This window comes from Vogesella alkaliphila (assembly GCF_014652475.1).
Taxonomy (GTDB): Bacteria; Pseudomonadota; Gammaproteobacteria; order Burkholderiales; family Chromobacteriaceae; genus Vogesella; species Vogesella alkaliphila.
The window spans coordinates 163,161-220,831 of record NZ_BMYW01000004.1; the positions used below are offsets into that span (position 1 = coordinate 163,161).

Here is a 57,671-nt window from a genome sequence, read left to right on the forward strand (position 1 = left end):
GTGACATCGACCAGCATGCACTGCCCGGTACGGCTCAGCAGGATGATATTGGTCGAGCCGACACTCTTGCCCAGTAGGTAGATTTCGCTCGGACTCAGCAAGATCACATCCAGCCCGGCCACCCCCGCGTTGGCCTTGCCTTCCGGAGCCTTCTTGTCGTCGCCATCCGCACCTTCCTTGGGCTGTGCCGCTTGTGTGCCCGCCGGGTTACCCAGCAGGATGCGACTAACCGGTGAGGTCGTCTTCAGGCGGAAGGACTTGCCGACGGTGACGTTGACCATCGGTGCCGACTCGATGGTATTGCACGGTGTCGTGGCCGCCGGTTTCGGTGTAATGGTTGCCGCTTTCGGCGAAACCGTGGCTGCCTGGGCCTGTGCGGCCCACATCATCATGCAGCAGGTGGCGATTGCCATCGCACCAAGATTCAGGCGGGGCAAGCGTGCTTCGACAGGTTTCTTTTTCATTATGACTTTACTCCCTAACGAATTGGGCTGGATGTCTGACAGTTAGAAACACTCGGTATGTCGAGACGTGCCGCTGACGATTTCTACACAGTTCGGGGTTGCTGCAGCCGAGGTTGACTTGGCTGGTGCAGGCCGTTTCACGGCAACCTTTTTCACCACCCGCTTGGCCACCGGTTTGCTGGCCACCACCGGCTTGGCGACCGGAGCCGGTTCTTCCTCGCCTCGCAGGAGAATCTGCTTGGTAATGCCAGAGGTTTCTACCGGTTTGGGGTCAACCTGATTGCGCAATACTAGGGACAAGGTGCCGACACTGCGCGCCAGATCCAGCTTCTCTGCCTGTTCCGGGGTGACTTCCAGTGTCACGGCATTGACCACCTTGGGTTTGGTATCGTCACGGCTGGCTTCCTGCGCCACCGCCAGCACCAGGATGTGCTCCAGCACGATCTTGGAAATACTCAGATCGACCTTTTCCTTGGTATTGGCTTTGGCATCATCTGTGGTATTGACGAGGATATCGACATAGTTGCCAGGCAAGGCAAAGCCCGCTACGCCGATCACGTCGTTAACCCGCACCGTCATCGCACGCTTGCCTTCCATCACCACTGCAGACAGACCGCCCTTGGTGCCTACCGGTGCCAGTTTCGATTCCAGAATGGCCTCGCCGCGTAGCACGCTGGTTTTCAGCACCCGGCCGTCCAGCGCCTGCGGATCGACAATCGCGCCATCGGGAATGCTGCCGCTTGGCCAGTCAACCAGCCGCAACATCTCCGGCGTCAGCTTGGAGCCAAGATCGACATCCACCGCCGCGATGACCACTTTCTGGGCGGAAACACTGGTCTGCTTGTTGATCCATTGCGATGCCATCACCACGGCCACCAGGCCGACGATGATGGACACCACGATCATTGCTATCGCTCTTGGGTTTTTCACTGCCTTCTCCCCACACTTGATTAACAGCTCAAGCCAGGTCGCAACCGCAACCTATCCCTTGGTGTAGTAGTTTTCCCATGCCCACGTCAGCAACTCCTCGCTCAGCTCCGGCTTGATACCCTGGTAAAAGGTGAAGTCGCGGATCTGTTCCAGCAAATCGCGTGGAATACAGGCGAGGAGGGGTTTGTCGTGCTTGCCGTGCAATTCATCAATCACAAACCGCAACCCCTGTTCGGTAAAAGGAATGCCCAAACGGGTGCAGTTCTGTTCGAAAATCGCGCGGTAGTCCTCTTCCTCAAGCTTGCCGATGTAAATCTTGTAACCAAGCCGGCGCAGGAATGCCTCGTCGGCCAGTGTGCTTGGTGGAATGTTGCTGGAGAAAATCACGATCACGTCGAATGGCACCATGAACTTGGTACCGGTGTGCAGCGCCAGATAGTCCACCCGACGATCCAGCGGCACAATCCAGCGATTCATCAGCATTTGCGGCGAAACCAGCTGCCGCCCCAGGTCATCGATGATCAGCAAGCCATTGTTGGCCTTGACCTGTGGTGGTGCCTGGTAAAAGCGGGTGCTCTCGTCAAAGTCCAGATCCAGCATCGACAGTGTCAATTCGCCCCCGGTGATCACCACCGGGCGCTTGCACTCCACCCAGCGCGCATCATGCAGCGGCCCTTTGTCCAGCGAACTGCCACTGTGACTGCTGACTACTGGCTGGTGTACCAGCGGATCGAACAGCTGGATCACTTCGCTATCCACCAGTACGGCATAAGGAATGGTGCAGTTGCCGGTCAGCAGGGTGGCCAGGTGCTCGGAAACATAGGTCTTACCGCTGCCGGGAGGTCCGTATACCAGGATTGCCCGGCCGGAGTTCATCGCGGCGCCAAGCTGATTCATGGTGCTCTGGCGCAGGACGAACCCTTTGAAGCCTTCGGCCACCAGCTCTTTGGTGACCTTCATGTTCGCCACCGACTGGCGATGCACTGCGTCGTTATAGGCCTGCAGCGTTACCGGAACAGGGCCGGCGTAATGGCTTTTTTGCAGGAAGGTCTGGGTACGGTTGCGGCCAACGTCGGTCAGCGTGTAGGCGATGGTGGCTTCTGTCTCGTTACGGCCGGACACCTCACACAGCTGTTCGCTGCGCATGAAGGCCAACAACGGCTCCAGCACGCCGATGGGGAGCTTGGTGTGGTTGACCAGATCAACCAACCGGGTCTGGCCGTGAAAGAAGAGGGTCTTGCAGAGCAGCTCCACCAGAAACAGGAAATCCAGCCCGGTTTCTTTTACAGTCTGCGGAGCACGGGGCAAAAGGTCGCGAGGAGGAGTGCCGCCCTGTAATTCCAAGCCATCGGGATTGAACATTTCCATCCTCCTCTCCAACATAAAAACCGAACCGGGTATTTATGCAATGAGATATAGCTCAGCAGAAACCATTAACCAAGAATAATTTTTTGACCACCAATTAACAAAAAATGCACACAATAAAACTGCGCAAGTGTTAACTGGCGCATTGAGTTTTTAATGAAAATGCCTCTCAAGAATCACAAACCACCAAAATCAGATCCCTTGCCAAACAAGATAGCCCGCCGTGCCAATGGCAATCGCCATGGCATAAGGCAGGGTTCCCACCGAATTCACCATCACAGAATCAGCCGGCAGTTTGTCACTGGTTAGCCTGATAGCGCCTGGCATCAGCATGAAGATGCTGTTTCTCAGCATTTGGCGGACAGCCTTCATTTTCAACGAGAAAGCCAAGGACAACACGCCGCCAGCCAACAATGTACACAGCACCACACCAAAGATAGCTGGCGAGCCGGTAAAACATCCGACCATGGCCATCAATTTGACATCCCCCGCTCCCATGACGCGTAATAGATAAAGCGGCAGGAATAAACCGAACCCGAACAACAAACCCTTGAGCGCAGACAAAAACCCGTCACCACCCGGCAAGAAGGCCTGTACCAGCAGCCCGACAACCATGCCGGCAAGGACCAGTTTATTTGGAATTTTTCTGCTCGCCATATCGGTAAAAACGGCAGCGAGGAGGAATCCAGCAAGCAGACCCAACCTCGCCCCGAATAGCAGACTGATTCCAATGGCAGCTAGCCAGGTGAAAATCGTTGTCAATTACTTCCCCTTGAAACGAACAACAACGTCAGGCCAAGGCTGCCGCCAGTTCTGCTGCAATATTATTGAATACCAGCTCCAGGTTATCACCCACAGCGCCAACCGAAGCAATGATCACGACGGCAATCAGCGCAGCAATCAGGCCATATTCAATGGCTGTCACACCATCTTCGTCCTGGATAAAACGTTTGAATGTCAATGCGAGCTTATCCATTTCCAAAACCTCCATGGAAATTGAACCTAATGGCAGCAACCGCTGCCGTCCGTTTTGCGCCGTCGAGACCCGACGCATGTTTTGTTCAAGCATCCAAACAAACCAGGCTTGACTGGCCTGCTGCCAGAACACTCAAAACAAATACTGGGCTGCACCTTAAATCACAATCACTGACAGCTTAAACATTATGCTAGTACACCATAGGCAGTGAGCAAGTTAAGTTTTCAACTTTCCTGCACAGCATCAATTCACAATGACCATCAATTAATTGCAAAATGCATTTTTTAATAAAAAATAGAATGTCAGGCGGATAATACTGGTTTGGTTTTCACTTCACATGACGTCAGCAACCACTGCTTCAACCTGGTCGGCCACGTTCAGGAACAATGCTTGGACATTTAATCCGACTCCAGTAACAGCACCTACAATGACAATAGCGATAAGTGCCCCCAGCAGGGCATATTCCATGGCGGTCACGCCATCCTCATCAAGCAAAAACTGGATCAAGTGACAACGATACTTGTTCATGATCAGCTCCTGGCTGAACAGCGGTTACAGGAATTCATTCGATAAGCAAGGCCATACACACGGTCTTAGATCACCCGCAACATGAAGTCAAACAATTGCAAATTGTATGGCATCACCTATAGTGCATTCCGGGGTAGAGAAAAATCATTTGTTAGCCTTTGCGTAAAGCCACTAGGGGGAATTTAAATCATGGCCTACACAAGAATGGGACTAACGCCTTCTACTGCCATTTTCATTATTGTGTTTACAATAATGCTGCTATTCCCCAAGTTTGAAGACCCCGATTTTTACTGGCACCTAAAGACTGGCGAGCTGATTGTCACCACCGGGCAGCTGCCATGGCATGACGTTTTCACCTATACCAACTCCGGCAACCCTTGGGTGCTTTCAGAATGGCTGAGCCAGGCCATCTTCTATTTGCTGTATCAGCAGGCTGGGCTGACTGGTGTTGCTGCCATTACCGCGCTGGTTTATGTCTTGTGCTGGTTTATTACCTACAAAACCTGCCAAGCACTACTTCAAGATGAAGGTAAGGCCATAATTGTGGTGATGGTGTTTTGCGCCACGATGGGGGCCATCGCACCACGGCCACACATTTTCACCTTCCTGTTCTTCTCGATACTGCTGCACCAACTTTTCATGTTCAAATACAGATCAGTGGATCGTGGTTTGATTTTCATTCCGCTGATAATGGCAATCTGGGCCAATGCGCATGGCGGTTTTTTTATCGGCCTGGTCTTGCTTGCAGTTTTCCTTATCGCGGAGTGGAGCCATCATTTATTGGTAGACAACGTTGGCCGCATTGAAACCAAGCGCTTAAAGAGATTAAGTCTTATTGCCATCGCAGGTTTTCTGGCCACCGCCATCAACCCGCATGGTTGGGAGTACTGGCTTTACCCCTATCAGGCCATCGTCTCTTCGGGCGACACGCAGTTCATCAGCGAGTGGCAGTCGCCCAACTTTCACAAGTTGTTCTTTCAGTATTTCTTGGTGGTCATATTCTTGTTCTTTATGAACATGATTTACGCCAAAAGAAAACCGGATGTCACCGAGCTTGGTGTTTCTCTGGTCTTTATCGGCGGGGCATTCTTTTCTGTTCGTAATATTCCGCTGGCCGCGCTGGTTTTGGCGCCGTTTTTCTCCGTCTTCTGCCAGGAGCTGTCACTCGCCAGGATATTTAAGAGACCGGATTACAAGCCCAAATCCGGCCTCTCGGCCATTGCCCACCATCTTATGGCCGCCGGCAACCGGCAGGTAGGCGGTAGTGCACCGCTGGCAAACTGGCTACTGCTGATTGCTTCACTGTTTTCGATTCTGCTGCTTTACCCAAGCAGAAAAGAGCACAACAGCATGGCGGTGTCGCGCACCCTGCCCGTTGCCGCAACTGACTTTGTCATCAAGCACAACATCAGCGGCAACATGTTCAACACCTATCATTACGGTGGCTACCTGATCTACCGGCTCTATCCCCGCCAGCGGGTTTTCATCTACGGCAGAACGGATATCTACCCGAAGCCGTTCATCACCGAATACCGGGAGATGTACCGTGGCGGCGGTAACTGGAAGCAGTATTTCTACAAGCACAATATCGATTACGTGCTGTGTGAAAACCTGTCGCCGCTGCGGCAGCTGTTGCTGAACAACGGTGATTTCAAACTGGTTTTTGATGATGGCAAGCACTCGGTACTGCTGAAAGACACCGCCAAGTATCAGTCATTGATCAAACAGTACGCTCCAAAGTTGCAACAGCAGCACACATGACATGGGAAGCATTGCACTTTCATAGCTCAATGAAAGCGAGGGGTGATTCATGTTGACCGATCAGAGAACCGCCGATGCCTTTGCCAACTCCTGGAACAACCTGCCAGCCGGCTCCGTTTACACCCGCGACCAGTTTACTGACTGGATGAGCCCGCTCACCGCCGCCGATGTCGCCGGGCGCCAGGTGCTGGAGCTGGGATGCGGCAACGGTAGCCAGATGCTGCATCTGCTGGACTGGAAACCGGCTTTTGTCGAGGGGGTGGATCTGGGCGATGCCATTCTTTCCGCCTGCAAGAATCTGGCGGGCAGGGCGGATGAGAACTGGAAAATCACGAAGAGTGACATGACCACCTTTTGCGGACCGGGTCATGACCTGGTCTACTCCATCGGGGTGTTGCATCACCTGGACTGCCCCAAGGATGGCTTCGATGCGGTGATCCGCAATGTAAAGCCCGGTGGTCGCTTTCATTGCTGGGTCTACGCGGAGGAAGGCAACGGCGTGATCATCAAACTGGTCGATCCGCTACGCAAGATCACCTCACACCTGCCGTGGTGGCTGACCAAGTACGGCGTGGCGACCCCGCTGGCGGTGCCTTTTTTCCTCTATGCCAAAACCGTCGCCGCCTTGGCGGGCATCAGCGGGGTGGAGAAGCTGCCGCTGTACCAGTACTGCTGCTGGATCAGCAATCGAGACTTCCGCTTTTTCAGGCATGTCGCCTTTGACCAGCTGGTCACCCCACAAACGGTCTATATCAATAAGGCGACGATCGAGTCCTGGCTGGCGGGCCATGCCGACATCGACCAGCACAGCACCTACATCATCATGAGGAATGGCAACTCCTGGAAGTTTGGCGGCAAGCGCAAGGAGGCATAGCGATGCAGATCGCCGAAAAGTTCATGAGCATGCTGCGTTGCCCGCTTTCGGGGGAGCCATTACAGCCGTGCGACCACGGGCTGGCCAGCCGCGACGGCAGCCTGCAGTACCGGATCAGCCCGTCCGGCGTGCCGCTGTTTGCGGAACACTTCTGCACGGACGACGCCAAACGCCAGCAGGCCCATTTCGAAAAAATTGCCGGTATCTACATCGACAATCTTGCCTACCCGCATACGCAGGAGTACGCGGCCTACCTCGACCGTGCCTTTCTCGACATTGCCGCCGACGCAAAGCTGGGCAGTACCGCCGAGATCTGTTGCGGCAGTGGCGAGGCGTTCCGACTGTTGGGCAACAAGGTTGTCACCGGGCTGGGCATCGACATCTCGCTGTCGATGCTGGAGGCGGCCAAGACCAGTCTGCGAGATGCCGATCAGTATTGCTTTGTACAAGGCGACGCCACTGGTCTGCCGCTGGCTGACAGCCTGTTTGACAGTGTTTTCATTATCGGCGGCATTCACCACGTCAACGACCGGCAGCGGCTGTTTCAAGAGGTATTCCGGATACTGAAGCCGGGCGGGCGTTTTTACTGGCGCGAGCCGGTCAGTGATTTTTTCCTCTGGCGCTGGCTGCGCGCGCTGATTTACCGGCTGTCGCCATCGCTGGACGATAAAACCGAGCGGCCGCTGCTGTACCGGGAAACGGTGCCACCGCTTGAAAACGCCGGCTTTGTACTCAGGACCTGGCAAACCTACGGCTTTTTCGGCTATTGCCTGCTGATGAATAGTGATGTGCTGGTTTTCAATAGGGCATTCCGCCACATTCCCGGCATACGTCTGGTCACAAGGTTGGCCGCAAGGCTGGATCACACCATCACCAGCCTGAAGCCGTTCCGGCGCTACGGCCTGATCGTTATCGGCATGGCTGAGAAACCAGGATGAGCACGGCAAAAATGCGGCTATTCGTTTATTACATAATCATGGTTGGCATGACGGTTGCGGCCAACCTTTTGCTCAAGTCCGGGGCCGAAAAATCCGGCAACAGCCTGATCGAACTATTCAATATCAGGATACTGTTCGGCTTTATCTTTTTCGGACTGGCCGCGTGCTTTTATATTCTGGTGTTGACCAGACTGCCGCTGAATGTCGCGCAATCTTTTGCCGCCATCCAGTTTGTTGCCGTAATCATGGCGGCGCACTTTTTCTTGGGCGAGCCAATTGATGCCACCAGGGCATTGGGCATTTTTCTGATTTTCTGCGGAATATTGCTGGTCGGAAAATCCAGTTTCTGAGCGGCCATTCTGTGCTTGATTGCTTGTGCCATCCTGAAACGAGGAGGTGCTCATGATTTCCGTTATCGTGCCGGTGTATAACGAGGCCGACAATCTGGTCGCGCTGTACGAGCAGGCGGTGGTGGTACTGCAAAAGCTGGAGCAACCGTGGGAGCTGATCTTCATCAATGATGGCAGCACGGACGGCAGCCAGGAGCGGCTGGAAGAGCTGGCCGAAAGAGACCAGTGTGTGAAGGTCATCAAGTTCTGCCGTAATTTTGGCCAGACCGCGGCGATGATGGCGGGGGTCGATTACGCGGAAGGGCACATCATCATCCCGATGGATGGCGACATGCAGAACGACCCGGAGGACATCCCTCGGCTGCTTGCCAAGCTGGAGCAGGGGTTTGACGTGGTGTCCGGCTGGCGGCAAGACCGCAAGGACAGCCCGATCAAGCGCAACTTTGTCAGCCGCGTCGCCAACCGCATGATTTCGTCGATTTCGGGCGTGCACCTTCATGACTATGGCTGCTCTCTGAAGGCGTACCGCAAAGACGTGATCAAGGGCGTGCGCCTGTACGGCGAGATGCACCGCTTTATTCCGATCTACGCCAGCTGGTTTGGCGCCCGCATCGCAGAGATCCCGGTGCTGCACCACCCCAGGCAGAACGGCGTTTCAAAATACGGGCTGGGCCGCATCGTCAAGGTCATCCTCGACCTGATGGTGGTGAACTTCCTGTCCAAATACGCCGGCAAACCGATGTATCTTTTCGGTGCCGCCGGCCTGTTCATTCTGCTGATCAGCGTGCTCACCGGCGGCTGGGCGGTGTACCTGAAATTGGTGGAAGGGGTGTCCTTCATCTCGACCCCGCTGCCGCTGCTGGTGGTGATGACCGGGGTAACCGGCTTCATGTGCATCCTGATGGGGCTGCTGGCGGAATTGCTGATCCGCACCTATTACGAGGCGCAGGGCAAGAGCGTGTATCTGGTTGGCAAGACGCTCAATATCAAGACGCGATGCGCAACGAGGGCGGCCAGATGTGTGGAATCGTCGGATTTGTAGGCGCCGGTACGCGACAAGACCTGGAGCGGATGAGCAACGAAATCATCCACCGCGGGCCGGACGGTGTCGGCTATTGGACCGAGCCGGAGAAGGGGGTCTATCTGGGGCACCGCCGGCTGGCGATTCTCGATCTGGCCGGTGGCCAGCAGCCGATGTGGACCGCCGATGGCGCACTGGGCGTGGTGTTCAACGGCGAAATCTACAACTACCGCGAGCTGCGCACCGAGCTGGAGCAGGCTGGCCATGTATTCGTGAGCGACCACTCGGACACGGAAGTACTGTTGCACGGCTACCGCGAGTGGGGCGAGGCGCTGACCGGGCGGCTGAACGGCATGTGGGCGTTCGCGCTGTATGACCGCCGCCGGGCGCGGCTATTCTGCAGCCGTGACCGCTTCGGCAAAAAACCGTTCTACTACACGCTGCAGCAGGGCAGCTTCGTCTTTGCCTCCGAACTGACTGCCTTGCTGCGCCACCCGTCGGTGACGGCCACCGTTTCCCGCCCGGCGATTCGCAAATACATTGCCTACGGCTACCTGCCGGCCCCCAATACGCCATACCACGCCATCCACAAGCTGCCGGCCGGCTGCTCGCTGGTCTTTGCCCTCGATAGCGGCAGCTTGCACCTGTCCCGTTACTGGTCTTTCGTGCTGGAGCCGGTGGACTCACGCCCGGCCGGCATTGAAAAGCAATGGCAAGAGGAGCTATTAGAAAAACTTGATAAAGCCGTAGCCTGCAGACTGGTCGCCGACGTCCCGATCGGCGTGTTTCTCAGTGGCGGTATCGATTCTTCCGCCGTCGCCGCGCTGGCGGCGCGGCAATGCGGGGCAGGGCAACTGCAAACCTTCAATATCGGCTTTGACGTCGCCGGCTTTGACGAGTCCGCGCACGCGCGGCGCGTCGCCGCCTTGCTGGACACCCGCCATCACGAGGCCATGCTGTCGCTGGACGTCGCGCGCAGCCTGTTACCCGCCATCACCGGCAAGCTGGACGAGCCGATGGCGGACAGCTCGCTGCTGCCCACCAGCCTGCTGTGCCAGCACGCGCGGCGCTATGTCACGGTTGCCTTGGGCGGTGACGGCGCCGACGAGCTGTTTGCCGGTTACGCACCGTTCCGGGCGCTGCGCTGGGCCAGTTATTACCAGAAACTGGTACCCGGCCCGCTGCACACGGCTATCCGCCTGCTGGCCAATCGCCTGCCGGTCGGCGATGGCTACATGAGCCTGGACTTCAAGCTCAAGCGGATACTGCAGGGCCTTAGCCATCCGCCACGGCTGTGGCACCCGAGCTGGATGTGCCCGCTGGACGATGCCGCGCTCGCCGAGTGCTTCATGGAACCGGTCGATCCGGAAGAGCTGTTCTCGGAGGCCATCGCGGCGTGGGAGCGCTGCAGCCAACCCGATCTGGTCGATCGCAGCCTGCAGTTCTTCACCGACATCTACCTGCAGGACGACATTCTCGCCAAGGTCGATCGCGCCAGCATGATGCACTCGCTGGAAGTGCGCTCCCCCTTCCTGGACATCAATGTCGTTGATTTGGCAAGAAAAATACCTTCGGAATACAAGCTGCGCCGTGGCGAAACGAAGTACATCCTGAAACAGGCGCTGGCACAGGTCCTGCCGCGGGACATCCTGCACCGGCCGAAGCAGGGCTTTGCGGTGCCGATTGCCAGGTGGCTGCGCGACGATACGCTACAGCTGGGCGACTCCGGCGCCGCCACCGGACTGAATGGCGCGTTCATTGCGAAAACTGTTGCCGACTACCGGCAGCACAACAGCAACCGGCACCACTTCCTGTGGGGGCAATGGACACTGGCGCAGGTGATGCAACGCCATGCCGCACTGGCCAGTGCGCCCGGCACAGTCGAGGCCATGCCTGTGCTTTAGAACCACTAACAAAACCCCTGATCCTGCGTTGCGCCTCCTTGCCGGACGACTGGTACTGTCTGCGTCGGCGCGCCTTGGCTCAGGTGCGCTGCGAGGTTTTGTTCGCGGCTCTTAGGCTACAGGCACGACAACAAGCGCTTCAACAAAAAAGCCCTGATCGAATCGATCAGGGCTTTGTCTTGCGGCCAACCTTATTCCGCGTTCGCCAGCAACATCTCGCTGGCGTGCTGCCGCGTGGTGCTGGTGATATCCTCGCCGCCCAGCATCCGTGCCAGTTCGTCGATGCGCTGCACCTGGTCCAGCGGCTGGATACGGCTGACAGTGCGACCGTCGACGCCGGACTTGCTGACCTGCCAGTGCTGGCTGGCGCAGGAAGCCACCTGCGGCAGGTGCGTGACGCACAGCACCTGGTAGCGTTCGCCCAGTTGCCGCAACAGCTTGCCGACCACCTCGGCGACGCGGCCGCCGATGCCGACGTCCACTTCGTCGAAAATCAGCGTCGGCACGCTGGCGACCTGGCTGATCACCACCTGCATCGCCAGGCTGATGCGCGACAGCTCGCCACCGGATGCCACCTTGGCCAGCGGCCGCAGGGTGCTGCCCTGGTTGGCCGCAACCAGATACTCGACGGCCTCCAGCCCGTTGGCGGTCGGCTCCGCCGCGGCGGACAGCTCGATGGCAAAGCGCGCGCCCTCCATCGCCAGCCGCTGCATCTCGGTGCTGATGCGGGACGACAGCTCGTTGGCGGCCTGGCGGCGCTTGCCGGACAGCGCCTCGGCGTGGGCACGGTAGCGTGCCAGCGCCGCCGATTCGGCGACGGCCAGCGCCTCCTGGTCGGTCGACGCCTCCAGTGCGGCCAACTGTTGCTGCCAGTCGGCCAGTTTTTTCGGCAGTTCTTCCGGCGTGCAGCGGTACTTGCGGGCGATGCGCATCAACACGTCGAGGCGTGCCTCGACATCCAGCAGCTGCTTGGGGTCGTCGTCGAAATCGCTGCCGTAGCTGCGCAGGCTGTACACCACCTCGCGCAATTCGGCATCGACCGAATCCAGCAGCGCCAGCGACTCCGCCAGCCGCGTATCCAGCCCCGACAGCCGCCCGAGGCGGCTCTGTACCTGCGACAGCAGCGACAGGCAGTTGCCGTCCATGTCGGACAGCACGTCCACCGCCAGCTGCGCGGTTTGCGCCAGTTCGGCGGCATTGGCCAGTCGCGAATGCTGCTGGTTGAGCTGCGGCCACTCGTCGGCCTGCAGGTTCAGCTCGCCCAGTTCGTTGATCTGCCAGGTCAGGCGCTCGCGCTCGACTTCCGATTCGCGCGACAGCCGTTCGGCGTCCTCGCGCTGGCGTCGCGCCTGCTGCCAGTCCTGCCACGCCTCGCGCACGTCGCGCGCCAGCTGCGTGCTGCCGGCGTAGGCATCGAGCAGCGCACGCTGGGTGTCGGCGCGCATCAGCGACTGGTGTGCGTGCTGTCCGTGGATGTCGACCAGGTACTCGCCGATGGCCTTGAGCTGGCTTTGGGTTGCCTGCTGGCCGTTGATGAAGCTGCGCGAGCGGCCGTTGCGGTCCACCAGGCGGCGGATCAGCAGGTCGTCCTCGTCGCCGCTCAGCTCGTTGTCCTGCAGCCAGGCGCGCAGGTCCGGGCTGTTGTGGATGGAGAACTGCGCAGAGATCTCGGCGCGCTCAGCACCGTCGCGGATCTGCCCAGCATCGGCGCGGTCACCCAGCAGCAGGCCCAGCGCATCGAGGATGATGGATTTACCGGCGCCGGTTTCACCGGTGAGCACGGTAAAGCCGGCGTGAAAGTCGAGATCGAGCTGATCGACGATGACAAAGTCGCGAACGTTCAGTGACAGCAGCATGGTCTTGTGATTTCTCAGAGCAGGCGCTCGCCCCAGTGAAGCTTGTGGCGCAGCATGTCGTAGTAGTTGTAGCCAATCGGGTGCAGGATTTTCAGCGTGTTGCGGTAGCTGCGCACGATGACCCGGTCCATTTCCATCAGGTCGCAGTGCGACTGGCCGTCGAAGTGCACGCGCGTGTCCAGCCCGCGCGTGAGCATGAAGGCCACCTCGCAGTTGTCGCTGACCGCAATCGGCCGGTTGCTGAGCGACTGCGGGCAGATCGGCACCAGCGCCATCGCGCGCAGGGTCGGGTGCAGGATCGGCCCGCCGGAGGCCAGCGAGTAGGCGGTGGAGCCGGTCGGGGTGCTGATGATCAGGCCGTCGGAGCGCTGGCTGTAGACAAACTGGTTGTCGACGAACACTTCAAACTCGATCATCGAGCCGAGTGCGCCACGGCTGATCACCACGTCGTTGAGCGCCAGCGCGCTGGTGATCTCCGCTTCTTCACGGATCACCGACGCCTGCAGCAGGATGCGTTCTTCCGGTACGAACTGGCCTTCCAGGATCTGGTCGATGGCGCCCAGCATTTCGTGCAGCGGAATGTCGGTCATGAAGCCGAGCCGGCCCTGGTTGATGCCGACCAGCGGCACGCGGTAGGCGGCCAGCACGCGGGCGATCGACAGCATGGTGCCGTCACCGCCGAGCACGATCACCAGATCGGCGAGCTTGCCCAGATCGTCGCGCTCGACGGCGGGGTAGGACGGCGCGTCGCCGTTTGCCGGCGGCATGCTTTCCGCGTCGATCAGCACGCGCACGCCGCGCTGGGTCAGGTGTGCGGCCAAGGTCAGCAGCGATTCGATAATGTGCGGTTTGCTGTGTCGGGCAACCAGGCCGATCACACTGAACAGGTTCTTGGTCATGATGAGTGCGTGATGCTTTCGTTGCCGGTAATCGGCAAGGCTTTCAGGTAGAAGCGGATCAATTCCGCCAGCGAATTGACGCCCAGCTTGTTGAACAGGTTGGCGCGGTGCGCCTCGATGGTGCGCGGCGACACGTCCAGCTCCCTGGCAATCTCCTTGCTGGACAGGCCGTCGGCCACCAGCCGCAGGATCACCATCTCGCGCTCGGTGACCTTTTCCAGCTGCTGCTTGACCTCGGCGGTCTCCGCCTCGTGCTGCTGCAGCTGGATGCTGTTGCGGATCGCCTTGCGCAGGCTTTCCAGCAGCCGGTTGCGGTCGATCGGCTTGGTGATGAAGTCGACGGCACCACCGCGGAAGGCGCGGGTGCATTGTTCCAGGTCGCCGTGGCCGGTAATGAAGATGATCGGCAGCTTGTTTTCCTTGATGCTGAGGATGTCCTGCAGCGCCAGGCCGTTGATGTCCGGCATGCGGATATCCAGCACCAGGCAGCCGATGTCGCCCGGTGCGTAGGCCTGCAGGAAGGAAGTGGCACTGTCGAAGGTCAGTACATGCAGGCCCTGGGTGCCGATGAGGATGGCGAGCGCGTCGCGCACCCCCGGGTCGTCGTCCACCACATACACGGACGGTGTCATCGATGCCATTATTGCTGCTCCTCTTTTTTGTCGGGATGGCTGTTTTTGATTACCGGCACGGTCAGCGAAAACTCCGCGCCACCGGTCTCCAGGTTGCGGGCGGCAAGGCGGCCACCGATGCTTTCGATGATGGTCTGGCTGATGGTCAGCCCCAGGCCCATGCCCTCGCTCTTTGAACTGTAAAACGGGTCAAACACGTGCGGCAGGATATTTTCCGGTATGCCGGTGCCGTTGTCACGGATTCCCAGCCGGATGTGGCGGCCGCGGCGCTCGCTGTAGGCGAAGATCCGCATCGGTTCGTCGCTGCGGTTTTTCTCGGCCATGGCATCCACGGCGTTCTTGATCAGGTTGATGATCACCTGTTCCAGCTGGATGCTGTCCGCCATCACCTGTGGCAAGTCTTCGGCCAGATCGGTGGTGACGATCACCTCGCGCGCCGCCAGTTCGTTCTTGGTCAGGTCCAGCGCGCTGCGTAGCGCGTCGTTGATGTTCAGCGGCGCCACTTCCGGCTGCTTTCGGCTGGCCAGCTCGCGCAGGCGGCGGATGATCTGGCCGGCACGATTGGCCTGCCGCACCGAGGAAACCAGCGAAATGCGCAGCAGTACCGGGTCCGGGTTGGCGTCGTCCATCATCGCGAGACAGGCTTCGTTGTAACTCATGATTGCCGACAGCGGCTGGTTGATTTCGTGCGCCACACCGGACGACATTTCGCCCAGCGTATTGATGCGGGCGACGCGCGCCAGTTCGTCCTGATGCTTTTTCAGCTGCATTTCGCTGGCCTTCAGCGCGGCGACCATGTCCTGGCGCAGCTTGCCGACATGGCGGAAACAGAGCAGGTAGCGCACCGCAACGTTGGCCGCATCGTTCAGCGGGATGAACTCGCCCTCGATCTCGCACTCCTGGCCGTGAGCGTCGATCAGGATGCTGCCCGGCGGCAGCATCGCCCGCACTTTTTTCTCGATCAGGCGCGGCAGCACGTGGACACGGCGCTGGTTGCGCGGGTAGCAGATGCCGAAATCGGCGCTGTCCAGCAGCTTGCCCTGCAAACCGCTGTCGCCGGTCAGCACCATGGCGCGGGCATTGGCGTACAGCACCTGGTTGCGCACCGACAGCAGCAGCACGGCCTCGTCCATCGTCTGCAGCGCGACATGCTCCAGCGCGGCCAGCGGCGGCGGGGCGACAACCGGCGGCAGGGCGGGTTCAGGCATCGGGGGGGCAGGGCGGAACAGCCGGCGGGACAGCATGCCGGCCCCCAGCAGGGCGCCGGCAAACAGCAGCCATGGTAGCCAGCCCGCAGCCGGCAGGCTCAGCTGCAACGCGTAGGGCAGCATCGTATCCGGCATGATCAGTGTTTGCCGCAGCGTTTGCAGTGCCGAGAACGGCACTGCCGCCGCCGGGACACTGGCCGGTTGCGTCGTTCCCGGCGCGGAGCTGATCGACAGCTGCAGCGGACTGTTGCCCGGCAGCGGCGGCAGCAACTGGCTGATGTCGACAAAAGCCACCGCCACGCCGCTCACCTGACTCAGCCGCTCCGCCGTGGCGCCAGGCAGCACACCGCCAGCGTAGGCGGCCCGGACGAAGGCGAGTCCCGGTGTGCCGTCGCGATAGGTAAACGGCTTGCTGGCCTGCATTTCGCCGCTGCTGATGGCGGTCTTGATCGCACTTGCGAAAAAGCGGTCGGCGGCCAGATCCAGCCCCAGCAGGTGTCCAAGGCGACCACCGGGGCGGTCTGGAGAGAGACTGGCCAGCGGGAGGTAGTGGCTGCGCGCCGGGGCAGGGAACCAGGCACTGCTTTCCATCCAGGTGGCACTGGCCGGGTCGCGATACTCGCGAATCAGGAACAGGGCACGACGACGATGGCTCTGCTGTACCTCGAAAGCGTCGCGATTGCCGATGTCGACCTTGTGCTGGAAGCCGGCGGCCACCACAAAGGCAGGCCAGTCCGTATTGATGCTCTGGGGGGCGGCGGTGTTCGCCAGCGTCAGCTGCTGCAGCAACAGGGTGGTGTAATCCAGCTGCCGGCCCAGCAGTGTCTGGTTCAGTTGCACGGCTTGATCGAATGTTTGCTGGCGATCACGGGCCAGCTGCGTCGCCAGTGCGTAGCCCAGCAGCAGGCAAAGCGCCCAGAACAGCCACTTCGCCCCCCCGTGTTGTCGTACCGCCTGCAAAACCTTTTTTGTTGTGATCAAGTCCGGACTTTCAATGGCTAATCGGCCAGACCGCGCTGTTGTAGCATGGCCAGCACCTGTTCGCCTTTCATGACCTTGCCTGCGATGACCGCTCGGCAATAGGGCGCATAAGGGTTCAGCTCATAATAACGTTGATGTTCGGTTTCGGCAGGGTAAAAGGTACCGGCCGGCTGCGACTGCGTCACGATTTGCGCACCTGGCGGCAAGGTTGGCCGCAACTCGTCCATGACGCGCGCCAGCACGGCTTCCTGCTCCGGGAAGTGCCAGAACACCGCCGAGCGGTATTGCGTGCCGACATCGTGACCTTGCCGGTTAGGCGTGGTCGGGTCGTGGGTGGCGAAAAAAAGCCGCAGCAGGTTTTCGTAGCTGACGACCTCGTCGTCAAACTCGATCTCGACCGCCTCGGCATGGCCGGTGCGACCGCTGCACACCTGCTCGTAGCCCGGATTGGCGACCACGCCGCCGGTATAGCCGGGCGTCACCGACTTGACGCCCGGCACCTGGCGGAAAACCGCCTCGGTACACCAGAAGCAGCCGCCGGCGAATGTTGCCTTGTTCAACATGATATAGCCCTCGTTCCGGCATGACCCGTGTTGTCGTTTCAGGGAAGTGTAGATAAATTATCTGCCAGCAAGCGGAAAAAGCCATCACTATCAACAGTTGTAAGATAGTTCACATTTGCGGGTTTCCCGGTAACGCCCCACCAGTCCACCGGCGTCGCACCCAACGTCAGCTCGCTGTTTTGCTCCACCGCCACGTGCACCTTGCGCCCGGAAAACAGCCCCGGCTGCAGCACGTAGGCGATCACGGTCGGATCGTGCAGCGGCGCGCCATCGACACCATAACGCTGCACGTCGAAACGCTCGAGTGTGGTCATGATGTCGGCCGCCAGATTGCCGGCGCGGTTGGGCAGGGCGCGCAGCAGCCCGATGCGCGCTGGCGACGCGGTCGCCTTGTGGGTAACATCCAGCGGCAGCATGGTGATGGCGGCACCGCAAGCCAGTACCGTGGCCGCCGCGTCCGGATCGACATAGATGTTGAACTCCGCCGACGGCGTGATGTTGCCACCTTCAAAGTAGGCGCCGCCCATCAGCACGATTTCGCGGATGCGGCCAACGATGTCCGGCGCACGCACGATCGCCATCGCCAGGTTGGTCAAGGGCCCCAGCATGCACAGCGTGACCGTGCCGGCCTCGCGCTCGCGCAGGGTACGGATGATGAAATCGACGGCGTGCTCCGGCTGCAGCGGCATGGCCGGCTCATGCAGCGGCACGCCGTCCAGCCCGGTCCTGCCGTGCACGTGTTCGGCGGTGACCAGCGTGCGCAGAAGAGGGCGCTCACAGCCGGCATGGACCGGCACCTCCGGTCGCCCCGCCCATTCGCAGATGATACGGGCATTTTTTGCCGTCAATTCCAGTGGCACATTGCCCGCCACCACCGAAATTCCGACAACTTCGAGCTGGGCCGAGCCTAAAGCTGTCAAAATAGCGACCGCATCATCCTGGCCAGGATCGGTATCAATAATTATCGCGGTCTTGCTCATGATGAATGGCTTGCCTTTGATGCAAAGGCGCCAAGGTTTACCACGCCCCGTTTAAAAGTCAATAGTTGGCCGCAAGGCGGGGCCTTCTCAGTTTTGGTGAAATAGCATGAAAATCGTATTGGCCCCGATGGAAGGGCTTGTAGATGACGTGATGCGGGATGTGCTGACCGAGATTGGCGGCATCGACTGGTGTGTTACCGAGTTCATTCGCGTCACCAACTCCTTGCTGCCGGTAAAGACATTCCACCGTCTGGCCCCTGAGCTGCTGCAACAGTCAAAGACCCGCGCCGGCACACCCGTACGCCTGCAATTGCTAGGCTCCGACCCGGCCTGCCTGGCCGACAACGCGGCCAGGGCGGCAGAACTGGGCGCCCCGGTCATCGACCTGAATTTTGGCTGCCCGGCACCGACCGTCAACCGTCATCGCGGCGGTGCGGTGTTGCTGAAAGAACCGCAAACCCTCTACGAGATCATCACCACGGTCCGCGCGGCGGTACCCGCCGACATCCCGGTCACCGCCAAGATGCGGCTGGGCTATGAGGATACCAGCCTGACGCTGGACTGCGCCCGCGCCATCAACGCCGCCGGCGCGGCGGAACTGACCGTCCATGCTCGCACAAAGGTAGAAGGCTACAAACCGCCGGCACACTGGGAATGGTTTGCCAGGATCAAGGAAGTGATCGACATTCCGCTGATTGCCAATGGCGAAGTCTGGACCCTGGAAGACTACTGCAATATCCGCGAAACCAGCCAGTGCGAAACCATCATGATCGGCCGCGGCCTGATTGCCGCTCCCGATTTTGCCAAACGCATCAAGCACCTGCAGCAAACGGGCAGCCAGCTGCCGCCAGAGCCATGGGCAGATGTTCTGGCACATGTCGACAACCTGTTCATGCAATGTCAGCTGCGTGCCGGCGACAGCAGCTACGCGGTCAGCAGGGTCAAGCAATGGCTCAACCAGCTGAAACGAACCTATATCGAAGCCGGCGATTTCTTCAATGAAATCAGGTCAATACGCGAGCCAGAACAGCTAAGAACCAGGCTCAACGCCGCCCGTTGAACACTAGGTATTTTTACGAATAGCCATTACACCGATGGTAGCCTTATCATTAATCATGCTTTCTGATATGGAATGGCGTTCCTCATCTGAAGCGTAACGGAGAGCAAATCCGTGCTTCCAAAACCTCCTGCCATCGGTGACTGATGCTGGAGGTTCTTTTTTTGTCTGGCGTTTGGGTATCCTGGCTCGTGATTGCAAACCGGAGTGATGAACCACAGCCAGATAACTCTAGTACCAGATCCAGATGTAGTACGGGACTCAAATTGACGGTTTTTTGATCTTGGCAAGCAACTGCACTGGCAAATCCAACTCAACTGCTTGCTGCGGCGAACATGGAGCGCGAGAAAACCCAAGCCAGACGGGACTTTTGGGCGGATTTTCGCAAAAAGATCGGCCAATTGGCCGTGGCCGGTCTTGTGATTCTGACGACGCTGGCGAGCCCAGTTAATGGTGGAAAAGCCCCCCAAGGGGTTTAGCCGTTCGTGTCGCATAATGTTTATTATGTCAAATAATGCACGGAAATTTGACAATCCAAACCCCTCTTTCGCGTTCAACCAAGACCATCCAACGTCACATCACACTGGATCCCCTGGTCGGGCTTTTTCATTTCGGGTTACCCGAGCCCGAGAACGTGCTGGCGAAAGAACTTGATCATGTCGGCTAGATACGAAGTCCGTATCAAGTACGCAGAAACCCAACGACCAGCCGGCTATCGTCATCTGCCCCACCTTCGCGCCATACAAACCAATCTGGTAGAGCGCCGGATAATCAAGCGCGACGTCTACCGCGACAACGGCCACCAACAAACCAGATTCAACCTGGGCACCGCAACCGCCGCCGCCGATTAACAGCTTTGGGGCTTTGCAAATTTCGTAGTCAATCAGCCATTCCGTTTTGCCTTGTCCCCGTGGCAAGTTGGCAGCAGCTTTCTGCAATCGGGGCTCGCCACTGTTGCGCCCTGTCCCAGTATGCTGGCCGTCTTGAAATGACATCACGTGCTATGCCACCGACGGCACGGCAAAATGAAAGAAGCCGACATTTCTGCCGGCTTCTGGGGGTGGTTGAATGGTACAACGTCGCTTTACTACTACAACATAACTACCTTTCACTGCACCAGACACTAACGAAGGTGAGAGCGTTGCCGGCACGATGCCGGAGCTTTAACGCGTACAACATCACGTTTACGGTTGGAGGAAAACGCTTTAACAAAGATCAGTGCAAACATCACATACATCAACAAGGTTATCAGCGATACCATCTAGCCCTCCTCCTTCCCAGTGTCTGACTTTTTTATAGTCCACCCCCCGGTAATCGCCAAGAAATTATTCTGTCTCTTCCGTGATATCTGGATCTAGCAACAGGTGTGAAGGCAGGGATTTGCTGGTCTTGGCGCCCAGCTTGCGCAGTTTTTCGGCGCGCCCCAGCAGGTTGCCACTGCCGGTGCTGAGCTGCTTCATCGCGGTGCCGTAGCTATCCTGCACGGTGCCGATCTGCTTGCCCAGCTTCTCCAGCGTGTCCACCAGTCCGGCCAGCTTGTCGAACATGGCGCCGGATTGCCGTGCGATTTCCTGTGCGTTCTGGTTCTGGTGCTCGTAGCGCCAGATGCTGGCCACGGTGCGCAGTGTCGCCAGCAAGGTGCTCGGACCGACGATCATGATGCGGCGTTCGAAGGCCTCGTTGAACAGGCCCATGTCGTGCTGCACCGCCAGCAAATAGGCTGGATCCACCGGCACGAACATGAATACGAAGTCGAGCGTGTTGAGCTTGTACAGATCCTGGTAGCGCTTCTCGGACAGGCTGCGGATGTGCGCCCGCAAGGCGGCGATATGCGCCTTCAGCTCACTGTCGCGTACTGCTTCGTCGCTGCTGGCGCTGTAACGCACGTAGGCGTTCAGCGACACCTTGGAGTCGACCACCAGCTGCTTGCCTTCCGGCAGGTCGATCACCACGTCCGGCTGATAGCGCTTCTGACCGCCCTCGCCCGTCTCCACCGTATCCGACACCTGCACGCGGTATTCACGGTCGCGGGTCAGGCCGGAAGTTTCCAGCACCCGCTCCAGAATCATCTCGCCCCAGTTGCCCTGCGTCTTGTTGTTGCTGCCGGTCAGCGCCTGGGTCAGCGCCACGGCGTCATGATTGAGGCGCGTATTCAGCTCCTGCAGCCGGCGCAGCTCCTGCTCCAGCGTCAGCCGCTCCTTGGAATCCTTGTCGTAGGTGTCCTGCACCAGCTTGCCGAAGTGCTGGATGCGCTCACCCAGCGGCCCCAGCAACAGGCCGAGGTTTTCGCGGTTCTGCTCGGTGAAGCGCTTAGCCTTTTCTTCCAGGATGTCGGTGGCCAGTGCCTTGAACTGGTTGGACAGCGCCTCGCGCGCCTCCTGCAACAGCTGCAGCTTCTCCGCCGACTGGCGCTGCTCCTGTTGCAGCAGGGTCAGCAGCTCCTGTTCGCGTGCGCCCAACCGGGCCAGGTCGTTCTGCTGCGTCTGCCACGCGGCGCGCAACTGCTGCAGCTCCTGCTGCAATGACGGTAGCTGCCGGCCCTGCTCTTCGCGTGCGGCCAACCTTTCGCCCTGCTCGCGCAGCTGCAGCTGTTGCTGCTGCAGCTGCCCCTCCAGCTCCGGCAGGCGCTGTGCGCGATTGGCGAGTACCGCCAGCTTTTGCTGCGCCTCGGACAGCAGCTGGCGCAGGCTGTCCAGCTGCTGCTGCAGTGCGGCGGTGCGCGCCTGGCTGTCGTCGAGTTGCCACTGCAAGGCTTCGCCCCGCGCCTGCGCCGCGGCCAGTTGCGCCGCGGTCTCCCCCAGCCCGCGCTGGTAGCCGGCCTCGGCACGGTGCTTGCCGACCAGCCAGGTGGCGGCGATGCCCGCGCCGGCGCCGGTCAGCAGCGTCATCAGTAGTTCGATCATGGAGTCCTCCGGATTGCGGCCAAGCTTGCGTTCAGCCGGGCTGGCGCCAGTGCTGGATATAGATCTGCAATTCCTTGCGCCCCTGCCACTCGTTGGCCGCCAGCTGGTATACCGCGTTGATGGTCTGCGGCAGCCACTCCACCTGGTTGAACAGCATGCCGTCGCACTGCACGCCGTCCTTTTCCAGGCGCAGTTTCAGGTGCTTGTCGCCGACCACGCGCTGGCTGACGATGTGGAAGTCGTCGTGGAAGGTCGGCGCGGCAAAGCCCTGCCCCCACACCTCTGCGGCCAAGGTTTCCGCCACCGCCAGCGACAGCTCGCGGCCGCTGAGCGGACCATCGGTTTCCAGCGTGCGGGTCAGCGTGTTGCTGTCCAGCAGCTGGCGCGCCACACTCTCGAAGGCGGCGGCGAACTCGTCGAAGCGGGCTTCGGCAATGGTCAGCCCCGCCGCCATCGCGTGGCCGCCGAACTTGAGGATCAGCTGCGGGTGGCGCTTGTACACCAGGTCCAGCGCGTCGCGCAGGTGGAAGCCGGGAATGGAGCGGCCGGAGCCCTTGATCTCGCCCTCGTCGCCCGGTGCAAACACGATGGCCGGGCGGTGGTACTTTTCCTTCAGCCGCGAGGCGACGATGCCGACCACGCCCTGGTGCCAGTCGTCGCGATACAGTGACAAGGTATAGCGCTGCTCGGCGTCGATGCCGGACAGCACCGCCAACGCCTCGTCCTGCATGCCGTGCTCGATGCTGCGCCGCTCGCGGTTGAGCCTGTCCAGCTCCTGCGCCAGCGTCAGCGCCTGCGTTTCGTCGCCAGCCAGCAGGCAGGCGATACCAAGGCTCATGTCGTCCAGCCGACCGGCGGCGTTCAGCCTCGGTCCGACGGTGAAGCCGAGGTCGAAGGCGTTGGCCTTGTGCGCGGCGCGGCCGGCGACGCGAAACAGCGCGGCGATGCCCGGCGCCATGCGCCCGGCACGCATGCGGCGCAGGCCGTTGTCGACCAGGATGCGGTTGTTGCGATCCAGCTTCACCACGTCGGCCACCGTGCCCAGCGCCACCAGGTCCAGCAGCTCGCCCAGGTTCGGCTCCGGTTGCTGCCGGAACGCGCCACGATCGCGCAGCTCGGCGCGCAGCGCCATCAGCACGTAAAACATCACGCCGACGCCGGCCAGATTCTTGGACGGGAACTCGCAGCCGGGCTGGTTCGGGTTGACGATCAGCGCTGCGGGCAGCGTGTCGCCGGGCAGGTGGTGATCGGTAACCAGCACCTCGATACCGCGCGCGTTGGCCGCCTCGACACCGGCGACGCTGGCGATGCCGTTATCGACGGTGACAATGATGTCCGGCCGGCTCTGCGCGGCCAGCTCGACGATCTCCGGCGTCAGGCCGTAGCCGTACTCGAAGCGGTTGGGCACGATGAAATCGATCACCGCGCCCAGCGCCGCCAGCCCCTTCACCGCCACCGTGCAGGCGGTGGCGCCGTCGGCGTCGTAGTCGGCGACCACCAGCAGCCGCTGCCGGGCGGCGATGGCGTCGGCCAGGCGCGCCGCCATCGGCTGGATGTTTTTCAGGCTGTGATACGGCAGCAGTCCCTTGAGGCCGTAATCCACTTCGGCGGCGTCGGCGATGCCGCGCGCGGCGTACAGGCGCGCCATCAACGGCGCGATGCCCTGCTGGTGCAGTTGCCGGGCAGGATCGGCCGGGACTTGGCGGGTAACGATACGGGTCATTGCGGATACAGTTTGCTGAGTGGCAGCGGACGGCGCCACAGTTTCCAGAGATCCAGCCGTGTGGTGCGGCTGAGCAGGCCGGCGCTGCCGTGACAGCACAGCTGCACTTCGCTGAGCTTGCCCTGTTGCAGTGCGGCCAACGTTGGCGCGAACCAGTCGCGCTCCAGTCGCAGCAGGCCCTCGCGCCAACCCCACACGTCGCGGAACTGCGCGGCGCCCTCGGCGGCGTCGAGGTGGATCAGCACGTCGCCGCCCTCTGCCAGCGTGAAGGCGTAGCCCGGGCTGTCGCCGGCGACACCGGCCTGCTGCGCCAGCTGCTGCCACAGCGGGTCGTGGCTGTGCACCGCCGGATAGGCGCTGGCCAGCGGCTGCGCCTGGCTGGCCTCGCCCCAGAACCACAGACTGTTCACCGTCGGTTCGCCGCGCGCCTCGCGCGCCTCGTTGACCAGGTGGGTGTACAGCAGCATCTGCAGCTCGTTGAGGAAGCGGCTCCAGCGCATGCCCTGCCTGCCCTTAGGCAGGTGATGGTTGATGTCTTCGCCGATCACGTCCGGCAACGCCGAGAACTCGGCGCCGCTCGCCTCCGGCAAGGCGACGAACCAGCGCGCCGGGGTCGGCGCGTGGAACATCAGGCCGTCCTCGGCGAAGAAGGCGTTCAGGCTGGCCACGAGCGTCGCGGCCTCGTCCTGCGACAGATTCATGATGCCGATGTCGCCCAGCAGTGCGCGGTCGCGATCGACGCGCAGGTTGACCGGATCGGCAATCAGCCAGCTGGCCGCCGGTGGCAGGCCGGCGGCACGGGCAAGGTTGGCCGCAAGCGCCGGCTGCGACAGGCCGAAGGTGCGGCACAGCATCTCGCTGGCGCTCAGCGGCTCGCTGCGCCACTGGCCGCGGCCCAGCAGCGTCGACAGCGCCGGCAGCGACAGGTCCTTGCACAGCTCGGGGCCGGCGTCACTGTCCAGCCAGGTCAGGCCGGGAACAAACAGGGTGTATTTCATGGCGGGTGTAGCGTCGGGTGGGTGACAGGCGATGACAGGCCGGCATTGTAGCGGTTTGCAGTCGACGCTGACCAATTGCCGCGGGGCTTGAACTTATTTAGGGACAAAACAGTCTTTGCAGGCGGCCCCGCTTTTTCTGCGCGCAGCAAAGGCGGGATCTGTCGTAAATCCGGCGATGACATGGTACTAATATGTTGATTTTTAAACATTATTTGTTTGCCTGTGTACATTTTTTTGCTAACCTGCCTCCTTTGTATTTTTATCAATGGCTGTTGATTAAGCAGCCTGTTCGATAAATGTGCTTGTCCCGGACACCATCCGGGTCATACAAGACGAAGAGATCCATGAGCTACCAGACACTGCTGCCATCCCGTCTCCAAGGCCTCCAGCGCCTGATGAAACATCGCTTCAGCTGGCTGATCGGCGCCGCCACCCTGCCCTTTCTCGGCGTCCTGACCGCCGTTGCCGTCGCCCCGGGCGCGGCACAACAGGCGCCGCTTGAAGTGCGCGAAGTCAGCCAGTCGCTGGCGCTGCCGGCTCTGCCGGCCGGCCAGTCCGACGGCTCGCGCTACTGGCGCGAAGAACCCATCCAGCGCGGCGACACCATTGCCCGCCTGCTTAACCGCCTCGGCGTCGGCAGCGACGAAGCCAACCGCTTCATCCACACCGCACCGGTTTCGCGCGACGTGCTGAAACTGCGCGCCGGCGCCACGCTGTCGGTACAGATCAACGACCAAGGCGAGCTGTTCGGCCTGCGCTTCCTCAACGATGACGAAAACGGCGAAAAAGTGCTGGTCGTGATCGAGAAACAGGGCGAGCAGTGGCAGGCCAGCGCCGAGCCGCCGCGCACCGAGGTGATCCAGGCGGTACGCTCCGTCGAGATCCGCACCAGCCTCAGCGGCGCGCTGGCCCAGGCCGGCGTGCCGGTCGAAGTCCGCACCCAGCTGGGCGAGATCTTCTCCGACCAGCTGGACACCACCCGCCTGCAAGCAGGCGACCGCGTCAACCTGGTCTACGAGACGCTGCTGTACAAGGGCTCGCCGATTGCCAACGGCAACGTGCTGGCCGCCGAGATCCAGTCCGGCGGCAAGACCTGGCAGGCGTTCTACTTCGCCCACGACAGCGAATCCGGCGCCTACTACGACGCCGCCGGCCAGTCGCTGCGCAAGGGTTTCAGCAACCAGCCGGTCAGCAATGCCCGCATCAGCTCCGGCTTCGGCATGCGCTTCCACCCGGTGCTGCGCAGCCTGCGCATGCACGAGGGCATCGACTACGCCGCCAGCAGCGGCACGCCGATCGTGGCCCCCTCCGACGGCGTGGTCGACACCATCGCCACCCAGAGCGGCTACGGCAACGTGGTGATCCTGAAGCACAACGCCAAGCTGTCGACGCTGTACGCGCACATGAGCCGCTTCGAGCCGAAGCTGAAACGCGGCAGCAAGGTGTCCGCCGGCCAGGTGATCGGCTACGTCGGCAGCACCGGCCGCTCCACCGGCCCGCACCTGCACATGGAGGTGCACGTCAACGGCCAGGCGGTCGACCCGTCGACCACCGCGCTGCCGGTGCCGGGTCTGAGCACGCAGCAACGCTTGGCCTTCCGCCAGCAGAGCGTTAAGCTGGCGGCTAATTTGAAGCTGCTCAGGGAGATTCCGGTCAGCGTTGCCCAGCTGGAGTAAACGCCCCGCACCATCGACCAACCCTGACAGCACCACTGTCAGGGTTTTTTCATGTCTGCGTACTTTATCGGTTTGATGTCCGGCACCAGCCTCGACGGCGTGGATGCGGTACTGGTGGATTTTTCCGGCCCGCGCTTCCGCGTCTGCGGCGAGGCCTTCGTCGACTATCCGGCGGCGCTGCGCGAGGACATCCTTGCGCTGCAGACGCCGGCGCACAACGAGCTGGACCGCAGCGCCCGGTTGGCCAACCAGCTGGCGCAGCACTACGCGCAAGTGGTACGGCTGCTGCTGACCAGTTGCCGGCTCGACGCCAGCGCCATCAGCGCCATCGCCTGCCACGGCCAGACCATCCGCCACGCGCCGGAGCGCGGCTACACGCTGCAGCTGGGCAACCTCGCGCTGCTGGCCGAGCTGACCGGCATCGACGTGATCGGCGACCTGCGCAGCCGCGATGTCGCCGCCGGCGGCCAGGGTGCACCGCTGGTGCCCGCCTTCCACGCCCACGCCTTTCATGACGTCAACGTGAACCGCCTGATCGTCAACATCGGCGGCATCGCCAACCTGACCTATCTCGGCCGCGACGGTGCGGTCTCCGGCTTCGACAGCGGCCCCGGCAACATGCTGCTCGACGCCTGGATCAAGCTGCACTGCGGCCAACCTTATGACGCCGACGGCGCGTGGTCGGCATCCGGCAGCGTGCATCCGCGCCTGCTGCAACAGCTGCTGGCCACCGCCTACTTTGACGCGCCGCCGCCCAAGAGCACCGGCCGCGACCTGTTCGATCTCGCCTGGCTGCAGGCCCAGCTGCACGCGCTGGGCGAGCCGCTGCGCCCGGCCGACGTGCAGGCCACCCTGGCCGAGCTGGTCGCGCACAGCATCGTCAACGCCGCGCAGCGCTTCCTGCCCGCCGTCAGCGCGGTCTACCTGTGCGGCGGCGGCGCGCGCAACCGCGACCTGCGCCAGCGGCTGCAGCAACGTTGGCCGCAGGTCGGCTGGCACCTGACCGACGAGCTGGGGCTGCCGCTGCACCAGGTGGAAGCCACCGCCTTTGCCTGGCTGGGCTATTGCTTCAGCCGGCGCCAGGGCGCCAACCTGCCGGCGGTGACCGGCGCCAGCGGCCGGCGCGTGCTGGGGGCGCTGTATCCGGCCTGACAAATTCACGCGCCGGCGCGCGGTTTTTGTGCGGTTTGCCGATATAATCAGCCACCACCTTAATCAAACAGAATATTCAATGCGCCTCTTCAAGCGTAAAGCCGTCGTCCGCAACACCGACCCGCTGCCGCCACGGCTGTCCAGCCTGCTGCGCGAAGCGTGGTGGTTGCTGATGGCCGTGACCGCCGTCTACCTCGTCCTGACGCTGGCGTCTTTCTCTCCTGCCGACTCCTCCTGGTCGCACAGCTCGGCCGATGCGCAGGTGCGCAACTATGGCGGCGCCTTTGGCGCCTGGCTGTCCGACATCCTGCTCTACCTGTTCGGCTACTCGGCGTGGCTGAGCGTGGCGTTCTGCCTCGCTGCCATCGCCTGGGGCTACCGCCAGCTGGGCGAAGGCATCCGTCGCCCGGGGCCGATGGCGTGGGCGGCCTCGTTCGGTTTCCTGCTGTTCATTCTGTGCTCCGCCAGCCTCGAAGCGCTGATCTGGCGTGGCGAAACGCTGAACCTGCCGCTGGTCGCCGGCGGGCTGTTCGGCCAGTTCCTCGGCGACGTCGCCGCACGCGTGTTCGGCCTGACCGGCGGCGGCCTGCTGTTGCTGGTGAGCGGCGCCATCGGTTTCTCGCTGTTTACCGGCCTGTCGTGGCTGAACCTGATGGAACGCATCGGCGCCACCATCGAGGACGGTGCGCTGAAGGCGTGGCAGGCGTGGCAGGCACGCCAGGACCGAGAGATCGGCCGCGAAGTCGCCCAGCAGCGCGAAGAAAAAGTCGTCACCGAGAAGAAGAAGATCGAGGACAAGCCACCGGTGCGCATCGAAACACCGGTGCTGGACATCCCGCTGTCACCCAAGGTGACCAAGCCGGTCCAGCAGTCGCTGTTTGCCGCGCCGGGCGACGACACCCTACCCGGCCTGCCGCTGTTGGCCGCCCCCAAGGAACAGGGCGAGCCGGTCTCCGCCGAGACGGTGGAGTACACCTCGCGCCTGATCGAACGCAAGCTGGCCGATTTTGGCGTCGACGTGAAAGTGGTCGCCGCCTACCCCGGCCCGGTGATCACCCGTTACGAGATCGAGCCGGCCATCGGCGTCAAGGGCGCACAGATCGTCAACCTGATGCGTGACCTGGCGCGCGCGCTCTCCCTGGTGTCGATCCGCGTAGTGGAAACCATCCCCGGCAAGACCTATATGGGCCTGGAACTGCCCAACCCGAAGCGCCAGATCGTGCGTCTGTCCGAGATCGTCGGCTCCGACAGCTACCAGAACATGGGGTCGCGACTGGCGATGGCGCTGGGCAAGGACATCGCCGGCCAGCCGGTGTCCGCCGACCTCGCCAAGATGCCGCACGTGCTGGTCGCCGGCACCACCGGCTCCGGCAAATCGGTGGCCATCAATGCGATGATCCTGTCGGTGCTGTACAAGGCGACGCCCAAGGAGGCCCGCCTGATCATGGTCGATCCGAAGATGCTGGAGCTGTCGGTGTACGAAGGCATTCCGCACCTGCTGGCACCGGTGGTCACCGACATGAAACAGGCCGCCAACGCGCTGAACTGGTGTGTCGGCGAGATGGAAAAACGCTACCGCCTGATGTCCAAGCTCGGCGTGCGCAACCTCGCCGGCTACAACCAGAAGATCCGCGATGCGGAAAAAGCCGGCGAAAAAATCCCGAACCCGTTCAGCCTGACCCCGGAAAGCCCGGAGCCGCTGGACACGCTGCCGCTGATCGTGGTGGTGATCGACGAGCTGGCCGACCTGATGATGGTGGCCGGCAAGAAGATCGAGGAACTGATTGCCCGCCTGGCACAGAAGGCGCGTGCCGCCGGCATCCATTTGATTCTCGCCACGCAGCGGCCGTCGGTGGACGTGATCACCGGCCTGATCAAGGCCAACATCCCGACGCGCATCGCGTTCCAGGTATCCAGCAAGATCGACAGCCGTACCATCCTCGACCAGATGGGCGCCGAGACGCTGCTCGGCCAGGGCGACATGCTGTACCTGCCGCCGGGCACCGGCTACCCGCTGCGCGTGCACGGCGCCTTTGTCGCCGACGACGAAGTGCACCAGGTGGTGGAATTCCTCAAGACCACCGGCGAGCCGGACTACATCGAGGGCATCCTCACCGGCGGCACCGAAACAGAGACAGGAGACGGCGGCGACGGCCTTTCCGGCGGCGGCGATAGCGAAGCCGATCCGCTGTACGACGACGCCGTCGCCATCGTGCTGAAAACGCGCAAGGCGTCGATCTCGTCCGTGCAGCGCCACCTGCGCATCGGCTACAACCGTGCCGCACGCCTGATCGAACAGATGGAAGCCAGCGGCATCGTCTCGGCGATGGAAACCAATGGCAACCGCAGCGTGCTGGTGCCGGCGCGCGAGGAATAAGCCGCGCCATCCGTGGAACAAGGTTGGCCGCAGCGATGCGGCCATTGTCTTTCAAGGCTGCAAGGCAAGCTTCACCCTTATTTATTCGCACTGGAAAAAACATGGCCGTACCGCTCGCAGAACCGGCTTTCCGCCACAGCTACACCCCCAAGACCGGCGTGCTGCTGATCAACCTCGGCACCCCCGACGCACCGACCGCCAAGGCCCTGCGCCCTTACCTCAAGCAGTTCCTGTCCGACCAGCGCGTGATCGAGATCCCGAAGGCGCTGTGGTGGCTGATTCTCAACGGCATCATCCTCAACCTGCGCCCACGCAAGAGCGCCGAGAAGTACGCCAGCATCTGGAGCAGCGAAGGCTCGCCATTGCTGGTCCACACCCGCAAGCAGAGCCAGCTGCTGGCTGACAAGCTGGCCGCCGCCGGGCTGGAAAACCTGGTGGTCGATTTCGCGATGCGCTACGGCAACCCGTCGGTCGACAGCGTGCTGCGCGGCATGCGCGAACAGGGTGTCGAGCGCCTGTTGGTGGTGCCGCTGTATCCGCAATATGCCGGTTCATCGGTGGCGACCGCGCTGGACGAGGTATTCCGCAGCCTGCTGCGCATGCGCAACATGCCGGAAATCCGCACCGTGCGTCATTTCCACGACTTCCCTCCTTATATTGAAGCGCTGGCGCGACAGGTGGAGGCGCACTGGCAGGCAAACGGCCGTGGCGACAAGCTGCTGATGTCCTTCCACGGAGTGCCGCGTTTCACGCTGGACAAGGGCGATCCCTACCACTGCGAATGCCTGAAAACCGGTCGCCTGCTGGCGGAGCGGCTGCAACTGGACAGGGAACAGTACGAGGTAGCGTTCCAGAGCCGCTTCGGCAAGGCGGAGTGGATCAAGCCCTACACCGTCGACACCCTGACGGCACTGGCCAAGGCCGGCACGCAAAAACTGGACGTGATGTGCCCCGGCTTTGTCGGTGACTGCCTGGAAACGCTGGAAGAAATCGCGATGGAAGGCAAGGAGATTTTCCTGACCAATGGCGGTGGCGAATACCGCTACATTCCCTGCCTCAATGAAGATCCAAACTGGCTGGATGCGCTGACAGCACTGGTACAGCAGCATCTTGGTGGCTGGATAACAACACCGGATGATCCGGTGCAGCGTTTTCAGCGCGCGCAAGATTCAGGCGCAAACGGCTAGCAAAATCGATTTTTTCACCCCAATGGCGCACCAACATGGTGCGCCATTGTTCATTTTATACTTTATCCCTCTGGCAATCTGGCCAATGCAGTGCAGCAAATATGTCATAGCCTTTGACGTGTCAGACAATCTCCAAATTGGTGAAATCAAACTTCGTTGACACTGCATAGGGTGCTACGCATAATCAGTCCGCATCTGCTCTTTCCAAAAGAACCGGGCAGATCTTACAAGTCACATGACTAAGATCAGGGGAAACACAAGATGAATAAATTCGCACGCCTTAGCCTCTTTGCAGCAGCCGCCATCGCACTGACTGCCTGCGGCAACAAAGAAGAACAACCAGCTGCTGATGCTTCCGCTGCCGCTGCCGATGCCGGCGGTGATGTGGTAGTCAAAATTGGTCAAGTATCGCCAATGACCGGTCCGATTGCTCACCTGGGCAAAGACAACGAATTTGGCGCGCGTCTGGCCATTGAAGACCTGAACGCCGAAGGCGTCGAGATCGGTGGCAAGAAAGTCAAGTTTGAACTGGTTTCCGAAGACGACCAGGGCGACCCGAAAATCGGCACCCAGGTTGCACAGCGTCTGGTTGATGCCGGTGTCGTCGGTGTTGTCGGTCACCTGAACTCCGGTACCACCATCCCTGCCTCCAAGATCTACTCCGATGCCGGCATCCCGCAGATCTCTCCATCTGCAACCAACCCTGACTACACCAAGCAAGGCTACAAGACCACCTTCCGCGTGATCGCCAACGACGTGCAGCAAGGCAAGGCACTGGGTGAGTTTGCCGTGGACACCCTGAAAGCGAAAAAAGTCGCCATCATCGACGACCGCACCGCTTACGGCCAGGGTCTGGCTGACGAATTCGAAAAAGCCATCAAGGCCAAGGGCGGCGAAATCGCCAAGCGCGAATTCACCACCAACACCGCCACCGACTTCAACGCCATTCTGACCTCGATCAAGTCGGCACAACCGGACGTGATCTTCTACGGCGGCATGGACGCACAGGCGGCACCACTGGCCAAGCAGATGCAGCGTCTGGGCATCAAGGCCAAACTGATGGGCGGCGACGGCTGGCAGACTCCGGAATTCATCAAGCTGGCCGGCGAAGCATCCGAAGGTCAGTACTCTTCCAGCTGCGGCGTGCCACGCGACAAGATGCCAGGTTTCGCGGCGTTCAACGATCGCTTCAAGGCCAAGTTCAACACCGAAGTACAAATCTACGCACCGTACGAGTACGACGCCGTGAAAGTACTGGTTGACTCCATGAAGCGTGCCGGTTCGACCGATCCTAAGGCCTACCTGCCGGAAGTGGGCAAGACCCAGATGACCGGCGTGACCGGCAACATCGCCTTTGACGAAAAAGGCGACATCAAGGACGGCGCAGTGACCGTTTACCAGGTTAAAGGCGGCAAGTGGGAAGTGGTTTCCACTGTCGGCGGCCCGGCCAAGTAAGCTGATCTGACAAGGCTTTTGCCTGTGAGAATGGCGCCCTGCGGGGCGCCATTTTTTATGCTTGCCATATCGCAGTGCACCATTTAAGATCGTTGCAGCACGCGTCGATTGTATCCAGTCGCCGCTCCCCTTTGTCTCCACGACTGCCACCACCCCGCGCGGTCCGGACACAATGTCACGACAACAGGCGCCCGGACCGGGCCCGGTTCGGCTGACCATAAAACCACCTGCATTTTACAAACAGAATGTTCCCGCCATGAGGAACAGGGACCCGTTTTCACCATGAATCCATATCGCATCACCGCTATCGCCGCGGCCGCACTGACGCTGGCCGCCTGCAACAATGCCGAACCACAGCAAGACGCCGCCAGCGCCCCCGCAGCCGCGCAGGAACACGTGGTCAAGATCGGTTCCGCCAACCCGCTGACCGGCCCGTTCGCCCACTGGGGCCGTGACGCCGACAACGGCGTGCAGCTGGCCGCCGAAGAGGCCAACGCGGAAAAGCTGACCCTGGACGGCAAGCCGGTCCGCTTCGAAGTGATCTCCGAAGACGACCAGGCCGACCCGAAAGTCGCCACCCAGGTCGCCCAGCGCTTTGTCGACGCCGGCGTTGCCGCCGTGATCGGTCACCTGACCTCCGGCGCCGCCATCCCGGCCTCGCGTCTGTACAACGACGCCGGCATCACCATGATCGCCGGTTCGGTAACCAGCCCGAAATTCACCGAGCAAGGCTACAACAACACCTTCCGCATCATCGCCAACGACCTGCAACAGGGTCAGGCACTGGCCAAGTACGCCGTGACCGAGCTGAAATCGAAGCGCATCGCCGTCATCGACGACCGCACCACCTACGGCCAGGGTCTGGCCGACGACTTTGCCAAGGCGACCGAAGCGGCCGGCGGTACCATCGTCAAGCGCGAGTACACCACCAACAGCGCCACCGACTTCATGGCGATCCTGACCTCGATCAAGGCCGAGAAGCCGGAACTGATCTTCTACGGCGGCATGGACGCACAGGCCGGCCCGCTGGTGAAACAGATGCGCAAGCTGGGCATTCAGGCGGTGTTCATGGGCGCCGACGGGGTCAACACCGCCGAGTTCGCCAAGCTGGCGGGCAAGGACGGTGAAGGCGCCTACGCATCCAGCGCCGGCGCCTCGAAAGAGCTGATGCCGGGCTACGCCGCGTTCAACACCAAGTACAAGGCGCGCTTCAACGGTGAAATCCAGGCCTACGCACCGTACACCTACGACGCGACCCGCGTGGTGATCGACGCGATGAAACGCGCCAACTCCGCCGATCCGAAGAAATACCTGGCCGAAGTCGGCAAGACCTCGCTGCAGGGCGTAACCGGCCCGATCGCCTTTGAAAGCAACGGCGACATCAAGAACGGCACCGTGACCCTGTACCGCCTGGAAGGCGGCAAGTGGGCTGGCGTGGCGAAGCCGGCAGGCGACGCCTCCGCCGCGCAGTAAGCCTGACCATCACGCAACAACGCCGTTCCCGCTGTAGCGGGAACGGCGTTTTTTGTTGCCAAGTCGGCTTCGGCCCAGCGGCGCCATCAAGCACCGGAAAACCGTACCTAGCCGGTCAGGTCCTTGATCGTGGTCGAGGCGCCATTGGTCTTGACGCTCTCGATACCGTTATCGCGCGCCGCCTCGGTGCCGTACATCTGGCTGCTGCCGATGATCTGGTGATTGCCGGCCTTCAGATTGAAAAACGCCTTGCCGTTGGCTGCGGTCTTGCGCTCGTAGCGCTCCTCCAGCGGGCTGTTGGCCTGCACCGAGGCGATGCCGTTTTCCGCGGCGGCGCGGGTGTGGTACAGCTCGCTGCCGAGTATGGTTTCCGCATTGCCCGCCTTCAGCACGAAACGGAACTGCCCGTCGCTGCTTTTGCTCAATTCGAACCAGCCTGCCATGTGACGACTCCTTGTAGTGACGTTGACAAACACCCCAGGACTAGCGGCGACTACCGCTCTGCGCACCGCCACCCGGCGGCAGCACATGCCAAACAGCTTAACAGAGCCGGCACACCAGTACCAAGCCAGAACCAGCACCCCATGAAAAACGCCCCGTAACGACACGGGGCGTTTCGGCAGGCCAGGGTTGGCCGCAATCAGGCTTTCAGCACTTCCGCCATCGCATCGGCCACGTATTCCACGTTGCGGCTGTTGAGGCCGGCCACGCACATGCGGCCGGAACGCACCAGGTACACCGCGAACTCCTCGCGCAGGCGATCCACCTGTTCCGGCGTCAGCCCGGTGTAGCTGAACATGCCACGCTGCTTGATGAAGTAGCTGAAATCGCGGCCCGGCACCTTGGCCGACAGCACCGCGTACAGCTTCTGCCGCATCGCCTTGATGCGCTCGCGCATCTCGGTCACTTCGCCTTCCCACTCTGCGCGCAGCGCCGGTTCGGTCATCACCATGGCGGTCACCTGGCCACCGTGGGTCGGCGGGCTGGAGTAGTTGCGGCGCACGGTGGCCTTCATCTGGCCCAGCACGCGGCCGGCTTCCTCGGCGTCGTGGCACACTACCGACAGGCCACCGCAACGCTCGCCGTAGAACGACAGGTTCTTGGAGAACGAGTTGCTTACGAAGAAGCTGACGCCGGCGGCGGTCATCGCGCGGATGGCGAAGGCGTCGTCTTCCAGGCTGTCGCCGAAGCCCTGGTAGGCGATGTCCATGAACGGCAGCAGGTCACGCTGCTTCACCACCTCGATCACCTGCTCCCACTGCGCATGGCTCAGGTCGACACCGGTCGGGTTGTGGCAGCACGGGTGCAGCAGCACGATGGTCTTGGCCGGCAGTGCCTTGAAGCAGGCGATCATCTCGTCGAACTTCACCCCGCCGGTGGTGGCGTCGTAGTACGGGTAATCGTGCACGGTAAAGCCGGCACCTTCGAACATGGCGCGGTGGTTGTCCCAGGTCGGGGCGCTGACCCACACTTCACTCTGCGGGAAGTAGCGCTTGAGCAGGTCGCCGCCGATCTTCAGCGCGCCGGAGCCGCCGATGGTCTGGATGGTGGCGATGCGGCCGGCGGTCACCGCCTCGTGGCCGGCACCCCACAGCAGTGCCTGCACGGCGGCACGATAGTTGGCCGCACCTTCCATCGGCTGGTAGCTGCGCGGGCCGGCTTCGGCCACGCGCGCGGCTTCGGCCTTCTGTACCGACGGCAGCAGCGGAATACGGCCTTCCTCGTCGTAGTACAGGCCGATGCCGAGGTTGACTTTCGGATTGCGGGTGTCCTTGTTGAAGGTTTCAACCAGGGTCAGGATCGGGTCGCCGGCGTAGGCTTCGACATGAGCAAACATAATCTTGTGGTTTCTCTCTCGGTAGCGATCACTGCGGCCAACACCGCAGCACAGGGATTCAAGCCGGATAAAACTACCACAAACTCGCCACCAGATCAGAGTTGCGCGTCAATTTCACAAAATGCGCAACATAGCATTCAACCAAACCAAACAGATGGCATTTTGCACTCACAAATCAGATCGGCACGCATCATCCCCGGTCTACGTCAGCTGCAGCGACAAGCCGCTGATCTCCCGGTAGAACAGTCGGCTCAGCTGCTCCGCCCCCGGCCCGGAACCGTCGCGAACATAGAGCGCCAGCTGTACCAGCGGCAATGGCGGCAGGCGCTCATCGCCCAGAACCTGCACCCCGGCCGGCAAGGTGCCCGGCAGCAACACACTCACCCCCAACCCCGCCTGCAGCGCCACCTGCACCGCCTGCAGATTGGAGCTTTCGAATCCGCAACGCCAGGCCAGTCCGGCCTGCTGCAGACTGGCAAGCGAGATATCGCGCCACAGGCAGGGCGCCGCGAACAGCACCAGCGGCAACGGCGTGGCCGTCAGGTCCAGGGTAGCCAGGCCGGCCCACACCAGGGGGCAGGACACCTGCCAGCGGGGCGTCAGACCGAGCGGCCAGGCCGGGTCCGCCACGATCAGGTCGAGCTCGCCGGCCGCGAGCAGTTCGCCCAGCCGGGTGGTGGGCGCCACCGTCACGCTCAGCTGCCAGCGGGGATGCGCCGCGACGAAATCGCTCAGCACCGTCACCAGCCGCGCGCCGACAATATCCTCGATCAAGCCGATGCGGTAGCGCACTTCCTCGTCCTGTTCCCCCGCGCCGCAACCGGGCACCAGCTCGTCGGTCAGCGCCAGAATACGTTCGGCGTATGGCAGCAACGCCGCCCCGGCCATGGTCGGCACGATGCCGCGCGGCGAACGCAGCAGCAGCGTCTGGCCGACATGCTCCTCCAGTTTGCGGATCTGCTGGCTCAGCGCCGGCTGCGTGCGGGCCAGCAGGCTGGCTGCCCGGTTGATACTGCCGGCGCGCAGCACCGCCACGAAAGCGCGCAGCAAACCGGTGTCGAGGTCCATGGTCATAATAATCACTTATAGCTAGCCCAATAAAACACAGTCTACCTATAACTTAGGCGCTGAGCCACAATGGCCTACCCCTTATTCAGGACACCATCATGTATTTCACGACACTCCTGGTCGCGGTGGCAGGCTCGGTTACATATCACCTGTCGCTCAAGCGCCTGCCCGACACGCTCAACCCGTTCTTCTCGCTTGCGGTGATCTACAGCCTTGCCCTGTTGATCAGCCTGGCGGGCATGGCGCTCTACCCCACCGGCAGCCGCAGCCTGGGCCAGCTCAACTGGAGCCTGCTGGGCGCCGCCCTTGGCGTCATCGGCATCGAGGTGGGCTTCCTGCTTGCCTACCGCGCCGGCTGGAGCGTGGGTTACACCGCCCTGAGCGCCAATGTGCTGACCACCCTGATGCTGCTGCCGCTTGGCTATCTGCTGTACCGGGAGCAACCGACACTGGCGCGGCTTGGCGGCATGCTGCTCTGTTCGAGTGGGATGTGGCTGTTGTTGCGCCGTTGAGTGCCGCGCCAGCGCGGCAAACCCTGCCGGCCGTGCCCCGTGTCACTGTGACAAATCCAGCCGCTGGAACAAGGCCACCAGAAAATCCGCCAGCACCCTGACCCGCTGCGCCTTGCGCACATCGGGGTGCATCAGCAAGTGCAAGGTCCGGGCCGGTGGCGCCTCCGCCTCCAGGCACACCAGTTCCGGCGCCTGCCGCCCCAGGAAATGCGGCAACAGGGCAATTCCCCAGCCCTCACGCGCCGCCCGCAGCTGCGTGGCCAGATCGTTGCTGCGCAACACCTGGCGGCGGCCGGCCAGATGGGCGTCAAACCAATCCTTCAGCCACAGCCCCGGCATGCTGTCGTCAAAGCCGACGAACACCCGCTGCTCCCGGGCCTGCTCCTGCCACGCCACCGTGCCGTACAGGCCGTACCCCACCGCGGCAACCGGCCTGGCGATCAGGTCCGGTGTTTGCGGCTCGCCCAGGCGGAGCGCCAGCTCGGCCTCTCCCTGCTCCAGGCTGGCATTGCGCCGCTCCCCCAGCAACACCAGATCGATCTCCGGAAACTGCTGCCGAAACGCGGCCAACTCCGGCAGCAACACCTCGCTCAGCAACTGCGGCGGGGCGGACAACCGCACCTGCCCGCTGACCGCCTGCTGCGTCGCGGCCGTGCGTTGCAAGGCCTGCACCCCCGCCTCCACGGCCAGGGCCTGCGGCAAGAGATTCTGCCCCTCCTGCGTCAACTGCCAGCCACGCGACAGGCGATCGAACAAACGCACATCCAGGCTGGCCTCCAGCTGCCCGATACGGCGCGCCACCGTACTGTGCTCCACCCCCATGGCTCGCGCCGTCCCCGACAGGCTGCCCTGCCGCGCCAGCTGCAGGAAAAACCGCACATCGTCCCACTGCATCCGCAATCCGATCATCAATGCACAGAAGCTGTCGATTTTTACCAATTACCGTGCATTTGTCACCGGAATAAACTGCCCTCAACCTGAAATGAGGAGCCAGACCATGGACACCCCGCTTATGCCCGCCGTCGGCGTGCTGAACGCCGACGACTTCCACGCCGTCATGCTGCCCGTCCCGACGCCCGGCGAGCACGATCTGCTGGTCAAAGTGGAAGCCATCAGCGTCAACCCCGCCGACTATCGCGTCCACCAGCGCAAGCAAGACGACGGCCGCCTGGACATTCTCGGCTGGGATGCCGCCGGCACCGTTCTGGCCTGCGGCAGCGCCGCCGCTCGCCACTTCCGGCCCGGCGACACCGTCTACTATGCGGGAGACATTACCCGCCCCGGCGGCAACAGCGCCCGGCAGCTCGTCGATTGGCGCCTGGCGGCCCACCGCCCCGCCGGTTGGTCCGCCGAGGCCGCTGCAGCGCTGCCGCTGACCGGCCTCACCGCCTGGGAAGCCCTCTTCGAGCAGATGGCTTACACCCCGCACCGCGCGCTGGAACAGGCGCAAACCCTGCTCGTCATCGGTGGTGCGGGCGGCGTCGGCTCCATCGCCATCCAGCTCGCCCGGCTCGTGCCCGGCCTCACCGTCGTCGCCACCGCCTCGCGCCAAGCCTCGGCGGTGTGGTGCCGCCAGATGGGTGCCCATCACGTCATCGACCACGGCCGGCCACTCGCGCCGCAACTCGAACAGGCGGGCCTGCCCGACATTCATGGCGTCCTGCTGCTCAACCGGCCCGACCACTACTGGCAGCCGGTAGCCGAGCTGATCGCGCCCCACGGCCACATCGTGAATATCGTGCCCTTCGACCGGCCCCCTGACCTCAACCTGCTGATGCGCAAAAGCATCCGTTACAGCTGGACCTATATGTTCACCCGCCCCCTGTTCCAGACCCGCGACATGGCCAAGCAAGGCAAGGCGCTGCAACAGCTCACCGCGCTGGCCGAATCCGGGCAGATCCGCAGCACCCGCAACGAACACCTGGGTGCCCTCACCCCGGACACCCTGCGCAACGCCCACCAGCGCCTGCTGCGCGGCGATGCCATCGGCAAACTCACCCTCACCGTTTCTTGACAAGGACCCAACCATGACCAGTCTCCAGACCGTCCAGACCTTCCTCGACCACATCTTCCAGGGCCGCATGCCGCAGGCGCTCGAGCTGGTCTCCCCCGACGCCGTCTTCATCCCCAGCCGCCCCGAGCCCAGCGATCGCGTTCCCCTCTACGGCACGCAGCACGGCCCCGATGGCGCGGCACGGGTCTTCACCACCTTCGCCAGCATCCTGCAGCCGCAAAAGTTCGACATCCATGCCAGCATCGACCAGGGCGAACACGCCGTCCTCTACGGCCAGCTGCACCATCAAAGCCTGCAGACCGGCCGCCCGTTCATCAGCGACTGGGCACTGATCTGCAAAGTCCATCACGGCCGCATTAGCTACTACCACTTCTACGAAGACACCGCCGCCCTGGAACACGCGCTGGGCGGCTAGCCACAAACAAAAACGGCGGACCAAACCGGCCCGCCGTCTCCCTGCCATTCGTCACGCGTCGCTACGCCACACCCTTGTCCGGGCAGGGGCTCAAGCGGCGACCTCCCGCCCGGCAGCCGGCTCCGGCACCACCGCGGCCAGTGCCGCCACCTCGCCCAGCACGATCACCGCCGGGCTGGCCAGGCCGCTGCGTGCCACATCGGCGGCCAAGGTTTGCAATCGGGTGACGATGTGGCGCTGCTCCGCACAACCGGCGCGATGCACCACCGCCACCGGCAGGTTGGCCGCAAAACCGGCGGCCATCAGCTCGCCGGCCAGCGCCTCGACATCGCTCATGCCCATGTAGCAGACCACGGTCAGCTGCGAGGCCGCCAGCGCCTGCCAATCCGGACGCGAGCCGTCCACGGTGTGCGCGGTGACCAGCGCCACGCCGCGGGCGACGCTGCGGTGCGTCAGCGGCAGGCCCAGCGCCGGGCCGACGGCGAGACCGGCAGTGATGCCGCCGACGGCCTCCACGTCCACGCCGCGTTCCGCCAGCCACGCCCACTCCTCGCCGCCGCGGCCGAAGATGAACGGGTCGCCGCCCTTCACCCGCGCCACGGTCTTGCCCTGGCGCGCGTAACGCGCCATCAGCCTCAGGATGAAGGCCTGCGGTGTCGACTTGCAGCCGCCACGTTTGCCGACGTGCACGATGCGGGTGCCGGGGCGGGCGAAGTCGAGAATGTCGCGCCCGACCAGATCGTCCACCAGCCAGGTGTCACAGGACTGCAGCACGCGCAGCGCCTTCAGGGTCAGCAATTCCGCATCGCCGGGACCTGCGCCGATCAACCATACCTTGCCATTCATGATGTTTCCTTTGCGTGTGCGGCCTGTTAGCCCTGAACCATACCCGAAACAAAAAACCGTTTTAGACCGATGCTTTATAAGCAAATGACGTGCCTTGGGCTGCCGCTACACCGCCACCATGCGCACCAGCTCCGGCACGCAGGAGCCGCAGCCGGTGCCGCAGCGCAGCTCGCGCTTCAGCCCGTCCACGTCCAGCCCCCTGGCGATGCCGGCGCAGATCGCGTCCTCGCGCACCCCCTCACAGGAGCACACCACGCGCGAACGCGCCGTGCCGCGCGCCTGCCCGGTCAGCAGCGCCGACAGGCTGTCCGGTGCCGCACCGCCGTCCAGCCAGCCGCTCAGTGCCTCGTCGGCGCGCACGTCGCCGGCCAGCACGAAGCCCAGCGGCTGTTTCGCCTGCAGCCACACCCGGCGCAGGATGCCGCGCGCCGGATCGTCCAGCGCCGCCGACAGGCTGCCAGCCGGCTCCAGCACGCTGGCCAGCTGCTGCAGCACGGCGGCGTCCGGCGCCTCGCTGGCGGCCAGCCGCAGGCGCAGCGCTTCCACGCCACCGAGCATCACCGGCACCGCCACCGCGTACGGGAACAGCGCACGCAACGCGTCCAGCCGCGCCCGCGCCGCCTGCGCGTCGCCCTTCAAGAGCAGCGTGGTGCGCCACGGCAGCCTGGCCGCTTCCACCGCCACCGCGGCGTGCTTCAGCTCCGGCTGTCGCGACAGCGGATCGCCTACGCGGGTGGTCAGCGCGTTGATGCCCTGCCCGCCAAGCGCCGCGCCGCCCCAGTGCATAGCGATGAAGGCCACGCCAGGGCGCAGCGTGTCGTCGGCCACCACCGGCAGGTAGATCGTGCCGCGCTTGTTGCGCACCTTGACCAGGTCGCCACTGCTGAGGCGCTGCCGTTGCAGGTCGCGCGGGTGCATCGCCAGCTGCGGCTCCTCCACGTGGCGGGTCAGCGTCGGCACCAGCGCGGTGCGGCTCATGGTGTGCCAGTGGTCGCGCAGACGGCCAGTGGTCAGACGCAGCGGAAAGTGCGCCGACACCTTGTCGCTGACCGTGCGCCAGGCGACATCGACAAACTGTGCGCGGCCGCTGGCGGTGGCGAACACGCCGTCGCCGTACAGCCGGGCGGTGCCGTGGCCGTCGCGGAACGGCCACTGCTGCGGCCCGCGTGCCTCCAGCACCTCGTAGCTGAGCGCGCTGTAGTCCAGATCGCGGCCGGCGGTGGTGGTCGCGTGCTCGGCAAACACCGCGGCGGCATCGACAAAACCGAACGCCGGCAGCCGCTCCGGCGCGATAGTTGCAGCCAACCTTTGCGCCACGTCGTCGGCGATGCGCCAGTCTTCGCGCGCCTGCCCCGGTGCCGGCAACGCGGCACGCACGCGGCTGATGCGGCGCTCGCTATTGGTGACGGTGCCGTCCTTCTCCGGCCAGGTTGCGGCCGGCAGCACGATGTCGGCGTAGGCCAGCGTCTCGCTGCTGTTGAACGCTTCCTGCACGATCACGCAGTCCACCTGTTCCAGCGCGGCGCGCACCAGCGCCTGCTCCGGCATCGACTGCGCCGGGTTGGTGCACACGATCCACAGCACCTTGATCTTGCCCTCGGCGGCGGCCTCGAACAGCTCCACCGCTGCCAGCCCCGGCGTGGCCGGCAGCGCCGGCACGCCCCACAGCGCGGCCACTTCGGCGCGGTGCTCGGCATTGCCCGGCTCGCGGTGGCCGGGCAAGGCGGTGGCGAGGCCGCCGACTTCGCGCCCGCCCATGGCGTTGGGCTGGCCGGTCAGCGAAAACGGGCCGCAGCCGGGGCGGCCGATGTGGCCGGTGGCCAGGTGCAGGTGGATCAGCGCCGCGTTCTTGTCGCTGCCGTTGCTGTACTGGTTCAGGCCCATGGTGTAGCAGGACAGCGTGGCCGCGCTTTGGGCGAACCAGCGCGCGGCGGTGACCAGATCCTGTTCGCTGATGCCACACAGCTCGGCGGCGGCGCGCGGTGTGAATTCCTGCAGCCGCTGCTTGAGCACGGCAAAGCCTTCGGTGTGCTGCGCGATGTAGTCGCGGTCGATCAGCTCTTCCCAGATCATCACGTTGAGCATGCCGTGAAACAGCGCCACGTCGGTGCCCGGCAGCACCGGCAGGTACAGGTCGGCGATGCTGGCGGTGTCGGTACGGCGCGGATCGACGACGATGATCTTCATTGCCGGATTGGCGGCCTTGGCGTCCTCCAGGCGGCGGAACAGCACCGGGTGGGCGAACGCCATATTGGAGCCGGCGATCAGCACGCACTCGGCGTGATCGAAGTCGTCGTAGCAGGCCGGCGGCGCGTCGGCGCCCAGCGTCAGCTTGTAGCCGGTGACGGCGCTGGACATGCACAGCCGCGAGTTGGTATCGACGTTGTTGGTGCCGACCAGGCCGCGCGCCAGCTTGTTGAACAGATAGTAGTCCTCGGTCAGCAGCTGGCCGGACAGGTAGAAGCCGACCGAATCCGGGCCATGCTCACGGATGGCGTCGGCCAGCTTGCCGCTGACCGCGTCCAGCGCGCTATCCCAGCTGACTTCCTGCGCCGGCTCGTCCTTGGCAAGGCGCAAGGTTGGCCGCAACAGCCGTGCCGATGGCCGGCCGGTGGTGTCGCCCAGCGTGCGGCCCTTGCTGCACAGGCGGCCGAAGTTGGCCGGGTGGGCGCCGTCGCCGGTCACCGCCAGCACGCGGCTGCCGTCGGTGGTGATCTCGACGCCGCAGCCGGTGCCGCAATAGCAGCAGATGGAGGAGACGGTGTGGTGGTGTCCCGTTGTTTCAGTCATGTTCAGTCTCCTTGCGGCCAACCTTGTTGATGCAATGCTCAGTCCAGCGCCAGAAAGATGGCGCCCGCTTCCAGCTTCACCGGAATGTGGCCGCTGCAGCCCTCGTCCGGCGCGCAAGCCTCGCCGGTGGCCAGATCGATGTTCCAGTTGTGCAGCGGGCAGGTCACGGTGCGGCCGGAGACGATGCCCTGCGACAGCGGCCCGCCCTTGTGCGGGCACTTGTCGACCAGCGCGAACACCTGGTCGTCGATGGTGCGGAAGATGGCGATATCGTCGCCGTCGTCACGCTTCAGCACGCGGGCGCCCTGCGCCGGGATGTCGTTCAGCTGGCAGATGGTTTTCCAGTTGCGGCTCATGATGTGATCCTTTTGATGGTGGCCACGGCGGCGCGCTGCTGCCGTGGCCGATGGACAAGTCGCCGGTTCAGGCGGTGACCGTTTCGATGCTCAGCGCCTCGAACTCGTGGCGGGCCACGCCACCCTTGGTGCGCTCCGCCCACGGGTCCTGCTCGAAGGACAGCGCGAACTTCAGCCGTGCGTACAGCTCGTTGCGGCCAGCCTCGTCGGCCAGCACCCGCTGCTTGATGTACTCCATGCCGACGCGGTGCAGGTAGTGCACGGTGCGCTCCAGGTAGAACGCCTCCTCGCGGTACAGCTGCAGGAAGGCGCCGCTGTACACCATCACCTCGTCGTGGGTTTTCACCTTGCACAGGAACTCGGCCACCTCGGTCTTGATGCCGCCGTTGCCGCCGATGTACAGCTCCCAGCCGGAGTCGACGCCGATGATGCCCACGTCCTTGATGCCGGCCTCGGAGCAGTTGCGCGGGCAGCCGGACACCGCCAGCTTGACCTTGGCCGGGCTCCACATGCCGAACAGGTCGTGCTCCAGGTCGATGCCCATCTGCGTCGAATCCTGGGTGCCAAAGCGGCAGAATTCGCTGCCGACACAGGTCTTCACCGTGCGCAGGCTCTTGCCGTAGGCGTGGCCGGACGGCATGTCGAGGTCGGCCCAGACCTTGGGCAGGTCTTCCTTCTTCACCCCCAACAGGTCGATACGCTGGCCGCCGGTGACCTTCACCATCGGGATGTCGTACTTGTCGGCGACGTCGGCGATGCGGCGCAGCTCGGACGGGTTGGTGACGCCGCCCCACATGCGCGGGATCACCGAGTAGGTGCCGTCCTTCTGGATGTTGGCGTGCACGCGTTCGTTGATGAAGCGCGACTGCGGATCGTCCTTCGCCTCGCCCGGCCAGCTGGAGATCAGGTAGTAGTTGATGGCCGGACGGCAGCTGCTGCAGCCGTCCACCGAGCGCCAGTCCAGCGCGGCGAAGGTATCCGCCAGCGAGGTCAGGTGCTGCTCGCGGATCGCCTGCCGGACCTGGCCGTGGTTGAGGTCGGTACAGCCGCAGATCGCCTTTTCCGATTTCGGCTTCACGTCGGCGGCGCCGCCGACGCAGTTGATCAGGATCTGCTCCACGAGGCCGGTGCAGGAGCCGCAGGAGCTGGCCGCCTTGGTGTGCTTCTTCACTTCATCGACGGTGAACAGGCCCTTTTCCTGGATCGCCTTGACGATGCTGCCCTTGCACACGCCGTTGCAGCCGCACACCTCGGCGTCGTCGCTCATGCCCATCGCACGGTTCTGGCCGGCGTGGCCGACGTCGCCGATGGCGCCCTCGCCCAGCATCAGCTGTTCGCGCATTTCGTGGATGGCGTGGCCTTCGCGGATCAGGCGGAAGTACCAGCCACCGTCGGCGGTGTCGCCGTACAGGCAGGCGCCGACCAGCTTGTCGTCCTTGACGATCAGCTTCTTGTAGATGCCGCCGACCGGATCGGACAGCGTGATTTCCTCGTGCCCGTCGCCGCCCATGAAGTTGCCGGCGGAGAACAGGTCCACCCCGGTCACCTTCAGCTTGGTACTGGTCGCGGCCGGCACGTAGCGGGCGATGCCGAAGTTGGCCAGGTGGTTGGCCACCACCTTCGCCATGTCGAACAGCGGCGCCACCAGGCCGTAGCTGACGCCGCGGTGGCTGACGCACTCGCCCACCGCGTACACGCGCGGGTCGAAGGTCTGCATGAAGTCGTTGACCACGATGCCGCGGTCGCAGTAGATGCCGCTCTGCTCCGCCAGGCTGAAGTTGGGGCGGATGCCGACCGCCATCACCACCAGATCGGCCGGCACTTCCTCGCCGTCCTTGAAGCGCACGCTGGCGACGCGGCCGCTGCTGCCGGCCACCAGCTCGGCGGTCTGCTTCTGCAGCAGGAAGGAGAGGCCGCGCTCCTGCAGCGTGTCCTGCAGCATGGCGGCGGCGGTGCGGTCCAGCTGGCGGTCGAGCAGCCATTCGCCCAGGTGCACCACGGTCACCTTCATGCCACGCGCGGCCAGACCGTTGGCGGCTTCCAGCCCCAGGAGGCCGCCGCCGATCACCACCGCGTGACGATGCTTGGCGGCAGCGTCGATCATGGTGTTGACGTCGTGGATGTCACGGAAGGTGACCACGCCGTCCAGCTCCTTGCCCGGCACCGGCAGGATGAACGGGTTGGAGCCGGTGGCCAGCAGCAGGCGGTCGTACTCGGCGGTGGTGCCGTCGGCGGCGCGCACGATGCGGCGGCCGCGGTCGATCTCCACCACTTCCTTGCCCAGGTGCAGGGTGATGCCGTGCTCGGCGTACCAGTCGACGTCGTTGAGCATGATCTCCGGCAGCGTCTGCTCGCCGGTCAGCACCGGCGACAGCAGGATGCGGTTGTAGTTGGCGTACGGTTCGGCACCGAACACGGTGATGTCGTACAGCTCCGGGGTCAGCTTGAGCAGCTCTTCCAGCGTGCGCACCCCGGCCATGCCGTTGCCGACCATTACCAATTTGAGCTTCTTCATGGTGTTTCCTTTGTCTGATTTGCGACGCATTGCGCGGTGTCCTGCCTGCGCCGCCCGTCGTCATTGCCGTAGCGGTGCCGAAACGAAAAAAGGTCCGCCGGTGTGACTTGCGCCACGCCGAACGGACCTCATTGTCCCTGTCCCGGTCACCGCCATTGGCGACCCGGACAATCTGATTGTGCCGATCTTAATGCAAGGGCCGTGCCAGCCCGTAAACCCTTGTTTTTTCGGCCAACCCTGGCCTGTCATGCCCTTGCTTGCCTGCCTATGGTGCACGGCAGCACCAAAATCAGGCAGCCGCCCCGTCAATGCAGCAGCAGCGCGTACAGCAACAGCAGGTTCAGCAACAGCGAAACCAGCGCCAGCGTGCGCCACAGCCGCAGCGGCGCCCGCTCCGCCCACGGCACGCGCTGCAGGCGGCGCTGCGGCACGCTGTCGCCGCGCTCCAGCGCCAGCTGCATTTCCTCGGCGGTCTCGAAGCGCTGCCCCGGCTCGCGCGCCACCGCCTTCAGCAGCAGGTTGTCCAGCCACAGCGGCACGTCCGGGCGCTGGCGCGACGCCGGCTGCGTCGCGTCGAAATGCGGGTTCTGGAACGCCTCGATCTCGCCGTAGGGATAGCGGCCGGTCAGCAGCTGGTACAGGGTGACGCCGGCGGCGTACAGGTCGCTGCTGCTGCTCGCCTTGCCGCCGGCGAAGCGCTCCGGCGCCATGTAGCTGGCGGTGCCGGGGCCGGGGCCGTCGTGCTCCGGCGTCAGCCCGGCGCAGTAGGCGACACCGAGGTCGAGCAGGCGCAGCTGGCCGTCGCGGCCGAGGTGCACGTTCTCCGGCTTGATGTCGCGGTGCACGATGCCGAGACGGTGCAGCGCCGACATCGCGCGGCACAGCGCGAGGCCGATGGCGACCACCTCGCTGATGCCGAAACGCTGCTGCGCCAGCCTTGCGGCCAACGTTTCGCCGTCGTGCCAGCGCTGCAGGTAGTACAGGTGCTGGCGAGGGGTGCCGGTAGCGACCTCGGCGAAGTACGGCGAGCTGATGCGTTTCTGCAGCCACTCCTCCACCAGCAGCGCCTGCTCCGCGCCCTGGTCGCCGGCCAGCAGCGGCGGCAGCGTCTTCAGCACCCAGTGCCGGCCGGCGGCGTCGGCGACGCGATAGGCCAGCCCGCCGGGCGAGGCGTGCAGGCTGGCCACCACCGTCAGCCCCTCGAACGGCTGGCCGTCGCGCAGTTTCGGCGGCAGCGGCAGGCTGTTCGCGCGCGCCAGCTCGTCGCCCAGCGCGCCCGCCGGCAGCGCTTCCACCCGCAGCACCAGCGCCGACAGGTTGTCCTGCGCGCCGGCGGCCAGCGCCGTCTCGCACAGCACGCTGGCGGCGCGCTGCACGTCCAGGTGCAGGTGCAGGATCTCGTCGATGCGCTTGTCGCCCAGCGCCTGCCACACGCCGTCGCACAGCAGCGCGAACACGTCGCCAGCGTGCAGGTCGCCGTCGCAGAAATCCGGCATCACGTGTTCGTCCAGCCCCATGCCGCGCTTGAGCACGTGCGACAGCGACGCCTCCTCCCACACGTGATCGACGGTCAGCTGCGTCAGCCGGCCGCCTCGCAGGTGATAAACGCGACAGTCGCCGACGTGGGCGACGGTGTAGCGGTGGCCGCGCAGCACCAGCGCCGACAGCGTCGCCACCAGCGGCCTGCCCTGCGAACGCAGCCAGCGGTTGTGCGCCGCCAGCAGCCGGTCCAGCGCCGACGACACCGCCCACGTTTCCGGCGTGGCGTAGTAGTCGGCGCACACCGCACGGACGGTGGACTGCGCCGCCAGGCGGCCGTCGGCACAGCCGGACACGCCGTCGGCCAGCGCGAACAGCGCGCCCTTGCTGGTCAGCAGTCCGTCCTGCGGCACGCTCCAGCCCAGCGCGTCCTCGTTGCGTTCACGGCGACCGGCGTCGCTGGCGTGGCCGACGGCAAGTTGCAAGCTCATTGTGTCATTCCGTTTAAAGATGATGCCGTGCACCAACACGGCGTAACGGGGCGGGATCCGTGATCCCGCCCCGCTGCTGGCTAGTGGTTACTGTTTATACCCGCGCCGCGGTCACGTTGCTGGCGCCCCAGGTCGTGCGCCAGCGCAGCTTCACGCCGTGCAGGCCGATCCAGGCCACCACGCCGAGGCTGGCGAACAGCCACAGCCCGAGCTGGTAGTTGCCGGTGTGCTGCTTGACGAGGCCGAGGCCGGCGGCGAGCAGGAAACCGCCGATGCCGCCGGCCATGCCGATCAGGCCGGTCATCACCCCGATTTCCTTGCGGAAGCGCTGCGGCACCAGCTGGAATACCGCGCCGTTGCCGCTACCCAGAGCCAGCATGGCGCCGACAAACAGCGCCAGCGCCACGTTGACCTGCGGCAGGTTGAAGCCGACCACCGCGATCAGCAGCGCCGCCACGGTGTACATCACCAGCAGGGTGCGGATGCCGCCGATGCGGTCGGCCAGCGCCCCGCCCAGCGGCCGCATCAGCGAACCGGCGAACACGCAGGCGGCGGTGTAGTAGCCGGCGGTGACGGCATTCAGGCCGTACTGGTCATGGAAGTAGCCCGGCAGCGCGCTGGCGAGGCCGGCAAAGCCGCCGAAGGTCACGCAGTAGAAGAACATGAACCACCAGCTGTCCTTGTCGCCCAGCACGCGCATATAGTCGGCCATGGCCTTGGGCTTGGGGCGCTGCGGCGCGTTCTGGGCGAACAGGCAGAACAGCACGAACACCACCCCCAGCGGCAGCACCGCGAGGCCGAACACGTTTTCCCAACCATAGAGTGCGGCCAACGTTGGCGCCAAGAGCGCGGCAAACACGGTGCCGGAGTTGCCGGCGCCGGCGATGCCCATCGCCTTGCCCTGATGCTCGGGCGGATACCACTGCGACGCCAGCGGCAGCGACACCGCGAAGGCGGCCCCGGCGACGCCGAGGAACACCCCCAGCAGCAGCGCCTGCGCCAGCGACTGGATGCCGTGCAGCCAGGCGAAGCCCAGCGCCAGCATCACCACCACCTGGCCGAGGATGCCGGCGAATTTCGGCGAGAAGCGGTCCACCAGCAGGCCCATGCCGAAGCGCAGGATGGCACCGGCCAGGATCGGCGTCGCCACCATCAGCCCGCGCTGCTGCGCCGACAGCTGCAAGGCCTCGGCGATCTGGATCGCCAGCGGCCCGAGGATGTACCACACCATGAAGCTGAGGTCGAAATAGAGGAACGACACCAGCAGTGTCGGGGTATGGCCTGCCTTCCAGAAGTCCTTGCTCATTGTCTTGTTCCTTGAAAGATGTCCGTGATCGATCAGGCGGCGCGCCGGGGGCGCCGCGGCGCATCGTGCCGCAAAAAAGCAAAGAGGCCCGTTGCCCGCGGTATCGCACCACGCGCAACGGACCTCTTTGTCCAAGCCCGCATCGCCGCCATTGGCAACCGGGACAATCATCTGCAGTGTTATCACAGCAAGTGCCGTGCCAGCCAGATAGCGCAATTTGGCCGCCAGAATGCCGGGGTTGCCGCCGCCGGCGCCTGCCGATGGTGCACAGCAGCACCAAAAGCAGGCGGCTGATCGCAGGCCCCATGAAAAAACCGGGCCAGCGGCCCGGTGTCAACGACGTGTCGCCACGTCAGGGGATGAAACTGGGCGTTGCCGCTCAGGCCGCCTCTTTGCGGTGTTTCTGGTACAGGAAATCCAGCACCGCGCCGCGATAGCGGTGGTAGTCGGCGTCGCCCGCCAGCGCCAGCCGGTTGCGCGGCCGTGGCAGCTGCACCTCCAGGATCTCGCCGACGGTGGCCGCCGGGCCGTTGGTCATCATCACGATGCGGTCGGACAGCAGCACCGCCTCGTCCACGTCGTGGGTCACCATCACCACGGTACTGCCGGTGGCATCGACGATCTTCACCATCTCGTCCTGCAGGTTGGCGCGGGTCAGCGCGTCCAGCGCGCCGAACGGCTCATCCATCAGCAGCACCTTGGGCTCCATCGCCAGCGCGCGGGCGATGCCCACCCGCTGCTTCATGCCGCCAGAGATCTCGTGCGGGTGCTTGTCGCGGGCGTGGCTCAGCCCGACCAGCGCCAGCGCGGCGTCGGTGCGCGCGGCCAGCTGTGCCTTACCCTCCTTCGCGCCGAACACGCGCTCCACCGCCAGCAGGATGTTGCCGTAGCAGCTCAGCCACGGCAGCAGGCTGTGGTTCTGGAACACCACCGCGCGCTCGGGGCCGGGGCCGTCGATCTCGCGACCGTTGCACAGCGCGATGCCGTCGGACGGCTCCAGCAAGCCGGCGATGATGTTGAGCACCGTGGACTTGCCGCAGCCGGAGTGGCCGATCAGCGACACCACCTCGCCCTGGCGGATGGTGAGGTTGATGTCCTGCAGCGCGACGAAGCGGCCTTTCTTGGTCTCGAAGTGCTTTTGCACGTTTTCCAGCTCGACGAAGCGTTCCATGTCACTCTCCCTGTCCGAAGCTGGCCTTCTTCGCCAGCCATACCAGTGCCTGTTCCAGCGCCAACCCCACCAGACCGACCACGAAGATGGCGATCAGGATGTGCTCGACGTTCAGGTTGTTCCATTCGTCCCACACCCAGAAGCCCAGCCCCACGCCGCCGGTAAGCATCTCCGCCGCCACGATCACCAGCCAGGCGGTGCCGATCGCGAGGCGCACGCCGGTGAGCATGTGCGGCAGCACCGCCGGCAGCAGGATGACGCTGAACACCTTCCACTCCGACAGCCGCAGCACGCGTGCCACGTTGAGGTAGTCCTGCGGCACCGCGCGCACGCCGGCGGCGGTGTTGAGGATCATCGGCCAGATGCTGGAGATGAAGATCACCCAGATCGACGCCGGACTGGCGGCCTTGAACACCAGCAGGCCGATCGGCAGCCACGCCAGCGGCGACACCGGGCGCAGCAGGCTGATCACCGGCGCCGTCATCCGCGACAGGAAATCGAAGCGGCCGATCATGAAGCCCAGCGGAATGCCGACCACGGCGGCAAGGCCGAAGCCGACGCCGACGCGGCCCAGCGACATCAGGATGTTCCAGCCTATGCCCTGGTCGTTGGGGCCATTCTGGTAGAACGGATCGGCGAACAGCTCGGTGGCCGACGCCCAGGTGCTGACCGGCCCCGGCAGGCTGCCGCGGCTGACCTGCGACACCAGCGACCACAGCAGCACGAAGGCGATCAACCCCAGCAGCGGCGGCACCAGCCAGCGGATGAAGCGCACCAGCGGTTGCAGCGACGGCGGCGCCGCGGCGAGCAGGGTCTTGCGCTTGCGCGGGCGGGCGCTGCGCGCAGCGGTGGCGACCGGACCTGCGGCCAACGTTGGCGAGAAAGTTTCTGCAGTGCTCATGATGTCGCTCCTCAGGCCTTGATCTTGAAGCTGGCGGCGTAGGCGGCCGGGTTCTTGCCGTCCCACACCACGCCGTCAATCAGCTTGCTGGCACGCATGTCGCTGGCCGGCAGCGCCACCTTGGCCATCGCCGCCGCGTCCTTGTAGAGGGCGATCTGGTTGATCTGCCTGGCCACCGCCAGGTAGTCGGGGTCGGTCTTCAGCAGGCCCCAGCGCTTGTGCTGGGTCAGGAACCACATGCCGTCGGACAGGTAGGGGAAGTTGACCTTGCCGCCGTCGAAGAACTTCATCAGTTTCGGGTCCTGCCACTTCTTGCCCAGGCCGTCCTCGTAGGCGCCGGCAAAGCGGCCGGCGATCACCGCTTCCGGCGCGTTGACGTAGGCTTTTTCGGCAATCAGCTTGGCGACGCTGGCGCGGTTCTTCACCTCGTCAATGTAGCGCGAGGCGTCCAGCAGCGCCGCCACCAGTGCGCGCGCGGTATTGGGGTACTTCTTCACCCACTCGCCAGTGGTGCCGAGCACCTTTTCCGGATGATCCGGCCAGATCTGCTGCGTGGTGGCCACCGAGAAGCCGATGCCGTCGGCGATGGCGCGCGCGTTCCACGGCTCGCCGACACAGTAGCCGTCCATATTGTCGACCCGCATATTGGCCACCATCTGCGGCGGCGGCACCACGATGGTCTTCACATCCGACAGCGGATTGACACCGTGCGCCGCCAGCCAGTAGTACAGCCACATCGCGTGGGTGCCGGTGGGGAAGGTCTGCGCGAAGGTGTACTCGCGCGGCTCGGCCTTGATCAGCTTGGCAAGCAGCGGGCCGGTGGTGGCGCCCTTCTCCTTCAGCTGGTTGGAGAGCGTGATGCCCTGCCCGTTCTGGTTCAGCGTCATCAGCACCGCCATGTCCTTCTTCGGGCCGCCGATGCCCAGGTGCACGCCGTAGATCATGCCGTACAGCGCGTGCGAGGCGTCCAGCTCGCCGTTGACCAGCTTGTCGCGCACCGCGGCCCAGCTGGCTTCCTTCGACGGCACGATGGTGATGCCGTACTTCTTGTCGAAGCCCAGCTTCGACGCCACGATCACCGAGGCGCAGTCGGTCAGCGGGATGAAACCGACTTTGACTTCGGTCTTTTCGGGTTTGCCGGTGGCCGCGGCAAAGGCGGAGGTGGCAAAGCCGGCAGGCAAGGCGGTTGAGGCCATCAGTGACAAGGCTCCCTTGAGGAAGTCGCGGCGGTCGTTGCCCGCCGCATGCGGGTGGAGATCGAGTTCGTGACGCTTTTCCATGTGCTGCTCCCTGAGTGAGTGGACTGCAAGTGCAAAAGAAAAAGCGCCCGTCACCCCTTCATCAGAAAGGGCAACGGACGCCGTTGTCCGTGTTACCAGGCCTGCGCCGCCGTTGGCACCTTCCTGCTGGTGTGACGCGTGTTCGCGTCTCGCCAATCATTTAGCAAGGGTCGTGCCAGCCATCAATGCATTGTTTTTAATGGATTTTTTATTTGACAGTAGTTTTTTTGCACTGCAACAGCACCGCGCGGCACCAACCCGATACCGGCGCTGCACCATCAGCGGCGCCCCGGAAAGCAAAAGGCCGCAACAGCGTGCCTGTTGCGGCCAACCTTGTCCGACAGCGGCGGGCACTTCAGCTTTTCAGCCACTCCGCCAGGCTGATGACCTCCTGCGCCACCTCGGCCAGCTTCTTCTGCTGTTTCATCGCCCGCTCACGCAGCTGCTTGTAGGCGGTGGCCTCGTCCAGGCCCTTCATCTCCATCAGCAGGCCCTTGGCCTTTTCCACCACCTTGCGGTCGGCCAGCTGCCGCTGCGCGTCGGCCAGCTCGGCGCGACGCGACACATCGATCTGGTGGCGCTCGATCGCCACCTCCAGCAGCGGCTGGATGCGGCTGCTTTCCACCTCACCGACCACATAGGCGGCGACACCGGCGCTGAGGGCGGCACGGATGGTGTCGCGGCTGCCGTCGTCGGTGAACATCACCACCGGCCGCTCGCTCTGCGCACCCATCACGCACACCTGCTCCAGCATGTCGCGCGATGGTGCATCGCTGTCGATCAGCACCACGTCCGGACGCGCCGCCGCCAGCACGTCGGCCAGATGCAGGTTCGCCTCCACCTCGGCCACCACGCGCACGCCAGCCTGCTCCAGCAGCGTCCGCAACGACGCGGCCTTGCCGGAGCCGTCCTTCACCAGCATGACTGTCAGCACCTTGTGTCCCCCTTTTAATTGCTTATTGCAGCCAACCCTTACAGCAGGCTGCAGCAATTGCCATGCCATGTACTGACAGCACGCCGGCGGCAGATCGCCATTACAATGCCGTCATCAACGGCAAACACAGGAATCCGCCACCATGACCACCCTGCAACGCTGCGGCTGGTGCAGCGACGACCCGCTGTACATCGCCTACCACGACCACGAATGGGGACAGCCGGTACACGACGACCGCAAGCTGTTCGAGATGCTGGTGCTGGAAGGTGCCCAGGCCGGGCTGTCGTGGATCACCATCCTGAAGAAGCGCGACAACTACCGCCGCGCCTTCCATGGTTTCGACCCGCAACGGGTGGCGGCGATGGACGAGGCCGACGTCGAGCGGCTGCTGCAGGATGCTGGCATCGTGCGCAACCGGCTGAAGATCAACAGCGTGATCCGCAATGCGCGCGTGTTCCTTGCCATGCAGCAGAAACACGGCAGCTTCGCGCGCTGGCTGTGGGACCACGTCGACGGCCAGCCGCTGCAGAACCGCTGGACCAGCCTGGGCGAGTGCCCGGCCAGCACCGAACTGTCCGACCGCATCAGCAAGGCGCTGAAAAAGGAAGGCATGAATTTTGTCGGCAGCACGGTGATCTACGCCTTCCTGCAGGCCACCGGCGTGGTCAACGACCATCTCTGCAATTGCCCGCAGCACCCGCAACACCGGAAGCCCGGCGCGTAAGCGGCGTACCGGCCGGACGCTTGCGGCCAACGTTGGCCGCCAGCGCGGCCTGTGCACCAGTTCGGCGCAGCGGCACGCGCCTGAGCGCTGCGCTGCACCATGGCGACGCGCCCGGCACCGTTTTATTTATCGAAATGGTGGCCTGATTCTTGCTGCGGCACGGCATTCCCTTCCGCCGACAGGATCGCCATGACCGCACCCCGTCCCACCATGTCCCTGAGTCGCAACGAGCAACACTGGCTGCCGTGGTTAGGCGCCACCGGCAAGCTGGCCATGCGCTGGAGCTACCTGCTCAACCGGCACCGCCACGACGCGATGGTGCAGATTTTCGGCAGCCTGGCCGCCAACCGCGTCGACATCCTGCAGCGCTGGGCCGCCGGGCAATGGGCGCAGCTGGAGACGCTGGCGCAACAGTGCCGCAACAGCGAACAGCCGCAGGCGCTGCTGGCGCGGCGCAAGCAGCTGGCGCCGGACTTCTCCGAACTGTTCATCGTCGACGCCGGCGGCGTGGTGCTGGCCTCCACCGCCGCGCAGCGTTGCGGCCAACGTTTGTCCCAGGGCGCGGCGCTGCAACGCGGCCTGCGCCAGCGTTTTCTGCACGGTCCCTACAACGACCCCGTCACCGAGCAGCTGGGGCCTTCCACCTCGCGCTTTCACGACGAAGTGACGCTGATGTTCTACCTGCCGCTGGACGGCGGCAGCCGCTGCCTGTGCGGGCGGGTGCCCAACGACGTGATCGGCGACCTGATCCAGCGCGAGGCCGGACACATCTTCCGCGACTCCGGCGACAACTACCTGTTCATGGCCAGGCCGGTGTTCGATCCCGGCGTGGTGCCGGGCACCGCGCTGTCGCGCTCGCGCTTCGAGGACAAGACCTTCAGCCTCGGCGACAACCTGAAGGACGGCGTCGCCACCCCGTTCGGCAGCGTGCGGGTGCAGAAGCACACCGAGCTGGAGCTGCGCTTCAACGACCCGTCCAGCGGCCAGCTGCACCCCGGCGTGCGCGAAACCATACGCTGCGGCGAAAACACCTTCGTCGGCTACCCCGGCTACGCCGACTACCGCTACATCCCGGTGGTCGGCCGCGGCGTCACCTTCCAGCTGCCCGGCAGCGACGATACCTGGGGCATGATGTGCGAGGCCGACCTGGAAGAGGTGTACCGCAGCCGGCCGCTGGGCTACCGCCTGACGCGGCTGTACCTGCTGACCGCCATTCCCGCCGGCCTCGCCGGCTGGGCCATCGACCACTTTGCCGGGCTGCCGGCGGCGCTGTCGCTGCCGGTGTTCTGGATCATGCAGGCGCTGGGGGTGCTGGCGTTCTACCACCTGGGCGCCAAGCAGCTGACCGGGCGCGTCACCTCGCTGATCCGCGCCATCCGCAACATCGCCGAGGGCGGCGGCGACCTGCGCCAGCGCCTGGAGCCGGACAGCCGCAAGCCGGACGAGCTGTCGACGCTGGCCAGCTGGTTCAACAGCTTCATCGACAAGCTGGAAGGCACCATCCGCCAGGTGGTGCACGCCTCGCACGAGATCGGCATCGCCAACCAGCAGCTGCAGGGCAGCCGCCACGACACCCGCGACAGCGTGATGGGCGTGGTCGAGCGCATGGCAGAGATGCGCCCGCTGCTGGGCCAGCAACAGCAGCAGATCGACCACGCCAGCGACAGCGCCGCCAGCATCCTGCAGCGCATGGAGGCGCTGGCGCAGGGCAGCACGCAGCAGGTGGCGCTGATCCGCGAGCGCTCGCAGGGCATCCGCGAGTCGGTGCTCGGCTCGTCGCAGACCCTGCAGCAGCTGCAGGCCAGCGCCAGCGAGATCGGCAAGATCGTGGCGGTGATCCGCGACATCGCCGACCAGACCAACCTGCTGGCGCTGAACGCGGCGATCGAGGCCGCGCGCGCCGGCGAATCCGGCCGCGGCTTCGCCGTGGTCGCCGACGAGGTGCGCAAGCTGGCCGACCGCACCGCCAGCGCCACGCTGCAGATCGGCGGCATGATCAGCGGCATCCAGCAGCAGGCGGCCGGCGCCGTCAGCAGCATGGGCAGCGGCATGAGCAAGATGGAGGACGGCCTGAAACTGGCCGAGGACGCCGCCCACGACAACGGCGACGCGCAGCAGCTGATCGCCACCCTGATCACCGCCATCGACGGCATCGCCAGCGCCAGCCGCGGTTATGGTGACAAGGTGCAGCACGTCGACAGCGCCACGCAGAACATCAGCAGCGTGCTGCTGCAAAGCGAGCACAGCGCCGAACAGACCGCCGCCGCCAGCCAGCGCCTGGCCGCGCTGATGCAGCAGTTCAAGGTCGCCTGAGCAGAGCAGAAACTGAGCACGCCAGTAGTGCGGCAGGCCCCACCCGGCCACCCGCAACGGCTGCCGACCCGATCGGTCATGCAGCCAGCGCCCGCCGGCCCATCTCACCGGCACAGCAGCGCAGCATCCTCCAGGGTTGGCCGCAAGCCATCCCGCGCCAGCCTGACCCCGGCAGCACCCGTCAGCAACGGGCGCCATGAAAAAACCCGCCGATGAGGCGGGTTTTTTCATGGTTTGGCGCGGCGCATGACTTGTTGCCGCGTCATGCAGCGCCCCGGCGGTGGAGCCCGATTCAGGCATCCGGCGCTTGCGTGCGCGAAGTCAGATAAGCCCATGCCGCGGCCAGTAGCAGCAATGCCGCGCTGGCCATGAAAGTAGCGCGATAGCCGCTGCCATCGAACAACAGACCGCCGATGACGGAGCCCAGCGCGATGCACAGCTGGATCACGGCCACCATCAGGCCGCCGCCCGCCTCGGCGTCTTTCGGC

General features: G+C 63.7%; 51 protein-coding genes (2 of these 51 cut by a window edge). 20 read left to right on the forward strand and 31 right to left on the reverse strand.

Annotated elements, in window-relative coordinates; translation table 11 throughout:
- A protein-coding gene (locus IE100_RS07980; protein ID WP_229800282.1) for a type II and III secretion system protein family protein crosses the window boundary here: on the reverse strand, positions 1-281 show its 5' end (the start). 1,111 nt of this gene lie to the left of the window's left edge; 281 of the gene's 1,392 nt are visible here — the first part of the coding sequence; it begins with the start codon at positions 279-281; its stop codon lies beyond the left edge, outside the window.
- Between IE100_RS07980 and IE100_RS16425 the strand changes: the two genes are divergently transcribed.
- Positions 268-510 (forward strand): hypothetical protein, encoded by a 243-nt coding sequence (locus tag IE100_RS16425; protein ID WP_229800283.1) that lies wholly within the window; start codon positions 268-270, stop codon positions 508-510. The two genes, IE100_RS07980 and IE100_RS16425, sit on opposite strands and share 14 nt — an antisense overlap.
- Here the strand turns inward: IE100_RS16425 and cpaB are convergent.
- The 5 genes from cpaB to IE100_RS08005 form a co-directional block, all read right to left on the reverse strand.
- Complete coding sequence (gene cpaB, locus IE100_RS07985) at positions 507-1,370, reverse strand: Flp pilus assembly protein CpaB (protein WP_229800284.1); 864 nt, start codon at positions 1,368-1,370, stop codon at positions 507-509. The genes IE100_RS16425 and cpaB overlap by 4 nt on opposite strands.
- 75 nt (positions 1,371-1,445) lie before the next feature.
- Complete coding sequence (locus tag IE100_RS07990; protein WP_189373580.1) at positions 1,446-2,756, reverse strand: DUF8689 domain-containing protein; 1,311 nt, start codon at positions 2,754-2,756, stop codon at positions 1,446-1,448.
- A gap of 195 nt (positions 2,757-2,951) precedes the next feature.
- Positions 2,952-3,521 carry an A24 family peptidase gene (locus tag IE100_RS07995; protein ID WP_229800285.1) on the reverse strand — a complete coding sequence of 190 codons (570 nt, stop codon included), beginning with the start codon at positions 3,519-3,521 and terminating at the stop codon, positions 2,952-2,954.
- A 28-nt stretch (positions 3,522-3,549) separates the two neighbouring features.
- Positions 3,550-3,867, reverse strand: coding sequence for a Flp family type IVb pilin (locus IE100_RS16515; protein WP_268245217.1), 318 nt, complete (start codon positions 3,865-3,867; stop codon positions 3,550-3,552).
- A 201-nt stretch (positions 3,868-4,068) separates the two neighbouring features.
- On the reverse strand, positions 4,069-4,263 hold the full coding sequence (locus tag IE100_RS08005; protein WP_189373581.1) for a Flp family type IVb pilin: 195 nt from the start codon (positions 4,261-4,263) through the stop codon (positions 4,069-4,071).
- A 189-nt stretch (positions 4,264-4,452) separates the two neighbouring features.
- Here IE100_RS08005 and IE100_RS08010 point away from each other — a divergent pair, with 189 nt between their 5' ends.
- Genes IE100_RS08010 through asnB form a run of 6 tightly spaced genes read left to right on the forward strand, consistent with a single transcriptional unit; the run spans position 4,453 to position 11,111 of the window.
- On the forward strand, positions 4,453-6,024 hold the full coding sequence (locus IE100_RS08010; protein WP_189373582.1) for a hypothetical protein: 1,572 nt from the start codon (positions 4,453-4,455) through the stop codon (positions 6,022-6,024).
- A 49-nt stretch (positions 6,025-6,073) separates the two neighbouring features.
- Positions 6,074-6,898, forward strand: coding sequence for a class I SAM-dependent methyltransferase (locus tag IE100_RS08015; RefSeq protein WP_189373583.1), 825 nt, complete (start codon positions 6,074-6,076; stop codon positions 6,896-6,898).
- Between the two features lie 2 nt (positions 6,899-6,900).
- Complete coding sequence (locus IE100_RS08020; protein WP_189373584.1) at positions 6,901-7,836, forward strand: class I SAM-dependent methyltransferase; 936 nt, start codon at positions 6,901-6,903, stop codon at positions 7,834-7,836.
- A 47-nt stretch (positions 7,837-7,883) separates the two neighbouring features.
- Positions 7,884-8,186, forward strand: a complete 303-nt coding sequence (locus IE100_RS08025; protein ID WP_229800299.1) for an EamA family transporter — start codon at positions 7,884-7,886, stop codon at positions 8,184-8,186.
- A 52-nt stretch (positions 8,187-8,238) separates the two neighbouring features.
- Entirely contained in the window at positions 8,239-9,228 is a 990-nt protein-coding gene (locus tag IE100_RS08030) for a glycosyltransferase family 2 protein (protein ID WP_189373585.1), read from the forward strand.
- A 29-nt stretch (positions 9,229-9,257) separates the two neighbouring features.
- A complete protein-coding gene (asnB, locus tag IE100_RS08035) occupies positions 9,258-11,111 on the forward strand; it encodes an asparagine synthase (glutamine-hydrolyzing) (RefSeq protein ID WP_229800286.1) in 1,854 nt (617 codons plus the stop codon).
- Between the two features lie 191 nt (positions 11,112-11,302).
- On the opposite strand, the gene recN is transcribed toward asnB, so the two are convergent.
- The 6 genes from recN to IE100_RS08065 are packed head-to-tail and all read right to left on the reverse strand — an operon-like array spanning position 11,303 to position 18,230.
- Positions 11,303-12,967: a DNA repair protein RecN gene (gene recN / locus IE100_RS08040; protein ID WP_189373587.1), complete on the reverse strand. Its 1,665-nt coding sequence runs from the start codon at positions 12,965-12,967 to the stop codon at positions 11,303-11,305.
- A gap of 14 nt (positions 12,968-12,981) precedes the next feature.
- The gene (locus tag IE100_RS08045; RefSeq protein ID WP_189373588.1) at positions 12,982-13,866 is read right to left on the reverse strand and encodes an NAD kinase; all 885 of its coding nucleotides are present in this window, start codon (positions 13,864-13,866) and stop codon (positions 12,982-12,984) included.
- Positions 13,863-14,507, reverse strand: coding sequence for a response regulator transcription factor (locus tag IE100_RS08050; RefSeq protein ID WP_189373589.1), 645 nt, complete (start codon positions 14,505-14,507; stop codon positions 13,863-13,865). The genes IE100_RS08045 and IE100_RS08050 overlap by 4 nt, the downstream gene beginning before the upstream one ends.
- On the reverse strand, positions 14,507-16,687 hold the full coding sequence (locus IE100_RS08055) for an ATP-binding protein (protein WP_189373590.1): 2,181 nt from the start codon (positions 16,685-16,687) through the stop codon (positions 14,507-14,509). The genes IE100_RS08050 and IE100_RS08055 overlap by 1 nt, the downstream gene beginning before the upstream one ends.
- 17 nt (positions 16,688-16,704) lie before the next feature.
- Positions 16,705-17,250 carry a peptide-methionine (S)-S-oxide reductase MsrA gene (gene msrA, locus IE100_RS08060; protein WP_189373591.1) on the reverse strand — a complete coding sequence of 182 codons (546 nt, stop codon included), beginning with the start codon at positions 17,248-17,250 and terminating at the stop codon, positions 16,705-16,707.
- A 38-nt stretch (positions 17,251-17,288) separates the two neighbouring features.
- The gene (locus tag IE100_RS08065; protein ID WP_189373592.1) at positions 17,289-18,230 is read right to left on the reverse strand and encodes a nucleoside hydrolase; all 942 of its coding nucleotides are present in this window, start codon (positions 18,228-18,230) and stop codon (positions 17,289-17,291) included.
- A 106-nt stretch (positions 18,231-18,336) separates the two neighbouring features.
- On the opposite strand from IE100_RS08065, the gene IE100_RS08070 reads away from it, so the two are divergent.
- Both IE100_RS08070 and IE100_RS08075 read left to right on the forward strand, forming a co-directional pair.
- Complete coding sequence (locus IE100_RS08070; protein WP_189373593.1) at positions 18,337-19,290, forward strand: tRNA dihydrouridine synthase; 954 nt, start codon at positions 18,337-18,339, stop codon at positions 19,288-19,290.
- A gap of 653 nt (positions 19,291-19,943) precedes the next feature.
- Complete coding sequence (locus IE100_RS08075; protein WP_189373594.1) at positions 19,944-20,138, forward strand: hypothetical protein; 195 nt, start codon at positions 19,944-19,946, stop codon at positions 20,136-20,138.
- 474 nt (positions 20,139-20,612) lie between these two features.
- Here the strand turns inward: IE100_RS08075 and IE100_RS16520 are convergent, their stop codons facing one another.
- From IE100_RS16520 to IE100_RS08090, 3 genes are read right to left on the reverse strand one after another with little or no spacing between them, the layout of a single operon-like run.
- Positions 20,613-22,190 (reverse strand): DNA recombination protein RmuC, encoded by a 1,578-nt coding sequence (locus IE100_RS16520; protein WP_189373595.1) that lies wholly within the window; start codon positions 22,188-22,190, stop codon positions 20,613-20,615.
- A gap of 31 nt (positions 22,191-22,221) precedes the next feature.
- The gene (recJ, locus tag IE100_RS08085; RefSeq protein WP_189373596.1) at positions 22,222-23,913 is read right to left on the reverse strand and encodes a single-stranded-DNA-specific exonuclease RecJ; all 1,692 of its coding nucleotides are present in this window, start codon (positions 23,911-23,913) and stop codon (positions 22,222-22,224) included.
- Entirely contained in the window at positions 23,910-24,911 is a 1,002-nt protein-coding gene (locus IE100_RS08090; protein WP_189373597.1) for a hypothetical protein, read from the reverse strand. Before IE100_RS08090 ends, recJ begins: the two co-directional genes overlap by 4 nt.
- 344 nt (positions 24,912-25,255) lie before the next feature.
- On the opposite strand from IE100_RS08090, the gene IE100_RS08095 reads away from it, so the two are divergent.
- From IE100_RS08095 to hemH, 4 genes are all read left to right on the forward strand, one after another.
- On the forward strand, positions 25,256-26,587 hold the full coding sequence (locus IE100_RS08095) for a M23 family metallopeptidase (protein ID WP_189373598.1): 1,332 nt from the start codon (positions 25,256-25,258) through the stop codon (positions 26,585-26,587).
- A gap of 51 nt (positions 26,588-26,638) precedes the next feature.
- A complete protein-coding gene (locus IE100_RS08100; protein WP_189373599.1) occupies positions 26,639-27,739 on the forward strand; it encodes an anhydro-N-acetylmuramic acid kinase in 1,101 nt (366 codons plus the stop codon).
- Between the two features lie 79 nt (positions 27,740-27,818).
- On the forward strand, positions 27,819-30,116 hold the full coding sequence (locus IE100_RS08105) for a DNA translocase FtsK (protein WP_189373600.1): 2,298 nt from the start codon (positions 27,819-27,821) through the stop codon (positions 30,114-30,116).
- A gap of 101 nt (positions 30,117-30,217) precedes the next feature.
- Positions 30,218-31,303: a ferrochelatase gene (gene hemH / locus IE100_RS08110; protein ID WP_189373601.1), complete on the forward strand. Its 1,086-nt coding sequence runs from the start codon at positions 30,218-30,220 to the stop codon at positions 31,301-31,303.
- A gap of 231 nt (positions 31,304-31,534) precedes the next feature.
- On the opposite strand, the gene IE100_RS16435 is transcribed toward hemH, so the two are convergent.
- The gene (locus IE100_RS16435; protein WP_229800287.1) at positions 31,535-31,708 is read right to left on the reverse strand and encodes a hypothetical protein; all 174 of its coding nucleotides are present in this window, start codon (positions 31,706-31,708) and stop codon (positions 31,535-31,537) included.
- A gap of 9 nt (positions 31,709-31,717) precedes the next feature.
- On the opposite strand from IE100_RS16435, the gene IE100_RS08115 reads away from it, so the two are divergent.
- On the forward strand, positions 31,718-32,758 hold the full coding sequence (locus IE100_RS08115) for a branched-chain amino acid ABC transporter substrate-binding protein (RefSeq protein WP_229800288.1): 1,041 nt from the start codon (positions 31,718-31,720) through the stop codon (positions 32,756-32,758).
- 282 nt (positions 32,759-33,040) lie between these two features.
- Positions 33,041-34,231 (forward strand): branched-chain amino acid ABC transporter substrate-binding protein, encoded by a 1,191-nt coding sequence (locus IE100_RS08120; protein ID WP_189373603.1) that lies wholly within the window; start codon positions 33,041-33,043, stop codon positions 34,229-34,231.
- A gap of 107 nt (positions 34,232-34,338) precedes the next feature.
- On the opposite strand, the gene IE100_RS08125 is transcribed toward IE100_RS08120, so the two are convergent.
- From IE100_RS08125 to IE100_RS08135, 3 genes are all read right to left on the reverse strand, one after another.
- A complete protein-coding gene (locus IE100_RS08125) occupies positions 34,339-34,674 on the reverse strand; it encodes a YegP family protein (RefSeq protein WP_189373604.1) in 336 nt (111 codons plus the stop codon).
- Positions 34,675-34,871: 197 nt separating this feature from the next.
- The gene (locus IE100_RS08130) at positions 34,872-36,068 is read right to left on the reverse strand and encodes an amino acid aminotransferase (RefSeq protein ID WP_189373605.1); all 1,197 of its coding nucleotides are present in this window, start codon (positions 36,066-36,068) and stop codon (positions 34,872-34,874) included.
- Positions 36,069-36,269: 201 nt separating this feature from the next.
- Positions 36,270-37,142 (reverse strand): LysR family transcriptional regulator, encoded by an 873-nt coding sequence (locus IE100_RS08135; protein WP_189373693.1) that lies wholly within the window; start codon positions 37,140-37,142, stop codon positions 36,270-36,272.
- 92 nt (positions 37,143-37,234) lie between these two features.
- On the opposite strand from IE100_RS08135, the gene IE100_RS08140 reads away from it, so the two are divergent.
- Positions 37,235-37,648, forward strand: a complete 414-nt coding sequence (locus IE100_RS08140; protein WP_189373606.1) for a hypothetical protein — start codon at positions 37,235-37,237, stop codon at positions 37,646-37,648.
- Between the two features lie 42 nt (positions 37,649-37,690).
- Here the strand turns inward: IE100_RS08140 and IE100_RS08145 are convergent, their stop codons facing one another.
- A complete protein-coding gene (locus IE100_RS08145; RefSeq protein WP_189373607.1) occupies positions 37,691-38,542 on the reverse strand; it encodes a LysR family transcriptional regulator in 852 nt (283 codons plus the stop codon).
- Positions 38,543-38,645: 103 nt separating this feature from the next.
- Between IE100_RS08145 and IE100_RS08150 the strand changes: the two genes are divergently transcribed.
- Complete coding sequence (locus IE100_RS08150) at positions 38,646-39,662, forward strand: zinc-binding alcohol dehydrogenase family protein (protein ID WP_229800289.1); 1,017 nt, start codon at positions 38,646-38,648, stop codon at positions 39,660-39,662.
- A gap of 13 nt (positions 39,663-39,675) precedes the next feature.
- Positions 39,676-40,077: a nuclear transport factor 2 family protein gene (locus tag IE100_RS08155; protein WP_189373608.1), complete on the forward strand. Its 402-nt coding sequence runs from the start codon at positions 39,676-39,678 to the stop codon at positions 40,075-40,077.
- Positions 40,078-40,167: 90 nt separating this feature from the next.
- Here IE100_RS08155 and cobA read toward each other — a convergent pair whose 3' ends face one another.
- The 10 genes from cobA to IE100_RS08205 form a co-directional block, all read right to left on the reverse strand.
- Positions 40,168-40,923 (reverse strand): uroporphyrinogen-III C-methyltransferase, encoded by a 756-nt coding sequence (gene cobA / locus IE100_RS08160; RefSeq protein WP_189373609.1) that lies wholly within the window; start codon positions 40,921-40,923, stop codon positions 40,168-40,170.
- Positions 40,924-41,028: 105 nt separating this feature from the next.
- A complete protein-coding gene (locus IE100_RS08165; protein WP_189373610.1) occupies positions 41,029-43,713 on the reverse strand; it encodes a nitrate reductase in 2,685 nt (894 codons plus the stop codon).
- A gap of 38 nt (positions 43,714-43,751) precedes the next feature.
- The gene (gene nirD / locus IE100_RS08170) at positions 43,752-44,069 is read right to left on the reverse strand and encodes a nitrite reductase small subunit NirD (RefSeq protein ID WP_189373611.1); all 318 of its coding nucleotides are present in this window, start codon (positions 44,067-44,069) and stop codon (positions 43,752-43,754) included.
- A gap of 67 nt (positions 44,070-44,136) precedes the next feature.
- Positions 44,137-46,584, reverse strand: a complete 2,448-nt coding sequence (gene nirB, locus IE100_RS08175; RefSeq protein WP_189373612.1) for a nitrite reductase large subunit NirB — start codon at positions 46,582-46,584, stop codon at positions 44,137-44,139.
- 305 nt (positions 46,585-46,889) lie between these two features.
- Complete coding sequence (locus IE100_RS08180) at positions 46,890-48,554, reverse strand: bifunctional protein-serine/threonine kinase/phosphatase (protein ID WP_189373613.1); 1,665 nt, start codon at positions 48,552-48,554, stop codon at positions 46,890-46,892.
- 94 nt (positions 48,555-48,648) lie between these two features.
- Positions 48,649-49,860, reverse strand: coding sequence for a nitrate/nitrite transporter (locus IE100_RS08185; protein ID WP_189373614.1), 1,212 nt, complete (start codon positions 49,858-49,860; stop codon positions 48,649-48,651).
- Between the two features lie 379 nt (positions 49,861-50,239).
- Entirely contained in the window at positions 50,240-51,031 is a 792-nt protein-coding gene (locus IE100_RS08190; protein ID WP_189373615.1) for an ABC transporter ATP-binding protein, read from the reverse strand.
- A 1-nt stretch (position 51,032) separates the two neighbouring features.
- On the reverse strand, positions 51,033-51,932 hold the full coding sequence (gene ntrB, locus IE100_RS08195; RefSeq protein ID WP_189373616.1) for a nitrate ABC transporter permease: 900 nt from the start codon (positions 51,930-51,932) through the stop codon (positions 51,033-51,035).
- 11 nt (positions 51,933-51,943) lie between these two features.
- Positions 51,944-53,212, reverse strand: coding sequence for a CmpA/NrtA family ABC transporter substrate-binding protein (locus tag IE100_RS08200; RefSeq protein WP_189373617.1), 1,269 nt, complete (start codon positions 53,210-53,212; stop codon positions 51,944-51,946).
- Between the two features lie 355 nt (positions 53,213-53,567).
- Complete coding sequence (locus IE100_RS08205; protein ID WP_189373618.1) at positions 53,568-54,146, reverse strand: ANTAR domain-containing response regulator; 579 nt, start codon at positions 54,144-54,146, stop codon at positions 53,568-53,570.
- A gap of 142 nt (positions 54,147-54,288) precedes the next feature.
- Between IE100_RS08205 and IE100_RS08210 the strand changes: the two genes are divergently transcribed.
- Positions 54,289-54,870 (forward strand): DNA-3-methyladenine glycosylase I, encoded by a 582-nt coding sequence (locus IE100_RS08210; protein WP_189373619.1) that lies wholly within the window; start codon positions 54,289-54,291, stop codon positions 54,868-54,870.
- A 189-nt stretch (positions 54,871-55,059) separates the two neighbouring features.
- Positions 55,060-57,183, forward strand: coding sequence for a methyl-accepting chemotaxis protein (locus IE100_RS08215; RefSeq protein ID WP_189373620.1), 2,124 nt, complete (start codon positions 55,060-55,062; stop codon positions 57,181-57,183).
- Positions 57,184-57,475: 292 nt separating this feature from the next.
- Here the strand turns inward: IE100_RS08215 and IE100_RS08220 are convergent, their stop codons facing one another.
- Positions 57,476-57,671, reverse strand: partial view of an MFS transporter gene (locus IE100_RS08220; protein WP_189373621.1) — the end only. 1,025 nt of this gene lie beyond the right edge of the window; 196 of the gene's 1,221 nt are visible here — the last part of the coding sequence; its start codon lies off the right edge, out of view; the stop codon is at positions 57,476-57,478.

Bases quoted from the DNA above. Each gene is read 5' to 3' on its own strand.
- cpaB (WP_229800284.1), bottom strand. From the start codon at position 1,370: ATGATCGTGGTGTCCATCATCGTCGGCCTGGTGGCCGTGGTGATGGCA.
- IE100_RS07990 (WP_189373580.1), bottom strand. From the start codon at position 2,756: ATGTTCAATCCCGATGGCTTGGAATTACAGGGCGGCACTCCTCCTCGC.
- IE100_RS08005 (WP_189373581.1), bottom strand. From the start codon at position 4,263: ATGAACAAGTATCGTTGTCACTTGATCCAGTTTTTGCTTGATGAGGAT.
- IE100_RS08010 (WP_189373582.1), top strand. From the start codon at position 4,453: ATGGCCTACACAAGAATGGGACTAACGCCTTCTACTGCCATTTTCATT.
- IE100_RS08015 (WP_189373583.1), top strand. From the start codon at position 6,074: ATGTTGACCGATCAGAGAACCGCCGATGCCTTTGCCAACTCCTGGAAC.
- IE100_RS08020 (WP_189373584.1), top strand. From the start codon at position 6,901: ATGCAGATCGCCGAAAAGTTCATGAGCATGCTGCGTTGCCCGCTTTCG.
- IE100_RS08025 (WP_229800299.1), top strand. From the start codon at position 7,884: ATGACGGTTGCGGCCAACCTTTTGCTCAAGTCCGGGGCCGAAAAATCC.
- IE100_RS08030 (WP_189373585.1), top strand. From the start codon at position 8,239: ATGATTTCCGTTATCGTGCCGGTGTATAACGAGGCCGACAATCTGGTC.
- asnB (WP_229800286.1), top strand. From the start codon at position 9,258: ATGAGCAACGAAATCATCCACCGCGGGCCGGACGGTGTCGGCTATTGG.
- recN (WP_189373587.1), bottom strand. From the start codon at position 12,967: ATGCTGCTGTCACTGAACGTTCGCGACTTTGTCATCGTCGATCAGCTC.
- IE100_RS08045 (WP_189373588.1), bottom strand. From the start codon at position 13,866: ATGACCAAGAACCTGTTCAGTGTGATCGGCCTGGTTGCCCGACACAGC.
- IE100_RS08050 (WP_189373589.1), bottom strand. From the start codon at position 14,507: ATGGCATCGATGACACCGTCCGTGTATGTGGTGGACGACGACCCGGGG.
- msrA (WP_189373591.1), bottom strand. From the start codon at position 17,250: ATGTTGAACAAGGCAACATTCGCCGGCGGCTGCTTCTGGTGTACCGAG.
- IE100_RS08065 (WP_189373592.1), bottom strand. From the start codon at position 18,230: ATGAGCAAGACCGCGATAATTATTGATACCGATCCTGGCCAGGATGAT.
- IE100_RS08070 (WP_189373593.1), top strand. From the start codon at position 18,337: ATGAAAATCGTATTGGCCCCGATGGAAGGGCTTGTAGATGACGTGATG.
- IE100_RS08075 (WP_189373594.1), top strand. From the start codon at position 19,944: ATGTCGGCTAGATACGAAGTCCGTATCAAGTACGCAGAAACCCAACGA.
- IE100_RS16520 (WP_189373595.1), bottom strand. From the start codon at position 22,190: ATGATCGAACTACTGATGACGCTGCTGACCGGCGCCGGCGCGGGCATC.
- recJ (WP_189373596.1), bottom strand. From the start codon at position 23,913: ATGACCCGTATCGTTACCCGCCAAGTCCCGGCCGATCCTGCCCGGCAA.
- IE100_RS08090 (WP_189373597.1), bottom strand. From the start codon at position 24,911: ATGAAATACACCCTGTTTGTTCCCGGCCTGACCTGGCTGGACAGTGAC.
- IE100_RS08095 (WP_189373598.1), top strand. From the start codon at position 25,256: ATGAGCTACCAGACACTGCTGCCATCCCGTCTCCAAGGCCTCCAGCGC.
- IE100_RS08100 (WP_189373599.1), top strand. From the start codon at position 26,639: ATGTCTGCGTACTTTATCGGTTTGATGTCCGGCACCAGCCTCGACGGC.
- IE100_RS08105 (WP_189373600.1), top strand. From the start codon at position 27,819: ATGCGCCTCTTCAAGCGTAAAGCCGTCGTCCGCAACACCGACCCGCTG.
- hemH (WP_189373601.1), top strand. From the start codon at position 30,218: ATGGCCGTACCGCTCGCAGAACCGGCTTTCCGCCACAGCTACACCCCC.
- IE100_RS08115 (WP_229800288.1), top strand. From the start codon at position 31,718: ATGACCGGTCCGATTGCTCACCTGGGCAAAGACAACGAATTTGGCGCG.
- IE100_RS08120 (WP_189373603.1), top strand. From the start codon at position 33,041: ATGAATCCATATCGCATCACCGCTATCGCCGCGGCCGCACTGACGCTG.
- IE100_RS08125 (WP_189373604.1), bottom strand. From the start codon at position 34,674: ATGGCAGGCTGGTTCGAATTGAGCAAAAGCAGCGACGGGCAGTTCCGT.
- IE100_RS08130 (WP_189373605.1), bottom strand. From the start codon at position 36,068: ATGTTTGCTCATGTCGAAGCCTACGCCGGCGACCCGATCCTGACCCTG.
- IE100_RS08135 (WP_189373693.1), bottom strand. From the start codon at position 37,142: ATGACCATGGACCTCGACACCGGTTTGCTGCGCGCTTTCGTGGCGGTG.
- IE100_RS08140 (WP_189373606.1), top strand. From the start codon at position 37,235: ATGTATTTCACGACACTCCTGGTCGCGGTGGCAGGCTCGGTTACATAT.
- IE100_RS08145 (WP_189373607.1), bottom strand. From the start codon at position 38,542: ATGCAGTGGGACGATGTGCGGTTTTTCCTGCAGCTGGCGCGGCAGGGC.
- IE100_RS08150 (WP_229800289.1), top strand. From the start codon at position 38,646: ATGGACACCCCGCTTATGCCCGCCGTCGGCGTGCTGAACGCCGACGAC.
- IE100_RS08155 (WP_189373608.1), top strand. From the start codon at position 39,676: ATGACCAGTCTCCAGACCGTCCAGACCTTCCTCGACCACATCTTCCAG.
- cobA (WP_189373609.1), bottom strand. From the start codon at position 40,923: ATGAATGGCAAGGTATGGTTGATCGGCGCAGGTCCCGGCGATGCGGAA.
- IE100_RS08165 (WP_189373610.1), bottom strand. From the start codon at position 43,713: ATGACTGAAACAACGGGACACCACCACACCGTCTCCTCCATCTGCTGC.
- nirD (WP_189373611.1), bottom strand. From the start codon at position 44,069: ATGAGCCGCAACTGGAAAACCATCTGCCAGCTGAACGACATCCCGGCG.
- nirB (WP_189373612.1), bottom strand. From the start codon at position 46,584: ATGAAGAAGCTCAAATTGGTAATGGTCGGCAACGGCATGGCCGGGGTG.
- IE100_RS08180 (WP_189373613.1), bottom strand. From the start codon at position 48,554: ATGAGCTTGCAACTTGCCGTCGGCCACGCCAGCGACGCCGGTCGCCGT.
- IE100_RS08185 (WP_189373614.1), bottom strand. From the start codon at position 49,860: ATGAGCAAGGACTTCTGGAAGGCAGGCCATACCCCGACACTGCTGGTG.
- IE100_RS08190 (WP_189373615.1), bottom strand. From the start codon at position 51,031: ATGGAACGCTTCGTCGAGCTGGAAAACGTGCAAAAGCACTTCGAGACC.
- ntrB (WP_189373616.1), bottom strand. From the start codon at position 51,932: ATGAGCACTGCAGAAACTTTCTCGCCAACGTTGGCCGCAGGTCCGGTC.
- IE100_RS08200 (WP_189373617.1), bottom strand. From the start codon at position 53,212: ATGGAAAAGCGTCACGAACTCGATCTCCACCCGCATGCGGCGGGCAAC.
- IE100_RS08210 (WP_189373619.1), top strand. From the start codon at position 54,289: ATGACCACCCTGCAACGCTGCGGCTGGTGCAGCGACGACCCGCTGTAC.
- IE100_RS08215 (WP_189373620.1), top strand. From the start codon at position 55,060: ATGACCGCACCCCGTCCCACCATGTCCCTGAGTCGCAACGAGCAACAC.